This is a genomic window from Delftia sp. ZNC0008 (genome assembly GCF_000799035.1).
Taxonomy (GTDB): Bacteria; Pseudomonadota; Gammaproteobacteria; order Burkholderiales; family Burkholderiaceae_C; genus Comamonas; species Comamonas tsuruhatensis.
Window position 1 is genome coordinate 1 of record NZ_JTKZ01000871.1, and the last position, 42,265, is coordinate 42,265.

Below are 42,265 nucleotides of genomic sequence, written 5' to 3' on the forward strand. Positions count from 1 at the left end.
CCGCGTATCGCCGTCCTGGTCGGGCTGGGTGATGGTCAGCAGCCAGTGCTGGGTGGAGCGGTTGGTGCGAACGGGGCGGGCCTCGATGTCGAAGCGCCCCGCGCCCAGCGCGGCCGCGTAGTTGACGGTGATGGACAGCGGATCGCCCAGGCACAGCGGATGCTGCTGGATGGCCCGCACCAGCGCGGCGGCGGTGATGCCGCCGTACGGGCCCACCATGTTCCAGTAGTCCTGCGTGGTCTGGCCCTGGTAGTGGCCCACGGCGCCGGTGGGCGTGAGCGCCACGGCCTGGTCGAGAGGATGGATGTCTGTGCTCATGGCAAACGAGTGTGATGGCAAGCGGCGCCCGCGTCCGTCAAGCCGGCGACTCTGCGGGTGAGGGAAAGCGCGGGTGGGCCGCGGCGGCCGGCGCCTTGGTCCAGCCCGAGAACACGTCCACGGCCCGGCCCCAGAGCGCGTCGCGCATATCGGCGCGGAAGAAGCCGAAATGCCCTATGCGCCGCAACTGCAGGGCCTTGGGTTCGATGCGCTCGATGCGGCTGGGGGCATTGGCGTAGAGCGCGAACAGGTGCTCGGTGCCGCGCCAGGTCATGAGTTCGTCGTCGCTCATGGACAGCGCCATCACCGGAAAGCGCACGGCGGCGTAGCTGCGCGCGGCGGCCTCGCCCTCAGCACCCACGCTGTAGCGCGGATTCAGGCACCAGCGGCGCCACTGCAGCATGACGCCGGCCGGCAGGTCGCCCACCTTGCGCAGGCGCCTGCCCGGAAAGTAGCCGCACAGGCGCGTGGCCACGGGCACCAGCACATGCCAGAAATAGGGAACCAGGCGCTTGAGGCGGGGCGCATTGTCGCGCCAGTAGCCGCTGCCGGCCGCAATGCTCAAAAGGCCGTCCACCAGCTGCGGGGAGCGCAGCAGGCCCGGCAGCTGGGCGCCCAGGCTGTGGCCGATCAGGAACAGCGGCTGGTCCGGCAGCTGCGCCTTGGCATGGGCGATGACCGCCTCGTAGTCGCGCGCCCAGTCGCACAGGTCGGCACGCACCTGGCGCAAAGAGCCTTGCAGGGAATCGCCATGGCCCCGGTAGTCAAAGCTGGTCACCCGATAGCCCTGGCCCGCAAGCCAGGTGGCAAAGGCCTCGTAGAAGGCCTGGCGCACCCCCATGGCCCCGCCGATGACCACGCTGGCGCGTGGCGGGCCAGCGGGCGTGTAGACGCGCAGCGCCAGCGTGGCGCCGTCGCTGCTGAGTTGGTGTTGTTCCATGGCTGTCTCCTGGTCGGTGCCGTTTCTGTGCCGGCTCGCATGGATGGGAAAAAATGGGATGAGCGAAAAAGACAAAGCCCCGCGAACGGGGCCTTGAGCAACGGTCAGACCCGCTCGAAGATGCCGGCGGCGCCCTGGCCCATTCCGACGCACATCGTCACCATGCCGTAGCGCAATTGCTTGCGGCGCAGCGCATGCACCACGGTGGCCGAGCGGATGGCGCCTGTGGCACCCAGCGGGTGGCCCAGGGCGATGGCGCCGCCCATGGGATTGACCTTGGCGGGGTCCAGCCCCAGCGTGTTGACCACGGCCAGCGACTGGGCGGCAAAGGCTTCGTTGAGCTCGAACCAGTCGATGTCGTCCTGCTTGAGGCCCGCATAGCGCAGCGCGGCCGGGATGGCTTCGATGGGGCCGATGCCCATGATGGCCGGCGGCACGCCCTTGCTGGCATAGCTCACGAAGCGCGCCAGCGGCGTGAGGCCGAAGCGCTGCACGGCGGCGCCGCTGGCCAGGATCAGCGCGCCTGCGCCATCGCTGGTCTGCGAGCTGTTGCCGGCCGTCACCGAGCCGCGCGCCGCGAACACGGTGCGCAGCTTGCCCAGGCCTTCGAGGCTGGTGTCGGGGCGTGCGCCCTCGTCCAACTCCACGGTGCGCGTGCGCACCACGGGCTCGCCCTTGGCCAGGTCCAGGCTCCGGTCAGTGACCTCGATGGGCGTGATCTCGTCCTTGAACTCGCCGGCCTGCTGCGCGGCCAGGGCACGGCGGTGCGACTCCAGCGCAAAGGCGTCCTGCGCATCGCGCGAGACCTTCCACTGCTGGGCCACCTTCTCGGCCGTCAGGCCCATGCCGTAGGCAATGCCCACGTCGCCGTCGCGTTCGAAGATGGACGGCGACAGCGAGGGCGCGTTGCCCATCATGGGCACCATGCTCATGCTCTCGACGCCGGCCGCGATCATCACGTCGGCCTCGCCCACGCGGATGCGGTCCGCCGCCATGGCCACGGCCGACAGGCCCGAGGCGCAGAAGCGGTTCACGGTGATGCCGCCCACGCTGGTGGGCAGGCCCGCCAGCACGGCGCTGATGCGCGCCACGTTCAGGCCCTGCTGGGCCTCGGGGATGGCGCAGCCGCAGATGATGTCCTCGATGGCAGCCGGGTCCAGCCCCGGCACCTGGGCCAGCGCGGCCTTCAGCGTGGTCGCCAGCAGGTCGTCGGGACGGTAGTTGCGGAAAAAGCCCTTGTGCGACTTGCCGATGGGCGTGCGCGTGGCGGCGACGATGTAGGCGTCTTGGATTTGTTTCATGGAGATTGCTCCTAGATCTCAGTTATTCGCGGCCCGCAACGCACGCATGTCCCAAGTCAGGGACAGCAAGCAAGGGCCGCCCCGCCGCGAGGCTGTCGTCCCCCTGGGGGGAAGGCGCGAAGCGACTCAGGGGGGGCATATCAATTGCGGACGGGCTTGCCGGTGTTCAGCATTCCGAGAATGCGTTCATGGGTCTTCGGATGGCCGATCAGGTGGCAGAACGCCTTGCGTTCGAGCTTCATCAGATAGGCCTCGTCCACCAGGGTGCCCGCATCCACGTCGCCGCCGCAGACCACGTTGGCGATCAGGCTGGCCACATGCTGGTCGAACTCGCTGATGAAGCCGCCGTCACGCATGTTGACCAGCGAGCCCTTGATGGTGGCCACGCCGCTGCGTCCCGCCACGGGGAAGCTGCGCGGCAGCGGCGCGCGCCAGCCGCCTGCGGCCATGGACTTGGCCTCGTTGATGGCGACGAAGAGCAGCTCGTCCTTGTGCGGCACGATGAGGTCGCTGTCCAGCAGGTAGCCCAGCTTGCGCGACTCGATGGCGCTGGTGCCCACCTTGGCCATGGCCGCGGCCGTGAAGCCTTCGGTCAGGAAGGGCAGCAGGTCCTTGCCCGTGCTGGTGGCGGCGTTCTCTGCCGCGCGGCGCGCGATGTAGGTCAGGCCGCCCGCGCCGGGCACCAGGCCCACGCCGACTTCCACCAGGCCGATGTAGCTTTCCATATGCGCCACGCGGCGTGCGCTGTACACAGCCAGCTCGCAGCCGCCGCCCAGCGCCATGCCATGGATGGCCGCAACCACGGGCACCTGGGCGTAGCGGATGCGCAGCATCAGGTTTTGCAGCTCCTGCTCCACGCTTTCGATGGCGTCGGCGCCGCCGATCACGAAGGCCGGCATGGTGGCTTCCAGGTCAGCGCCCACGCTGAACGGCGCATCGCCCGACCAGATGACCATGCCCTGGAAGTCGGTCTCGGCCACGTCCACGGCCTCCATCAGCGCTTCCATGACTTCGGGGCTGATGGCGTGCATCTTGTTCTTGATGCTGGCGATCAGGATCTGGCCGTCCAGCGTCCAGGTGCGCAGCGCCTTGGATTCGGCGATCGTGGTACCTGCCGTCTTCCAGTCGGGCAGGCTGTCTTCGCCCAGCAGCTTCTCGGGGAAGATCTGGCGCTCGTAGACGGGCAGCACGCGGCGGGGCACGAACTGGCCCTTGGCAGGGCTCCACGAGCCCTGCGCCGTGTGCACGCCGCCGGCCTCGGCCACCGGGCCTTCGAAGACCCACTTGGGCAGAGGTGCCTTGCTCAATGCCTTGCCGGCATCGATGTCCTCCTGGACCATCTTCGCCACTTCCAGCCAGCCGGCTTCCTGCCACAGCTCGAACGGGCCCTGCTTCATGCCGAAGCCCCAGCGCATGGCCTGGTCCACGTCGCGTGCGGACTCCGCAATGCTCTCCAGGTGGATGGCCGCGTAGTGGAAGCTGTTGCGCAGGATGGCCCACAGGAAGCGGCCCTGCGCCCCCTCGGCATTGCGCAGCAGCTTCAGGCGCTCGGCAGCAGGCTTCTTGAGCATGCGGCCATAGACCTCGTCGGCCTTGCCGCCTGCGGGCACATAGTCCTCGCTGTCCAGCTCGAACTGCAGGATGTCGCGGCCGACCTTCTTGTAGAAGCCCTTCTTCGCCTTCTGGCCCAGGTTGCCCAGCTCGATCAGCTTGGCCAGCACGGGCGGCGTGCCGAAGCTGGCGTAGAAGGGATCGGTCTCGGCGCTGAGGTTGTCCTGCAGCGTCTTGATCACATGGGCCATGGTGTCCAGGCCCACCACGTCGGCCGTGCGGAAGGTGCCGCTGGATGCGCGGCCCAGCTTCTTGCCGGTGAGGTCATCGACCACGTCGAAGGTCAGTCCGAAGTTCTCGACCTCCTTCATCGTGGCCAGCATGCCGGCGATGCCGATGCGGTTGGCGATGAAGTTGGGCGTGTCCTTGGCGCGCACCACGCCCTTGCCCAGGCCGCTGGTGACGAAGGCTTCGAGCTGGTCCAGCACCACGGGCTGCGTGGTCGGCGTGGCGATCAGCTCCACCAGCGGCATGTAGCGCGGCGGGTTGAAGAAGTGGATGCCGCAAAAGCGCGGCTTGATCGCGTCGGGCAGCGCCTCGGACAGCTTGGTGATGGACAGGCCCGAGGTGTTGGACGCCACGATGGCGTGCTTGGCCACATGGGGCGCGATCTTGGTGTACAGGTCGAGCTTCCAGTCCATGCGCTCGGCAATGGCCTCGATGATCAGGTCGCAGCCCTTGAGCAGCTTGAGGTGCTCCTCGTAGTTGGCGGGCTGGATCAGGTCCGCGTCCTCGGCCACGCCGATGGGCGAAGGCTTGAGCTTCTTGAGGTTGGCGATGGCGCGCTCGGCGATGCCGCTTTTCGGGCCTTCCTTGGCAGGCAGGTCGAACAGCACCACGGGCACCTTGACATTGACCAGATGGGCCGCGATCTGCGCACCCATCACGCCAGCGCCGAGCACGGCGACTTTCTTCACATTGAATCGGGACATGGATGTTCCACAAGTGGGAGGGAGGTGGCCGCTGCGGCCGCCTTCCGGAATGGTTTACTGCACGCGCACCCAGGTCTGGGTGCGGCCAAAGGGGCCGATGGAGCCGCGCACCTCGAGCTTGGCGCCGCCCTCGATGGGCGTCAGGCGCAGGGTGTAGGTCTTGCCGTTTTCGGGGTCGAGGATCTTGCCGCCTTCCCAGACGTCCTTGCCCTCGGCCTTCTTGGCGCCGCGGATGATCTCCAGCCCCTTGAGCGGCTGGCCCTTGCGGTCGTCAGAACATTCGGTGCAGGTGGCGGCCGGATCGGCGCCCTTGCGCAGGATCTGCTCGATGCGGCCCGTGACCACGCCGTCGTTCTCGGCCACGCGGATCTCGGACTTGGCTTCGCCGCTCTTGTCGTCCACGCTCTTCCACAGGCCCACGGGCGTCATCTGCGCCTGCGCCGCGACGGCCGCGAGGCCCAGCACCATTGCTGCCAGTGCTTGATATGCCTTCATTTCAAACCCCTTTCGCCTAGAAAGGCGCACAGGCCACGCTGATGCGCACAGCCCGTGCTCCCATGTTGGAGTGAAGCCGTTCAGGCCAGCGCCGCGTCCGTGTCCATCAGGGACTTGCTGCCTGCGCGGGCCGTGCGCATCAGCGTCGCGGTCTCGGGGAACAGCTTGGCGAAGTAGAAACGCGCGGTCTGCAGCTTGGCCTGGTAGAACGGGTCGGTGTTGCCCTTGGCGATTTCACGCAGCGCCACCTGGGCCATGCGGGCGAAGAAGTAGCCGAACACCAGGTGGCCCGCCACACGCAGGTAGTCCACAGAGGCGGCGCCCACCTCGTCGGGGTTTTGCATGCCCTTGAAGCCGATCTCGGTGGTGAACTTGGTCATCTGGTCGCCCAGGTAGGCGATGGGATTGATGAACTCGGCCATCTTCTCGTTGACGCCCTCTTCCTCCACCAGTTGCGCCACCAGCTTGCCGAACTTCTTGAGCGATGCGCCCTGGTTGCCCAGCACCTTGCGGCCCAGCAGGTCCAGCGCCTGGATGCCGTTCGTGCCTTCATAGATCATGTTGATGCGCGCATCGCGCACGAACTGCTCCATGCCCCATTCGGTGATGAAGCCATGGCCGCCATAGACCTGCTGGCTCATGGTGGTGGCCGTCCAGCCGTTGTCGGTGATGAAGGCCTTGACGATGGGCGTCAGCAGCGCCACCAGCTCGGCGCTGTCCTTGCGCACCTTTTCGTCGGGGTGGTTGAACTCCTTGTCGATCAGGAAGGCGCAGTAGGTCACCAGCGCGCGGCCGCCTTCGGCATAGGCCTTGGCCGTCAGCAGCATGCGACGCACGTCGGGGTGGACGATGATGGGGTCGGCCGGCTTGTCCTTGGCCTTGGTTCCCGACAGGCTGCGCATCTGCAGGCGGTCCTTGGCATAGGCCAGGGCGTTCTGGTAGGCCACCTCGGTCAGGCCCAGCGACTGGTTGCCCACGCCCAGGCGGGCGGCATTCATCATCACGAACATGGCCTGCAGGCCCTTGTTCGGCTGGCCCACCAGGGTGCCGATGGCGCCGTCGATATTGATCTGAGCCGTGGCATTGCCATGGATGCCCATCTTGTGCTCCAGCGCACCGCAGAAGATGGGGTTGCGCTCGCCCAGCGAGCCATCGGCCTTGACCACGAACTTGGGCACCACGAACAGGCTGATGCCCTTGGAGCCCGGGGGCGCATCGGGCAGGCGGGCCAGCACCAGATGGACGATGTTCTCTGTGAAATCGTGCTCGCCAGCGCTGATGAAGATCTTGTTGCCGGTGATCTTGTAGGTGCCCTCGGGCGCGCCGGCCACGGGCTCGGCCTTGGTGCGCAGCAGTCCCAGGTCGGTGCCGCAATGGGGCTCGGTCAGGCACATGGTGCCGGTCCACTCGCCGCTGGTCAGCTTGGGCAGGTACAGCTTCTTTTGCTCTTCCGTGCCATGCACATGCAGGGCCTCGTAGGCGCCGTGCGACAGCCCGGGGTACATGGTCCAGGCCTGGTTGGCGCTGTTGAGCATCTCGTACAGCGCCGAGTTCACCGCAAAGGGCAGGCCCTGGCCGCCATAGGCCGTGTCGCAGGACAGTGAAGGCCAGCCGCCTTCCACGTACTTCTGGTAGGCCTCCTTGAAGCCCTTGGGCGTGGTGACCTCGTGGGTTTCCTTGTTCAGCACGCAGCCCTCGGCATCGCCGCTGATGTTCAGCGGAAACGTCACATTGGCCGCGAACTTGCCCGCCTCTTCCAGCACGGCGTTGATGGTGTCGGCATCGACCTCGGCATGCGCCGTCATCTGCCGGTAGTCATCCGTGACCTTGAACACCTCGTGCATGAGGAATTGCATGTCGCGCAGGGGCGGGTTGTAGCTGGGCATTTGTCTTCTCCTGTGTTGGCGGGGTTTGCAGTGGATGCGGTGAAAACGGTGAAACTGAAAAATCAGGTCGGGCTGGCGTAGCGCGCCAGAATGCTCTCGAAGCCGTCGATGGCGCGCTGCATGGAGCCTTCGTTGCGCAGGAAGCGCGCCTCGTAATGCAGGGCCAGGATCAGGCCGTGGATCTCGAACAGCAGCTGGTTCTCGTCCAGGTCGGCACGCAGGTCGCCGCATTCGCGGCACTGCACGATGGTGCGGCGCATGGCTGCGTGCCAGGTCTGCACCGAGGCCGTCAGCGCATCGCGCACCGGCCCCGTGCGGTCGTCGAACTCCACGGCGCCGCTGATATAGATGCAGCCCGAGTCCAGCTCGATGGAGGTGCGCTTCATCCAGTTGTCGAACAGCGCCCGCAGACGCGCCACGCCGCGCGGCGCCTGAAGCGCCGGAAAGAACACTTCCTGCTCGAAACGGTCGTGGTACTCATGCACCACGGAAATCTGCAGCTCCTCACGCGAGCCAAAATGCGCGAACACGCCCGACTTGCTCATGCCCGTCAGCTCGGCCAGAGCGCCTATGGACAGGCCCTCAAGCCCGATGTGCGTGGCCAGGTTCAGGGCAGCCTCCACAATGGTGGCCTTGGTCTGCTGACCCTTGTGCAGCGCGCGGCGCGGCGCGGGCGCAGCCGCTTCGTGCACGGAAGAGCCGGCCTTGGGATCGGCATTGGAGTTGGTCGGAGAGCGAGCGGTGCGGCGTGGGGCGGAAACGCTGGACATGCGAAATTCTTGTTAAAACGAACGTTCGTGCTATTTTGCATGGAAAGCTTGTCGCGGCGAAGACATGCGGGGGAAAACACCTAGCTTGTGGGCAGGCGCAAAAAAGCCGGCAGGTGCCGGCTTGGTTGGTTGTCACGCCTCAGAGCAAGTCATGCCTCCACGGCAAATACCTTGATGCCCTTGAAGCGCATGTGGCGTTCGGGAGGAAGGTCGGAATTGACCATGGCTTCGGTCACTTCCCAGACCCGACTGTCTTCGAAGTGGACAGAGAAACGGATGAAGCCCTTGGCCATGGAGGCCAGCACCACGCGCTCGCGGCCATCGCGCGACCGGATGGGCAGTCGAAAGCTGTCATCCTTGGCCAACACCTGCGCGCCTGCCCGCAGCTCGGCAGAGAAGGCCAGCGTGGCGCCTACCGGCACCGTCGCATCGGTAAAGTCGGGAGTATGTACAAAGTCCTCCTTGTCGGCCGCGATGCCGGTGATGACGATCTCCGGCATCGCGGGTTCGGGCACCGGCTCGGGCAGGGCCTCATAAGGCAGTTCGACCCAGGCCAGGCCCGTGAAGTTGCTGCGCGGACGGCCCGGTGCGTCGTGGGTCTGCATGTTGTCAGGCGGCAGCGTGGTCGTGCGCTCGCTGGGCGACGTGGCCATGCCCACATACCAACCCCACAGGTCATATTCGTAATTCATGCGGCCCCCTGTTCGTAGTAGAACTCACGGTCGTTGTCGACGTCGGATAGCAGTCCCATGCCTTGGGTCCCGAGAAACAAGCCCTTACCAGGCTCCAGGGCAAAGATGGGGGTTGTCACATCGACTACCCCTGTTCGAGGGACGAATGCTGGGGGGAACAAGCGCCAGTTCGCCCCAGCGTCGTATGAGGCCACAAGGCGTAAGCGGCTCGCATTGGCGTTGTCCAGCGTCACGGCCCGCGCATAGATCACGCCGTCCAGCACGATTGCGCTCGTGATGCTCTGGACATCTTCTCCATCAAGCAGGGGCAGCAGTTGGACCTTCAGGTCGAAGTTGTGCCCATCTTCGGACGTTGCCGTCCACATCCGCTTCCCCACCGCACCAAACAGCACGAACTTTGTGCCGACCGCAATGCCCTGATTGAGCGCGGCCGATGCTGCTGATACCGTGTTGCGCAGCGCGTTGAACCCGGTGGAGCTGATGAACGAGGCCCCGGAGTCTGACACTGCAGCGTTGATCCAGGAGGGGCCTGCTCCAGACAATGCCAGATAAGCAGACCCGTTGAAAAGGAATTTATGCCATGGGTCTCCCGAAGGCATGGGCGTGTTCAGCCAGGTATCTGTCCCTGCGACGGACCTGTAGCAGTAGGAGAGGCCGGTCGACGTCTGCTGACCAAAAAAGAACCCACCGGCCCGGCTGATCGCGGCCACGGCTTGAGCGCCAGCGGGCGCCGTGAACGACACATCATTCGTGCTCGCGCGCAGGCCGTATTGCGATCCATCGACATAGCTGACGACGATGGTGCCGTTGTGCTGTGCCAAGCCCTGGATCGTCCCGGTCGTCACAAACCTGGACGTGATGGTGCGCAGGTCCGGTGTCGTGTAGAGCGTCGTGGCAGTGGCGACGGCATACACGCGGCCGTTCCACACTGCTCGAGTTGGAACCCCTAACGAAAAATTCGGCAGGAAGCCCTGGTGCGCCTTGAACATGTTTTCCACGCGCACACTGGCTGCAGGCAGCTTGCGCTCCTCGCCGCTCCAGATGCGCCGGCGCATGAGCGCAGCCGGTTGGCCATACAAGGTATTGAACGAAAGCATCAGATCCACCCCAGGGTTGCGGTTTGTGTAAAGGTGCGGTCGGCGAAGCGCGAATCCAGCACCAAGTCGTCCTCGATGCCGGAGAACTTGCCGCCGTTGCGGCGCAGCACGGGCGTCAGGGCGTTGGAGCGGTTGGTGACGCGCAACTGGTCCTGAGGCGCGGCGCCTGCAGGCATCAGGCACACGCACAGGGGATGCGTGACCAGATAGTGCATGCCGACGATGAGCTGGTGCGGCCCAGCTGAGGTCAGATCCTGCTGCGGCATCGACATGGGAGAGCCTGACAGCCGCCAGCCGGCAGGGTCCTGTGCGGGGTCAATGGCGCTGGCTGAGAGCCCCACTTGTACACGCCGATAGGTCAGCAGCGAGATAGGCGACCAGACTGCATCGCCCTGGGCATAGTTGCCCGGCTCCCAGCGCTGCGCCCCGGCGACCAAGGCGGCGTTCTGTGCGCTAGTGGCCGAAGCTGCGGCGGCAGCCTGGGCGGCGTTCTTATTGGCTTCAACTGTCTGCAGTGCCTGGACTAGTTCCGCAAGAAAGGTCTTCAGCCAACCGGCCAGACCCGCTGTCCAGCTTCTGAAGCCGGAAAGCCAATTCAGGTAGACATCAGTCTTGACGTCGAATACATCCTGCGGGTCGGTTCGTCGGTTGGGTATCGACACTCCTTCATCCGGTGGATCAGGTGGTTGCGTGAAGTTCATCGTCTTCCAGTCCTTCAATGGTTAGGTTGCAATCGGAGAAGCCATGGGCCACCAGTACCTGGTCGAAGCCCGTGATGTAGCCATACGTGGTGAGCACGCTGTAGCCTCGCGCACCTATCCATACGACCGGCCTGGCGCGGTACGCCAAGATTTCGTTGCGCACGCGCTCGTACTGCGTGCCGTGAACGAGTACCTGCAGCTTCAGGCGATCGCTGTATGCGCCGGGCTCGGCTACCCAGCCCCCCCAGTCGTCGCGCTTCTTGAGGCTCCAGTCGTCAAAACTGATGGAGGGTCGCCACTGTGTGTTGCCCAGCCACACGGCACGACCGATGACTGCCTCCGCACAGCGCGCCTTGGCCCCACGGTTGCTGATGCGAATCGTGATGGTGGCCTGGGTGTATGCCGGCAGACCCGTAAGGGAGAACTTGTGTTCGCGAGCGATGGGGGCGAAGAAATAGTTCCAGTGGGAGTTGCCCGACGGCTTGAGCATGAGTTGCGCGCCACTGTCGAATACGTCGCCATCGACGGGATCGCGCATCAGCACTTGGACCGTGTGAGCCTGAATACCCAGCAGCTCGATATCCGTCACGATGCAACCTGGCTTGATCTGCACCTCAATCAGGTCGTCAGCCTCCGTGTAGGAACCCAGACTTGCATCGAACATGCGCAAGCGGTTTTCCACACCGCGCCGTTGCCATTTCCCTTCGGACGTTGCTGGAGCATTGCCCGTATTGCCTGCGACCAGGGATCGCCAAATGAGTCCTGTGACGTCAATGATCTCGTCACCCAGGGCATACGTCTTGTTGACCATCCAGGGCGCCAGTTCACTGGGTGCAACGTTTGTTGTCATATTGGAAAGCGTGACGGCGATGGGAGGCAGAAAGCCCATGCCTTTCGTGAATGCGCCATTCGTGCTCATGCTGCGACCCTCCGCTTGATACCCAACGCATCGGCCTTGCGTGCCAAGCCCTCCATGCTGTGCAACAGCACAATCTGCTGACGGCCTATGTCAAAGATCAACTGATGCAATGCCTGGATCTGCCTGGATGTTTCACCGCCCCCCATTCCGGCGAACAGTTGCTGGGTTCTCTGTGCGCTGTAGATGCGCGATGGGCCGGTGAATTCCAGCTCAGGCCCCAATTCGCCGACCATGCGCACGCCTCCGGCGTGATCGCCACCTCGCGCGAATCGGGGGATTCCCATCTGGTCTAGAACAGCATTCACGTCGCCCAGCGCATAGCCTCCCAGATTCGCGATATCTTTTGCCGTCCCGCCAGCCGCCTTGATATCTCGCACCAAGCCTGCGACATCCCCAGTCCCCTCGTACCTGCGATAGGTCTCAGCGATGCGCTTTGCCCGATCAGCGCCTGAACCATCTCCACCGCCAGGGCCGAAGCCGCTTTCGCTCTTGCCGTCAGCCCCGTCCAGATCGCCTGCGCTGCCATGGCCTACACTCTCCTTGAGCAGTGCCGCGCGGAATTCCGCCCATGCGAGATCGGACGACAGCAGCCGCGTGTCGATGCCACGCGCTATGTCCAGCGCCTCCTTCTCGGTCTTGAGCAGCCGGTCCAACGCATCGACCTGGCTTTTTTCCTGCTCCAGAATCAATTCATCGGCAGACAGCTGCTCGCCCGCCGCGTCATGCAGCACTTCGAGCTTGTTGGCCAGGATCAACTGCGCGGCCTCATAGTCCAGGCGCGAGCGGAAGTTGCCCGAGGAAATACCGCCGCGCGCAGCCGAGACGGCCTCGCCGATGTCAGCCGATTCGGGCAGATAGCCCGTGCGCCGGTACGCAGCCAGTGCCTGGTCAATGACCTCGTTGGCTCTGGCCAAGGCCATGGCCTGGGTGCTCTCGATCTGGCCGCGCAGTTCGACGACATGCCCGCGCAAGGTGTCCATGAGGGCGCGCTCGGTATCCACGCGCTCCTGCGCGACATCGATGCGTGCCTGTATGGCCGAGCGCTCCGCATCGACGGAACGCTGCAGCAGGCTCCACGCCGCATCCGTATCGGCCTCGTTCTTCTTCTTCGCCTCCTGCGCCTGCTCCTCCTGCTTGCGCTTGGCTTCCTCCGCCTGTTTGGCCGAAGCCGCCGCAGCATCCTCGGATGTCTTGGTAACGGCCTTGAACGTGTCGTTGAGCTTGAGCAGCTCGGCAGCGGTCTCGGCCGAAGACTTGCCGGTGCCGCCGATATTGCCGATCAGCTTGTCCATACCGGCAGTGAAGTCGGCCAGCGACGTGCTGGTGTTTGCCAGGTTCTCGAGATCAGCCGCGAGTTTCCCGATATCGCCCGAACCTTCTCCCAGGGTGGAGCTGGCCCAGTCCTTGAAGGCGCCAGTCTTGGCCATGTCCTTGAGGCCTTGCGTGCCCTGGACCTTCGAGATGGCGTCCTTCAATACCTTGGCATTCGCCTCCTCGGAGTTGGCTGCCTTGAGCTTGTCCTCCACCAGCTTGCGGAACCGGGCCTGGGCGTCGTCGGCATCCAGGTCGATGTCCACGCCCAGGTCCTTGAGCTTGCTGCCCACCTCGCGCTTGGCGATGGTCTTGCGCTCATCCTCGCTGTAGAAGTTCTGGTAGAAGCTGCCCGCGTTGGTATTCAGCGCCTCGATGCCGCCCGAAGCCTTGATCAGGGACTCGAAGGCCAGGTCGGTCAGGTCGGCAAAGCCCGTGATCTTCTTGCCCAGTTCCTCGAAGGAGCGGCCGATCAGGTCGATGGTCTGGAAGGCGGCCTGCAACGCCTCGACATTGGGTGCTTCGCCCAGCGAGTCCAGCGTGGTGCGCATCCAGCTGGGCAGGTCCGCCTTCTTGAGTTCGGACACCAGCAGGGAACCGGTCTGGCCCAGGAAGGCCTTGTAGGCCTCTTCCGGGTTGTTGCCCAGCGAGCGGTTCTCGAAGCCGGCCAGGATCATGCCGGTCGTCTTGTCGATGATCTTGGCGTAGCCGTAGGCGTCCTCGTCGGTGTACTTTCCGTTGGCGGCAAAGCCGCCCACCAAGTCGATGTCGCGCACTCCGCCCGTGGCGTACTTGCCCAGGGATCCGTAGACCAGGGCCAGTCCGTCCAGACTGGTCTTGAGCTGCTTTTCGATGCCATCGCTGTGGCGGCGTGTCAGATCGTCGTACCAGTCGCCTGCCGCGCGGCCGAACAGCTGCTCGGCCGCCTTGTCATTGCCAATGCCGGCCGTGCTGTAGGCCGCGCCGCCATGGTTGGCGCCGCGGGAGCCGAAGGCCTTGTCGAGCGCTCCACCTAGGAAGCTGCCGATCATCGAGCCGATGCCCGGAAGGATCCAGGTTCCCACCGCCTGACCCACAGCGGCTCCGTACTGTCCTTGGGACAGGCTGTACAGGCTTCCCAGGTAACCGGCAGCAGAGCCAATCCCTCCCTGGAAACCGGGAATGTCTTTCAGCCAGGTGTCGAACCGGCCCACGGTCTTGCCCAGGTCCTGCAGTGCTTCACCGGCCATGTTCCAGCCATTGGACATGAGCTTGAGTGCGGATTCATTCAGGTACTTCTGCGCCGAGGTGCCCCAGGTGGACCAGTCCGTCAATCCACCGCCCAGGCCCGTGCCCTGCGCATCACCAGCGCCCGCTGTTCCCGGAGCACCGCCTTGACCGAGGAAGTTGCCGACGAACCCCCTGAGCTGAGCGAAGACAGGCACGAGAAACGGCCGCGCAAACGCCTTGTACATCTCATCGGCCACAGAGGCCTTGAACGTCGCACTCAGGCTCTTGGTGAAGGTACGCCAGCCTTCGGTGCCGTTGGCCAGCATGTCCGTGAAGCCCTTGCGGAACATCTCGTCCATCTGGTCGACCGATTTCTGGGTCTCCTGCATGCGGACACGTTCGGCAACATTGGCCTTGGCCTGGTTGGCTGCGGCCGTGGCGTCGTCCTTGAGTTTCTGGGCGCCAGCCGCATCATCCGGATTCTTGGCCGAGATGTCTTCGAGCTTTTTCTTGAGCTCGATCGCGACCTGGTACTGCTCCAGCGCGATCTTGCGGTCGCGTTCCGACATGGCTGCCAGAGACTGCTCGAACTGCACCGCCTCACTGGCCGCCTTCACGCTTTTGGTGTACTCGTCCACCTTGCTGGCAGACTCGTTGTAGCCCTTGACCCGGGCGAGTTCGCGCGTGGCCTCGGCCTCTTTGCCAACGGCCTCGGCGACCTCCCTGGAGCAGCGGACACTCTCTTGCCCGGCCGCGTTGTCTTCCATCTCCGCGATGGTCTTCTCGACCTGCTCCTGGCGCAGTTGTCCCAACGCCTCACCGGTCAGGCCAATCGCGCGCGTTTCCTGCCGGGCGAGGTCCAGGTTCTTTTCAGCCAGTTCGGCCTTGGCCTGGTGTTCCTTGACGAGTTGCGCCACCTCCTGCTGCCTTTTCTGCAGTTCCTGATCGCGCTTGAGCTCCTCATCGTCCTGCTGCGTTCTGGCTGGCACGGCCGGTGGTGCGTAGCTGACGGTGCGGGGTACCGCAGGCGGCTCTTTCTTCTGCGCAGGCGCATCGGTTTTCTTGCTTTGCTCCTGCGGCTGTGGCTGTCCCACCAGCGGCGGATTGATGAACCCGCGGCCGCCGCCTGCATTGCGCTGACCCTGTGCCGCCATCAATTCGCGCTGCACCTGCTGCAATTTTTCGACCAGCCGCTGGGCATCGTCATGGGCCGTGCGCACCCATACATTGCGCGATGTGGCTGCCCCCTTGGCCTGCAGCATCTCCAATTCAGCCCTGGCGCGCGGAAGCTCCTTGGCCAGATAGGCTGCCTTTTCCGCATTCGACTGGAAGGCCGTGCTGATGTATTGCAAGCCCACCGCGCGCCCGGCGATGTTTCCCAGCCCGCTGCTGATCTGGCCCAGGAAGCCCGACCCGTTGTCACGCGCGCGCGACATAGACTCCGAAAAGGCGTTCATGTCGTTGGCCGCTGCATTCATGCCAAAGGAGATCATATGGCTGATGCCGGAATCTCCCACGGCGGACTTGAGCTTGTCCCAGGCGTTGGCCATGCGTTGGGTGCCGGCATCCAGCCTGTCCGCCGCCTTGTCCGTCCCCTCTCCCAGGGAGCTTTGCAGCGCCTGCGAGAAACGGGGCAGAAAGTCCTGCGTCACGACCTCGCCGGTCTGCAGCATCTGGGAGAACCGCTCCTGTGTCACACCCAGGGCCTGAGCGCCGACCAGCGCCGCCTCCGGGATATGTCCCAGTTTCTCGCTGAAGTCCGACGCGCCTATCGTCCCCTTGCCCATCAGGTCGAGTACGGCTGCCAACGAGGCATTGCCCTGCTCCACGGAAAGGCCCATGGCCGCGTTGGCCGAGGCAATCCCCGTGAAGATGGTCTGCACCTGCGCGCCCTCCAGCGCCGTACCTCGCGCCTTGGTGGCGAAGTCGGCGTAGGCCTGGCCGGTGGCATTGAGCTGCAGGCCCAGCCGATCGGCCAGGGCCGTGACATAGGCCAGTTCCTGCGCGCCCTTGCCGCCGGTGGCAAGGTCCAGCCGTGTACGCAGATTCTCTGTCTGGGCACTGGCCGTGTAGAGCGCCTCTCCCACCTTGGCCGCCGAACCCGCCACTTCCAGCATGGCATTGGCGCGGCCTGCAATCTTGCCCATGGAAGTAGACAGGCTCTCGATATCGACGCTGGCACGCGCCGACACAAGCGCCGTGTCCGTTGAGGCACCTGCGAACTGCGACATGCCGGCATACGCCTGCTGCAGCTTGCCGTGGAGTTTGTCGAGCTCCTGGGAGAACTGGGCATTCTGCGCACGCAGCTCGCTCAGGCTGGGCGTCTCGGCGATGCCTATGCTTTTGACCGCTGTACTCATGCTGATCTCTGTTCGGTATGCTTGACCGCTTGTGTTTGTCTTGAAAGGCCGGAGCCGAGGCCCCTATGCCTCAGCCCCGGTTGAGCTGGCGCAGCGCCTGCGCCTCCAGTACCTGCAATTGCGCGAAGACCTCGCCGCGCTGCGCGGCGGGCACCGCGTAGCGGCGCATCACGATCTCGACCCCGGCGTAATCCAGCCCGTCCCAGTGCCACTGGCCCCAGGGCGTGGCCGTCCTACGCCACTGGGTGGAGCAGCCGAGGTACACGCTCCAGGCCATCGCATGCTCCGGCCACAGTTCGTAGTCCTCGGGGTGCTGCCGTTGCAGATCGCCGGGCACCATCCGGTCGGGGTCGATCCCCATCTGCGCGCACTGGGTGCGCAGCTCGTCGTCTACGAGATAGCGGTCTGCGCCGTCGAGGCCGAGGTGATGCCGGACAGCGCCACGGAGTTTTTTGTGGCGGCATCCCGCTGGTGCACGTTGAGTCCGTCGAACCAGGCCACGGCCATGGCCTGCTCCAGTCCCGGGTAGGCCTCCTCGGCCGCCAGGCGCTCGTCGCGGCTGTAGGGCACGGGTGTTCCTTCGTCGCCCAGCATCCCCTCCCAGCCCACAACCACTTCGTCGAGCAGTTCAGGGATGGTCATGCGCCGTACCTCCTGCGAGCCATCGGGCTGCGTGGCGGGCTTGCCGACGACGATGAGTTCATTGATCTCGTCACGCCGCGCCTTGCCCAGGCGCTTGAACACGACGGCAAAGTGATGGGCTCCGAACCTGCCCTCATCGACGGGCAGGTACAGCGTTGCGGGAACGGAGATGGTGGGCTTGAGCCCGGAAATCTTGACGGCCATGGTGATCCTTGGATGTGTAGTTGTCAGGCAGGGAGGTGAGGCGTCAGATCTCGATGGACCATTCGTCGTTGCCCGCGTCGGAGGGAATGAACGACAGGGGGATCGTGATCATCTGCACGCCATCGCTGTCGCTGTAAGTCGGCTTGCCGATCTGGGCGCGCGCGCTCTTGAAACTGACGGTGTTGGTGGCGCCGGGGCCATGCTTGAGCGTGACGGGCACGATGGCGCTGGCGCGCGCCAGGCCGATCCAGTCCTTGGTGGCCACGCTGGTGTTCTCGAAGGTGACGCTACCCGTGGACTTTCGGTCCGTGATTTCCACGGTGTCCACGTTCATCAGGTCTCGCTTGACCACCTGGTTGCCGCACTTGAAGCTGAAGGCGCTGCAGGCCACCGCCAGGCCATCGAGGGTCAGTTGGGTGTTGGTCTTGTTGACGCCCAGAGGAGCGACGAAGTCGCTGTAGTCCACAGCCGGCAGGGCCTCATCCACGGCGGGGACAAAGGAGCCCGTGAACTCGAACTTCCACTTGGGAATGGCCTTGGCATCGGTGCTGAACTCCACCTCGCCGCGTGCACCATGCATCTTGTAGAGGGTGCCGTCCACGTTGCCGTAGATGGTCACGCTCTGGATGCCGTCGGTCACGGGAGAGAAGACTGTCTTCACGCCAGTCTCGGTGCTGGCGCTGGCGGCGCACGCACGCAACAGGTCGGTCACGCCGGGACGCTCACCCGCTGCGGCCACACCCGCGAATTCCACGGAGAACGACACCTTCTGGTATTCGGTGACCAGGGTGCTGCCGCTGGAGCCGAAGAAGGGACGGATGTTGTTGCGCTCGACCACGTCGCCCTCGATGGGGGTCAGGGTCACGTCGCTGACCAACATGGCATTGGCCGCCAGCGGTACGACAGCCGTGCCGACAACGGTTTCAACCAGGGCCAGGAGGGCCATCTTGCGCATGATTTTTGCTGCCATTTGGAGAATCCTTTGAAGAGATGAAGAGATGTTTCGCGACCTTGGGCGCCGTCCTCCAGCGCCGCGGGCCACAGGGGTTGCGGGAAAGGTGCGGGTTATCCGGTCTAGGCCCGGTTCGGGGGTGTGCAGGTCACAGGTAGCTCCAGGTTCTGAGTTGCAGGACAACGGAGTGGCAACGCACTCCCGCGAAATCCACAGGCTCGGCACGCATGAGCTGCACGCCATCGGTGCTGTCGTCGCTGCCTGCCAGGGGACCGGGCTGGCACGCGCCGCCCAGGGTCGGATCGGCTCGCACCAGGGCGCGGAACTGCTCGACCAGGTCGTCCAGCAACAACTCGCTGGCCTGGGCGTCGGCAATGGCCAGGTAGCCATGCAGCGTCCACTGGTGCACGCTTACCGTGCGGGCCGTGCTGCTGCCGTGCTCGGCCGTGCTGCTTCTGCGCAGCCACCAGCCGCGGACATGGGCCGTGCCTGCTGCAGGCGGCGTGTACGTGAACAGGGCTGCCAGTTCGGCATCGCTGGCGGCATGGCGTTCGCGGTCCTGCACAACGCCGATCTGCGGCACCGAGGCCAGGATGGCCACGATGGCGTTGCGATGCTGGGCCAGTGCATTCATGAGCGCAGCACCGGAAAGGCCGCCACCACACTGGCCGCAGCCTCGGCCACGATGGGCCGCAGATGAGCGGCAAAGAGCAGGAACAGTTGTGCGATGGCGTACATGGGTCACTCCGTTGGGGGACGCAGAAAAAGATGCGTCGTTGCGATGGAGTGACTGTGCCGAGGCAGGCAAAAATGAATAAGGCCTGCATATGCAGGCCCGGTTTCAGCGTCCACAGGCGCGCGCCTTCTCAGGCGCAGCGGACCTGGATGCCAGCCACATGTGCCTTGGCCCGGCACATCCCAACGGCCAGGCAAGCGCAAACGTCCTGCCGCTCGGGCAGGCACGGACGCACGAAAGAGGAGGACGAGAAAGGCTGGGTGAAGACGGAAGCGCGCAGGCTGGCCTCAGGCCCGCGGCAAAGTCTTTGGAGCGATGCTGGGCGGCGCGGCCCGGGGGCTAGAGTTCTCCGCCGTGCCAGAGAACCCGGCCGCAGATGCGCAGCCGGTTGGCCGCTTCGCCTTCCAGAACCTGGGGCGGATAAGCGGGGTTGTAGCTGACGATGCGCACACCGCCCGTGCTGAAGTCGCGCTCCAGCAGCTTGACGTAGTTCTCACCCTCCAGCTCGATCACATAGACACCATCCTGGGTCAGCGTATCGACCGAGGTGTTGACCAGCAGGATGTCGCCATCGTTGATGCGGTCCGCCATGGATCTTCCACGGGCACGCACGATCTTGGCGTTGTGTCTGCCCAGCCCCTTGGACTGCAGCCAGGACGAACGGAAGGCGAAGCGGCCTATCACCTCGTCGGGGCCGTTGACGGCCCCATGCCCTGCGCTGACGTGCGCATCGAGCATCTCGATCTGCGTGAACTCGTCTTCGGCCGCCCCACCATGCCGAGCCCCAGGCTTCGCTGCGCCCGTGCCGTTGAAATACTCCAGCGGCCGGCCCGCTCGCTGCGAGGCCCGCAGCAGTTGCCGTGCTGGCACTTCCCCGCGCTTGCGCCAGGTCCGCACCGTTTCAGGCTGAACCTCCATGCCCGCCATCCAGTCGGGTCCCAAGGCTTCAGCCATGCGCGCCAGTACCTCATCAACGTTGGATGTAAGCGCATCAGTCACTGGTTTTGCAGGCATGGCGAATCTTGACAGTGGTTCGTTATGGACCAAGAATATGGTTCACATTGAACCGTTTCCTTTTGAACCAAGAGCGTACAGCCAAAATGCATTCCGAACACCATCCGGCACCTGTCTTCCAGGGCTTTCGGCCTGCTACCCTGCCCCCCACCATCGGCATACCCACGCCCGGAGCAGCTGCCATTGACCCGCGCCATGGCACTTGCAGTGATCTGCTCCCGCCCCTGCTGCAGGACTTCGAGCGCCTGATCGGACTGCAGCCCACGATGGCCTTGGTGCAGCGCTGGGGTGGGCTGCGCATCTACGTTCCCACGCCGGACAAGGTCACACCCGAGCATCCCTATGCGGCCACCATAGGCGTGAAAGCCTTGCTCCAGCTCGCCCGTGAGTATGGAGGCCTGCCCCACTTCCAGCTGCCCAGGGCAGCGCGCGCACTGCAGGCACTACGCAACCAGCGTATCGCCGCAGACTACGCCACGGACAAGACGGCCCGGCAACTGGCTGCCGAGCATGGGATTACGGAAGGCCAGGTGGGGCGCATCGTTGCGGCGCTGGGCGTGACAGCACCGGCCAGGCGACGGCGCAATCTTGCCGGCTGAGCACTGCCACCGCGAAGAAGCAAGGCCCTGGTCGCAAAAAAGCCACCGGCGCAAGCGGGTGGCTTTGCTGCAGAGCGGACCCTGGGGTCCGCTGGGCCGTGTTCAGACCATCAAGGCCAGGCTGGCTTCCAGATGCTCGGTCGGCAGGCGGCGGAAACCCGAGCGTGCGTAGCGCTGCAGGCGGCCCAGCGCGAACGACGTCAGCACGCTGGCGGCGACCTGGGCATCGACCGTCGGGGCGGAGGAGCCCAGCGCACCGGCGGCGGGGCGCAGGCACTGGCGCAGCGTGGATTCGATGCGGTCGAAGAACTGGTTCATGCGGGCCTGCAGACGCTCGTGCTCGAAGACGATGGCATCGCCCACCATGACGCGCACCATGCCGGGGTTGCGCTCGCCGAACTGCAGCACCAGCGAGATCACGCGGCTGGCCTGGCGCATGCCATCCACTGCGGGACGCTCTTCCTCCGGCACATCCCGCCCGACGATCTGCTGCACCAGCGTGAAGACGGATTGCTCGATGAACTCGATCAGGCCTTCGAACATCTGTGCCTTGCTGGCGAAGTGGCGGTACAGGGCCGCCTCGCTGACGCCCAGGTGAGCGGCCAGCGCTGCCGTGGTGATGCGTTCTGCGCCGGGCTTTTCCAGCATGGCCGCAAGCGCCTGAAGGATCTGCTCGCGCCGCTCCCCGGGTTTGGGGCGTTTGCGCGCAGGCGTGGGGGCGGAAGCGGAGGCGGCTTCGTCGGAAACGACATCAGCGCCAGGAGCGGATAAAGGCGACAGGACTTCAGACTCGGACATAAGCAGATCAACTATTTGTAAGTAATTCTCTCACAGCCCTCGGCGGCAACTCCGCACAAAGCTGTCCCCATGAGCGCAACCGTCAGGATCGCGTCCCTGTTGGCTGCGCTGCTACTGTTTCCGAGAGCACGGCCGGCATTTGCAATGGAAGCTCCAAGCGTACCAGCAGGCCCTTGCCCTGCGCGCCAGCGCCAAAGGCCAGAGTGCCCTGGTGCAACAGGGCGATTTCATCGGCAATCGCCAATCCCAGCCCCGTTCCATCGCCGGACGCACCCTGGGCGCGGTAAAAGCGCTGCGTGATCTGCGAGCGCTCGGCCTCGGGCACGCCGGGGCCATCGTCCTCGATCTCCAGGAAGGCCCACCCTGGCGGCTCATCCGCAGACTGCACCGCGCCATGGTACATGCCGCAGCGCAGCGTGACGCTACCGCCGGGCGGCGTGTACTTGATGGCGTTGTCCACGAGATTGGACACCAGTTCGCGCAGCAGCCAGCTGTGACCCCAGACACTGGCCGGAGCAACGTCAAGGCCGAAGTCCAGCCCCTTGGCGCTGGCCTGGTCGAAGAACATTTCCAGCATGCTTTCGCACAGGTCCTTGAGGTCCACCTGCTGCAGCGGCTGGACTTCGGCATTGCGGGCGTCGGCACGTGACAGCGCCAGCAACTGGCGTGCCAGCTGCGAGGTGCGCCGCGTGGCGTCGCGCAATTGCTCGATCTGCGTCACGCTGAGCACCACCTGGGCCTCGGTGCCCTTGCGCCTCGCTTCGGCCTGGGCAGCCTGCGCGCTCAGCGCCCAGGCCTCGACCTGGGCTTGCAAGGCCGCCAGAGGCGTGCGCAATTGATGGGCGGCATCGGCCACAAAGCGCCGCTGGCCTTCGGCCTGGGCGTTGACCAGTGCAAACAATCGGTTGAGCGAGCGCACCAGCGGGCGGACCTCGGCCGGCGAGCTGTGCTCAGAGATGGGACTGAGGTCGCGCGGCGAGCGCCGCTCCACAGCCTGGGTCAGGGTCAGCAGCGGCCGGAAGGCCCGGCTGACCGACCAGTAGATGGCGATGCCAGCGCCCGCGATCAGCAGAACGCTGGGCAGCAGCACATGCAGCAGCAACTGGCGCACCCATTGCTGGCGTACGTCGCCACCGTCGGCCAGCACGAGCACCATTTCACCGGCGCCATAGGTTTCGGCGCGCATGACGGCCACGCGGTAGGTCAGGCCGTCATGCTCCTGGCTGTGGAACTCGGCCAGCGGCGTGGAAGGCACATCGAAGCGGATCCAGGTGTCGCCGGCAACGACATGGCCCTGCAGGTCGCCCACGGCATATCCGACGTCGTTGCCGCGCTGGCGCAAGACTTCCTCGATGGCGGGCGTCAGCGCGACCAGCGGCGGCGTTCCCTCGGCAATCGACGGTGCCAGCACGGAGTCGGCCAGCGCGGGCAGCAGGCGCAAAAGGCGCTGGTCATGCTGGGTGGAGGCCTCGTCTGCCGAGCGGTAGCCGAACCAGCCGCCCATCAGCGCCAGCAGCGTCAGCGGCACCACCAGCAGCACCAGCAGGCGAAGTCGCAGATTGGCTGTCATGGGCGGTCAGCGCCTGGGGCCATGCGCCATGTCCGCATCAGGCAACGGTATGCGAGAGTTCCAGCCGATAGCCGAAGCCCCGGATGGAGCGCAGGGCCACGCCGTGCGGCTCCAGCTTGCTGCGCAGGCGAGAGACATAGACCTCGACCGCATTGGGCGTGATCTCTCGGTCCCAGCCCGTGAGCGCCTGCAGCAGCTTGTCCTTGCTGGCCGGCTTGGGCGCGTGGATCAGCAGGTATTCCAGCACGGTCCATTCGCGCGGGCCCAGGTCGATGGGCAGCAGCTTTCCCTCGCTCTCATCGTCTTGTGCAGGCTGGCGCGCGCCGGCGCGGCGGCCTGCCGTGTCCAGCTCGATGGGACCGAAGCTGAGGACGGCCGATGTGGCTGCCTGTGATCGGCGCAGCAGCGCGCGCAGCCGGGCCAGCAGTTCAGGAAGCTCGAAGGGCTTGACCATGTAGTCGTCGGCGCCCTGGTCCAGGCCCTGCACGCGGTCCTGCAGCGCGTCGCGCGCCGTCAGAATCAGCACGGGCATGGCCGAGCTCTCCACCGCGCTGCTGCGCAGGCGGCGCGTGAGCTCCAGCCCGTCGATACCGGGCAGGCCGATGTCGATCACGGCCAGGTCGAAGGCTTCCTGGGCCAGCACCTCCAGGGCGCGCTCGGCACTGCCGACCCAGTCCACGGCATACCCCGCATCGGACAGCCCCAGCTTGATGCCGCTGGCCACCATCACATCGTCTTCCACAAGAAGCAAACGCATATCAAACCTAAAAAACAAAAGCCGCCCAAAGGCGGCTTGCAGCAGACCGGCCCAGGCCGTCAGACCACGCCCGGGCCATGCGCGATGGTAACGCGAACCGCAAAGTCCGCGCCATCGGGCCTCAATGGCTGCGGATCATGGTGCCGTAGGCCTGGTCGGTCAGGATTTCCAGCAGCATGGCATGCGGCACGCGGCCATCGATGATGTGCACGGCGTTGACGCCGGCCTTGGCGGCATCCAGGGCGCCGCTGATCTTGGGCAGCATGCCACCCGAGATGGTGCCGTCGGCGAACAGGGCGTCGATCTCGCGCGCCGTGAGGTCGGTCAGCAGGCTGCCCGCCTTGTCCAGCACGCCGGGGGTGTTGGTCAGCAGCACCAGCTTTTCGGCCTGCAGCACCGTGGCCAGCTTGCTGGCGACCACGTCGGCGTTGATGTTGTAGCTCTCGTTTTCCTCGCCAAAGCCGATGGGGCTGATCACGGGGATGAAGGCGTCATCCTGCAGCGCGCGCACCACGCTGGGGTCGATGGAGACGATGTCGCCCACCTGGCCCACGTCGTACTCGATGTTCGGATCCTTGTTGTCGACCATCTTGAGCTTGCGTGCGCGGATCAGGCCGCCATCGCGCCCTGTCAGGCCCACGGCCTTGCCACCGGCCTGGTGGATCAGGCCCACGATGTCCTGCTGCACCTCGCCGGCCAGCACCCATTCCACGACTTCCATGGTCTCCGCGTCGGTCACGCGCATGCCCTGGATGAACTCGCCCTTCTTGCCCAGGCGGTTCAGGGCCGTCTCGATCTGCGGCCCGCCGCCATGCACCACCACCGGATTCATGCCCACCAACTTCAGCAGCACCACGTCTTCCGCGAAGTCGGCCTGCAGGGCCGGATCGGTCATGGCGTTGCCGCCATACTTGATGACCATGGTCTTGCCATGGAACTTGCGGATGTAGGGCAGGGCCTGGGCGAGGATTTCGGCCTTGTCGCGGGGGGCAATCGAGAGGATATCGTTCATGGTGCTAGCCCGGGGGCGTGGAAGTAGTCAACAACAAGGCGGGCATTGTGCCGCAACTGCGCGGCAGTGTTGCATGCCCGGATGACGGAACGCCCATGGCGCCCGGTCATCATCCATTGTTCTGCATCCAGCCCGGCAGCTTGAAGCGCACGATGGCCAGATAGGCCACCACGTAGCTGACCACGAACAGCAGGCAGAACCCCACCAGGACCGGTGTATTGCTCCAGAACAGCAGCGCAGGCACCACGGTCAGCAGCGTGAAGGCCCACAGATAGGGGGAGGTCCGGTTATTGCGGCGAAGCATGCGCCGGGCCAGATCATCGTCGAACACGCCGCGCACGATGCGCCGATAGATGAGCTGGTGGAAATGCAGGGCATCCGCCATGCCCGGCGACATGCCGCGCATCAGCTTGCGGTAGATGGAGAACACCGTCTCCCAGACCGGATAGATCAGCAGCAGCATGGGAAACCATGGAGAGACTGCGGAATTGCGCTGCACCAGGGCGATGCTGGCCAGGGCAATCGCCAGGCCCCAGACATAGGCTCCGCCATCGCCGGCAAACATCATGCCGCGCGGGTAGTTCCAGACCAGGAAGCCGCAGGTGGCGGCGGCCAGCGTCACCAGCATGGCGGCCAGCGTGCGGTCGCCCACCTGCAAGGCCACATGGGCCAGCGCCAGGCAGATGATGGTGGCCACCATGCCCGCCAGCCCGTTGTAGCCGTCGATGATGTTGAAGGCATGGGGCAGGCCTGTCAGCGCCAGCACCGCCAGGCCCATGCCCAGCCAGGGCATGGCAGGACCCAGCGCCTGTTCCAGCCAGGGCCAGCCGAGCCGGGGCACGGTGAGGCCGCACAGCAAAACCGCCAACACGGCGCTCAGCAGGGTCAGCACCAGCCGGTAGCGCACGCTCAGGCGCTGCGATACATCCTCGATGATCCCCCCGACCACGGCCGGCAGCATGGCGGCCAGGCATACGACGACCCACAGCTGCATGCGCAGCGACGAAGGATCTCCGCGCATGCTCAGCCAGGTGCCGACTCCCCAGGAGACAGCCAGCCCGAGGTACATGGGCACGCCCCCCAGCCGGGGTACCTCGCCCATGTGGAAACGCTGAGGCTTGTCGTATCCGTAGGAGGACGTTGCGGACCGCCGGGCCCAGCGCAGCAGCAGCGCACAGCCGATGAAGGAGACCATGAAGGCCAGTACCGACATCCAGATCACGATGGTTCTCCACGCAGGCTGCGCAGCGAGAGCGCTGCCTGCGGCAGGGCCCTGGCCTTGCGGTAAGCCGGCCGGCTCCACAGCCGCAGCAGGCTGGCCACGTGCCATGCGCCGTGGCGCAGGCTGCGCCGGCTCGCCCTCTGGCCCGCATGGACCACAGGCAAACCGCCGCGCCTGAGTTCTCCGCCCAGCACCCGCAGGCGAAGGCACAGATCCACATCCTCACAATACATATAGAAACCTTCGTCAAACCCACGCAGCCGCAGCCAACTGTCCCGGCCCAGCACCAGGCAGGCCGCATTCACCCATTCCACACGCCGCTCCACGCGCCCGCGCAGCTTGCGCCGCAGCAAATTCCACAGCGATGGCAACTCCCGTTCGAAATCCTGCAGCGCGCCGTCTTCACCGATCTGCGGGGGATAGGCCAGGGCCAGTCCCGGACGGGCCACCAGCGCCAGAAGGTCTTGCAACGGCTCCTCCTGCTCGCTCCAGAACACATCGGGATTGATCACGCAGACAAACGGCTCCCGTGCGCTCGCCAGCGCCCGGTTGTGGTTGCAGCCGAACCCCAGAGGCTGCGCATTGCGCCGGATCTCCAGAGCAAAGGGCCAGCCGGCCACGGGCGCCTGGGGCTCCGCCTCGGGAATGTTGAGCGTCAACACCACACGGGACACCGGCGCAAGGCGCGCCGAAGCCAGGCACTCAAGCAGCCTCTGGATATGAGCGCCATGTCCGTGGCTCACCACCGACACGACCAACGATGAACCCATCAATGCCGCCCTTCAAATCTTCAAATTCCCGCACGGGAATCACGCGCCGCAGAAACGGCGGCACAGAGTATTCCGCCGACAGCCTTTGTCAAGCGTCAGCGGCCATGCCGTAATGCAAAAAAAATGCAACAGCCGCGCAATATGTCATTACCCGGCCATGCCATGCAGTCACTGCAGTGGCCGGGATTATGATGCGCGACAATCTGCCGCCCGGACTTCCGGGATTTTTTGCGCCCTGACGTGGGCGCAGCTTGCTGCCCGCTGCGGACTGGCCAAGGCCGTCTGGCATGAATGAATACGGCCGCGGCACCTGCTCCCAGCGGAGAGATTGCCCGGCACCCCTTTTCCTATGACCACACCCATTCCCGATCCCCACGTCTACCTGCGCACCGTCGATCTGAACGAGCGCACGTCGCTGTCCGTGCTGGCCGGCCATGTCCGGGCCCAGGCGCACATACTGGATCTGGGTTGCGGCAGCGGCGCGCTGGGCGCCTTTCTCGCCGAGCACAAGCAATGCGTCTGCGACGGCGTCACCCTGAGCCAGGAAGAGGCACGCCATGCAGCGCCCTTCTACCGCCATGTCCATGTGGCCGACCTGGAAGACTGCGACCTGGACCAGCTCTTCGGCGAAGCACGCTATGACTACATCGTCTGCGCCGACGTGCTGGAGCACCTTCGCCAGCCCGAGCGCATCCTGGCTGCATGCCGCAAGCGGCTGACGCCCGAAGGCCGTCTGCTGATCTCCGTGCCCAATGCAGGCTACAGCGGCCTGGTGGCAGAACTGCTGCATGGCGAATTCCGCTACCGCGAAGAAGGCCTGCTGGACCGCACCCACCTGCGTTTTTTTACGCGGCGCTCGCTTTCGCGCTTTCTGGCCGAGCAAGGCTGGCAGGTGGACGACATCGACACCATCGAACGGGCGCTCCCCGAATCCGAATTCCGCGTCGCCTACGACAGCCTGCCCCCTGCCGTTGCCCGCCACCTGCTGGCCACGCCCGATGCACTGGCCTATCAGTTCATCGCCAGTGCCGCCCCGGTGGCCCAGGCACAGGCCATCGAGCCGCCGGTGAACTATCCACAGGCACATGCCCTATTCACGGCACAGCTCTACATGGCACGCGCTGGCCGCTATGACGAAGAAAGCAAGCTCTCCACCACGGGCATCATTGGCCAGGCACGCCAGACACTGCGCTTTGCGCTGCCCGACCACAACACTTCACTGAGCCATCTGCGTCTGGACCTGGCCGACCGGCCGGGCTTCATACACCTGCATCGGCTGGCCTTGCTCGATGCGCAAGGCGCCGTCGTCTGGCAATGGCTGCCCGAGGATTCGGACGCTGCCCTGCTGGGGCAACGCCCGCATCATCAGCTCGTGTGGAATGGACTTCATCCGGCAGGCGCCTTCTCGCTGATGCTGCTTCTGACCGGCGATGACCCCTGGTTCGAACTGCCCATTCCCGCAGAAACCCTGGCTGCACTGCGTGGCGCCTCGCTGGAGATCGAGATGGGATGGCCCATGTCGGCCGACTATCTGGCGCTGGCGGGCGCCGTGCAGCCGCTTGAACGGCAGATCGCGCAAGAGCGCAGCCGGGCCAATGATCTGCAGGATCAGTGGCACACACAGCGCATGCGGCTTGAGCAGCAGCACGCGCAGGATGTCCAGCAACTGGAAGAGCGAAGCGCTGCGATCCATAGGCTGCAGCACCGCAACGCCCTCCTGGAAGACAGCCACCAGTCGCAGAGCAAGGAGCGCGCCATCTGGCAGCAAGAGGCCACCCGCGTGCAGCGGGACTTCGCGCGCCTGGAGCAGCACCTGCGCGATATCGAGAACTCCACCGTCTTCCGGGCCACGCGCCCTCTCGTCCACGCCAAGATGCGCATTGACCGCCTGCTGGGCCGCACGTCCGTGCCTGCCCCTGTCCTCCACACACCCGTGCCCCAGCCGATGCCGCAGCAACCCGTCGATGTGATCGTGCCCGTGTACCGCGGCCTGGACGACACGCGCAACTGCATCGAATCCGTTCTGGCCAGCCCCTGCCGCACGCACTGGCAACTCGTGGTCATCAACGATGCCAGCCCGGAGCCCGAAGTCACGGCCTGGCTGCGCGAGAAGGCTGCGCAGGAGCCCCGCATCACTTTGCTGGAGAACGAGGAGAACCTCGGCTTCGTCGGCACCGTCAACCGCGGCATGGCGCTGAACACCGCCCATGACGTGCTGCTGCTCAACAGCGACACCGTGGTTGCCAATGACTGGCTGGACCGCATCCGCCAGGCTGCCTACGGCGATGCACGCATCGCCTCCGTCACGCCGTTTTCCAACAACGCCACCATCTGCAGCTACCCGCGCTTTTGCGAGGGCAACGACCTGCCGCCCGGCATGGACACGGCCGCCATCGACGCACTGTGCGCGCGCACCAACCCCGGCCAGGTGGTGGACGTGCCGACCGGCGTGGGCTTTTGCATGTACATCCGCCGCGACAGCCTGAACGCCGTCGGCCTGTTCGACACCGAGCACTTCGGCAAGGGCTATGGCGAGGAAAACGACTTCTGCCAGCGTGCCGCAGCCGCTGGCTGGCGCAACCTGCATCTGCTGGACACCTTCGTGCTGCACACAGGCGGCGTGAGCTTCGGAGAAAGCAAGAGCCCGCGTGAACGTGCCGCCATGGAAACCCTGCGCAGGCTGCATCCGCGCTACGAAGCCGATGTCATGGCCTTCGTCCAGGCCGACCCTGCGCGCACGGCACGCCTGGCGCTGGATGTGGCACGCCTGCAGGCCGAGGCAGCGCAGCAGCCCGTGGTGCTGGCCGTGCTCCACGATCGGGCGGGCGGCACCGTGCGCCATGTCCGCGAACTGGCGCAGTTCCTGCAAGGCAAGGCACTGTTCCTCATGCTGTCCCCAGCCGCAGGTGGAGTCGTGGTCCTGCGCCGTGCCGAAGAGAAGGAAGCCTTCGAGCTCGCCTTCCGCATCAACGACCAGATGGAGGAGCTGGTGCAGGCCCTGCGCCAGCTGGGCGTGGTGCACGTGCACTACCAGCATCTCCTGGGCCACAGCGAAGCCATCCTGGACCTGCCCGCACGCCTGGGAACGGCCCATGACTTCACGGCCCATGATTTCTACACCTACTGCAAGAATATCTCGCTGACCGGCATCGACAACCGCTACATCGTGCCGCCCCGCGCGGGCGAATGCGGCTGCTGCGAACCAACGGACACAGCCCCCTATGCCGGCACCGTGGCCCAGTGGCGCCACCGCAATGCGCTGCTGCTGAACAACGCGCGCCATGTGCTGGCCCCCAGCCAGGACACAGCCAGCCGGATCGCCGGCTTCGTGCCCGGGGCACGCGTCCAGGCCGTTGCCCACACCGACATGCCGGCACAGTTGCCGACCCCAACGGCACGCACATTGGCCGCCACGGCCCCACTCAAGATCGTCGTGCTGGGAGCCATGAGTGCCATCAAGGGGGCCGACGTGCTTGAAGCCGTGGCTATCGAAGCCGCCAAACGCGGAGCTCCTGTGGAATTCCATCTGCTCGGCTATGGCTACCGCAGCCTGCAGACCCAGCCACGCGCACGCCTGACGGTGCATGGTGGCTACAAGGAAGAGGAATTGCCTGCGCTGCTGGAGTGGCTGCAGCCCGACCTGGCCTGGTTCCCCGCCCAATGGCCGGAGACCTACAGCTACACGCTCAGCGCCTGCCTGGCCGCCGGACTGCCCATCGTCGCGCCCGACATAGGGGCCTTCCCCGAAAGGCTGGCAGGCCGCGACTGGTCCTGGGTCATGCCCTGGGACGCCAGCACCGCCCAATGGCTGGACTTCTTCGCGCAAATACGCGAACGCCACTTCATTGAAGGACAGCTGCCGCAGCAACCGGCCGCAACAGGGAGTGCCGCCGCCCAGCCGGGAGCGGCTTTCTATGGCGACGGTTATCTCCAGGGGCTGCAGCCGCGCGATCAGGCCCTGCTCCAGCCACTGGATGCGGCCTTCCTGGCCACACATCGCCTGCAACGCCAGGACCATGCTGCAAGATCGGGGGCCTTGATCCTGCTGGCCCACCTGCGCTCGCTACCCATCCTGCGCGGCGTGGCAAGGCGTATTCCCGCGCACTGGCAGCGCCGGGTCAAGAATTGGCTGCAGGCCTGAGTCAGAAGGCAAGACCGTCGCTGGCGGGCTTGCAGCCCCGACTGCCCTGAACCTTGCGCGCTTCAAGGCAAGGTCCGCATCGCACAAAGGTTGACAACGCTTCTCAGGCCATGCACTCCATACGCCAGTCATTCCACAGGGTCATCCATCGGATATCCTTCCTGCTGCTGACCATACTGCTTTGCGGCTTCCTTCTACCGGCCGGTGCAACTGATACGGCCTTCCATGACCAAGGAGTACTGGAGGATATCCATTTCGATGCGGCCAAACAGCAGTTGATCGCCAAGGGTTGGAGCGCCTCCGGACGCAGCCACGCCTTTCCGACCCAGGCTTCGATCTTCCTGGACGACCACCTTGTCTACCAAGGCCGGCTCAATGCCCTGTCGTATCCCAGGCCCGACGTTGTGGCGGCTACAGGCAATCCGAACTGGGCCAACGCCGGATTCCACATCCGTGCCCCGCTCGACCCGGACTTTGCCTCCGGCACCTACACCGTACGCATGGAAATCATGACCACGGACGGCAGGCGTTTTGCGCTGACCACCATGGACAAGGCGCGACAGATCACGCTGCACCAGGCTGCCCGCGCCGGCCTGCTGCCCAGAGCCGGCGCCCTTGTGGCCTTCTGCCTGCCTGCGCTGCTCCTGTTGCTGTCCCTGTCCGGATGGCAGTCCAGGCTGCGCATTGGTGCCAGGGCTTTTGGTGCGGCAACCGCAGCAGCCTTCATCATTCTGGTGGCGGGTGGATGGACCGGCTCCTCCGTTGCCCTGCTCTTTCAGAACGACGAGCTTGTTACCCATGACGAAAATGCCTGGCTTGGTACCCCCCAGATCATTCGCAGCGATGAATGGCAGGTCATCACCGCCATGGCCATCAGCCAATACCATGCCGCCGCACCCGGACACCTGCTGAAGAGCTTCGAGAACACCAGCACGGTTTTTTCCAGCGCCGGCCACAACATGAACACTGTGGGCATGAGCGGCGTGCCCGTCTCCAACCTGTCTGCGCTTGCCAAGCCAGCTACTTGGGGCTTTTTCATCCTTGACCTGCGGCGGGCGCTCGCATGGTACTGGTGGTTTCCTTACTTTGCCGGATTCGCTGCATGCCTGTGGGTCCTGGTGCGCATCGCACAACTGCGCTGGCAGCCCGCAGCTGTTCTTGCACTTAGCGTAAGTGCGTCCCCCATGTCAGTTGGCTGGTCGGGCTGGCCTGTCTACATCCTGTTTTTCGCACTGCTCGCCTTCGGCATGTTCCTGACCGCTTGGACAAGGCAATCCATCCGGCAGGTGCTGCCCAGGGCGTTGGTGGCAGGCTGGGCACTGGCAGGCTTTGCCCTTACCCTGTACCCGGCCTGGCTCGTAGTGGTGGCCAGCCTGCTGGGCCCGCTCGCCATAGCATGGCTGTATATGCACCGCGGGGACTGGCGCTGGAACTGGCAACAGGCACTGCTCGTGGTGGTCATGGCGCTTGTGCCCGCCCTTTTGCTCTACGCATGGTGGCTTCATGCTGCAGACGCCGTGTCGTCGATTGCTGCCACGGTCTACCCGGGAAGGCGCATGGAGACAGGGGGATACATGGATCCCTGGTATCTGACCAGAGGGCTTTTCGGTCCGGATCAGATGTTCCACATCACCGACATGCTTGTACCCAGCGATGCCGGCTCCTACATTTTCCTGGCCATTCCGCTGGCCTTGCTGTTTGCCTGGCAGCAAACGCAGGACATGCGGTGCAGGACGCCACGGCAACTGGATCTGGCGGGGTGCCTCTGCCTGACCTTCATTGGCTGGACCCTGTACTTTTCATACCAAGGCATACCTGCCTGGCTGGCTCAGGCGACGCAATGGGCCAAGGTTCCTGTCTACCGCACGGATATCGGCTTGCTGCTGGCTCAGACCTGGCTGCTGGCCAGCGTGCTCAGGAAACAATGGCCCACCCAGGCCTCGGAAATCATTCCAACCATCCCGGAAAGGCAGCGCCAGTTGTCGGCACTTGCGGTAACGGGAGCAACCGCCTGCGCATGGCTTGCGGTTTTCACCTATTCAACGCTGCCTGCGGCGATCTCCGAGACCATCAGTCCTGGGGTCGCCGTCATCACGGCAACGGCCTTTGCCGTCCTGGCCCTGCTGCTGGCAAACCGGCAATTTGTTGCCGCAATGGCCATCTACATGGTCTGGATGCTGGGAACAGCCCTGCCCTTCAACCCCTTGCTGCAGGCGCCATTGCATGTGGAACCAGGGCCAAAGCTGCAACAGCTGGACGCCGATGCCACGAGCCGCCAGGCCCGCTGGGTCGTGCTGGACAACAATCGGCAGGCCATGGCGCTGGCGGCATCTGGCATCAGGATCAGTTCAGGGATCTTCTACCACCCGCCTCTCGCGTTCTGGGAAAGACTGGACCCCGGGAGAAAATACTACGGTATCTACAACCGCTATCAGCACCTGACCATAGAAGGCGCCGAACTGCAAGGCACGGATTTCGAGCCCGTCCTCCATAGCCTGGACCATGTGCTGCTGCGTGTGAACACACGCAGCTTCGACTTCTCGAAGATTGCTGCCACCCACATCGCAGCACCGCAACGGCATGAGCAGGGCCTGAATCAGAATCCGCACCTGCGGCACCTGAAGTCCGAGGGCAGCTGGAGCTTCTATCGCACGATAGATTGATGGACGGGCCTGAGGCCCGATCCCGGCTATGGTTTACCCAGCAGCAGCAGGATCTCGTTGTTGCGCAACCAATCTTCGGGATAACGTCCCTGCAATGCCTCGGGAATGGGCATGTCCACATGGCGCCGCTCCTCACGCAACACCTCGAAACCGGCCTGCCGGGCGATATCGATCAGTTCATCAGCAGTGAGCCGGTTCAGCGCCTGGTATTCCTTGAACACGAAGCGCTTGTAGCCATCCGCACCGAAATCCGCAAAGCCAAAATCCACCTCGGCGGCATCGAGAGGGCCCTCATGCTTTTCGATGGTGTTCCACAACTCCTCTTCCGAGGCCATCAAATGGTGCCAGGGCATATCATCATAGCGACGCAGATGCGAGCCCCAAGGGGAGTGGAACAGGGGCTCGATCTGCAGGAAGAAGACGCCACCCGGCCGCAGACAGGCATGCAGGTCCGCCAGGATGGGCAGCACCTTGTCTCGCTGCACATGCTCGAAGGTGGACCAGCTCAGCAAGCCATCGTAGCCTGCATGCCTGCCCGCCAACGGCGAGTTTGGCACGATGGTCTCGAAGCTCAGCGCGGCGGGAATGCGCGACATGCCCAATTGCTCTCGTGCAATCCGGGGCAGCTTGGCATACTCCTGTCGAATGTCTATGCCGTGGATGGATGTCGCGCCGTGGCGCAATACCAAAGCTAGGTCGGTGATGCCGTCGCCACAGCCGAAATTCAGCAATTTGGCCTGGGACAGATTCAGCGACCGTCCCAGCCAGTCGTGGGCCAGATCAGCCGCATAGTTGAAATGCGCACGAAACCATTCATCCGTGATCTTGTCGGCATTCCATGGGGAAATGCCTAACAGCCGCTCCTGCAAACGCAGCATCCAACTCATGCGATCGTCCTCTTTGTTCTTTCTTTAGCCCAGATAACGTCTACAACAGCTGCAGTACATAGGCATCCTGGTGATTCCAGAAATGCACAAGAGAGCGATGGCGCAGCGCATCACTGCCCCAAGTCTCGGCAATGCGGTCCAGCACAAAGCGCTCAGAGGTAAAAGCTGTTCCGTATTCATTGGCGTCGATGGCGCTCGACTCGCTGGATGGGGCGAAGAAAAAACCATCATCATCGAGCTTCACGCTATCGAAGTCCGCCGCCTTCACACCATGCGTGCTGAACACCAGCAAACCGCCTGGTGCCACCGCATCGCGCAATACCTTCAGCCAGCGTGTCCAGGTCGAGCGCGGCAGATGGCTGAACAGCGACAGCACAAACACCAGCTCGTACTGCTGGGGCCAGCGTACCTGCTCCGGCACGCTGGCCGACGCAAAGCCGTTCACGCCGAATGTCTGCTGCGAGAAATCCACGGCATCGGCCACGATATCCGAGACCGTGACGCGTTCAGCCCCCAGGGCCTTGACCAAGTGCCGCGTGAAGCGGCCATGGCCGCTGGCGAACTCCAGCACGCTGGCCGTGCGCAACAGCGGCTTGTCCACGGCCTCCAGCAGCAGCATGAGTTCCGACAGCGTGCGCCAGCCGTCGGCGAAGTAATCGCGCAGCGGATTCACACTGGACGGATGACCTCGGAAGAAGCCAAAAATATCGTCCTTCGGGGAAATTCTGCAGTCCAGTCCCATTATGTTGGAGAACGAGCCCACAAGCCCATGGGCTTCTATCAGCGCATGCGCCTGCAGCAGGCTGTCGTCGTTTTCGCGTGCACGGACCAGCACCTGCGCAGCACCTGCGCGATCGCCACGCTCCAGGAGATGCAAAGCCTCCTGCAGCAATCGCTGCCCTTCACCGAGGGGATTCGAAGAATTGTCGGATGTCATGGGGTGTGGATTATGGAGCCAACGACAGGCAGCCGTGTATCCCGCCGTACGGGCTCAGCTCCAGTGGTGGGGCAACCGCACCAAGCCCGGCAAGGGTTTGGGAAAGATGAAGCGCAGGTGCAGGAACTGGAACCACTCGTCATAGACGGCCAGCCCTGTCTCATCGAACAGGAAAGCGCTGATCACGTAGTCGCCGCTGTGGAGCGGCAGCTCCGGGAACGTCAGTACGGTCTGCCAGGTTCCATCGGGCAACTGGCGAGGGACCGCTCCATCCTCATGCGTGGCCAGGGAGGTGATGCCCACGCCCTTGGACTGCTCGATCATGAAGCCGATATGGGGCCGCTCGCTCCCCCGGCCGCGCGCTGTGATGGTCACGACCAGATCCTGGCTTTGCAAGAGACCGGGCTGGTCGCCGGCAGGTTCGGCCAGATCCTTCACATCCACGGAAAGAATGCAGGCCGAACCACTGTCAACGGCCGCGACGGGACCTGCAGGCTCAGGCTGTACCTCCTGGTGTCCGGCACCCTCGCCCGCAGACACCTGCAGTGCGGCGACGGGAGCCTCCAGCGACTGCTGCTCACGCTCCTGGCGCTCGCGCGTATGCAGATCGTACGCGGCCAGCACTGGTTCGGTCGGGCCGAACTGCGCCACTTGGCCACCCCGCAGCCACAGGGCGGCATCGCAGAGATGGCGAATGTGATAGGGGCTGTGCGAGCAAAACAGGATGGTGCAGCCGCTTTTGCGGAACGCCATGATGCGTTCGATGCATTTCTTCTGGAAATGCTGGTCGCCCACAGCCAGGGCTTCATCGATGATCAGCACGTCCGGCTGCACCGCCGTCACCAGCGCAAACGCCAGCCGCACCGTCATACCGGATGAATAGGTCTTGACGGGCCGGTCCAGTGCTTCGCCCAGCTCGGCGAACGCCGCGATCTCGGGCTCGAGCTCGCGCATACGCTCATGGCTAATGCCGATCAGGCTGCCGCCGAAATACAGGTTGTCGCGCCCACTGAAATCAGGGTGGAAGCCCGCGCCCAATTCCAGGATGGCCGTCACCCGCCCCACGCGCTCGATCTGTCCGCAACTGGGCTGCAAGGTCCCCGCCAGCAGCTTGAGCAGTGAGCTCTTGCCAGCGCCGTTGTCACCGATCACGCCAATGCACTGCCCGCGCCGCAACTCGAAGGACACGTCCCGCAGTGCCCAATGGCTGCGGTGCGTGGCAGCACCTGTCAACAGCGCCTTCAGGCGCGAACGCGGAGAGGGATAGAGCTTGTATTCCTTGCCCAGTTGGCGCACACGCAGCACCATGTCATCGGGCAGGGCATTGCCATGCTTCATGCTCATAGCCAATCCACCAACTGGTCACGGCTGCGCCGCACCAGCGCATTCAAAACGATGGCGCCGCCCGCAAGCCAGGCCAGCGACACCCACCACACACTCAGCGGCGGCCAGGCCCCCTGCAAAAGCACCTGCTGATAGCCCTGGACCAGCCCCGTCATCGGATTGAGCCAGAGCACCCAGCGCCAGCGCTCGGGGAACATGCTCAACGGAAACAGAACAGGGGTCAGGTAGATACCTACGGACAACAGAAAGCCCACCACCTGTACTGTATCGCGCAGGGCGGCGGCCAGAATGGCCAGCACATACGCAAGCACCAGGCACAGCAGCACCTGCAATGCCAGCAGTGGCAACAAGGCCAGGACGGCGGGCTGCAGTCCATGGGAGGGAATATAGGCCAAGGCCACCAGCAGCAACAGCGGGCCATAGATCAGCGCACTGGCCAGCACCGAGCGCGTGACGAAAAGCACGGGGGGCAAGGGGTTCTTCTGCAACAGCCCGCCTGCGTCGATCAGGCTGTTCATGCCCCGCGAGACGGCATCGCAGAAGGCCATCCAAGGCAAAGCACCCACCACGAGAAATGCCCCCACCGCACGTGTTGGTGCGTGCTCACCCAGCCGCATGCCGAACACCACATCGAATACCAGGTAATAAGCTGCCACAGTCAGCAGCGGCTGCAGGTAGGGCCAGGCAATGCCCAGGGCCGTGCCGGTGTGGCGCGAAGCGATCTCGCGGCGTATCAGCACCCACGCCAGACCGCGCCCGCGCCACAGCGCAAGCGCCTCGTTCCATAAAGCGTTCATCGTAGAAAAACTGGAGGCTGCCCGCCAGCGCCATCGAGGCACAGGCAGGGCAGCCTTTGGATCAGACAGGATACGCCGTATCAGCGCTGTGTCGCGGCAGCTTTCTGTGCAGAAGGTGCCTGGCGTTCGACAAACGCGTCGAGCGCCTTGTCATCGGCCACCATATTTTCCTGCACCTTGCGCACCAGCGCCATGCGGGCGTCATTGGCAGACTCTGTTCGAACCTCGCGCAGCAATTCGTCCTTGACTTCATCAAACGGGCGGACCGAGGGCGCACGCCGCTCTTCCAACTGGATCACATGGTAGCCGAACTGGGTCTGGACCACGTCGCTAAGGTCTCCTTTTTTCTGCAGGGCAAAGACGGCCTTGTCGAACTCTGGAACCATGCGACCCTGCGTGAAGAAGCCGAGATCGCCACCGCGCGCCGCGCTGCCCTTGTCGGCTGAATTTTCTTCAGCAAGTTTCGCGAAATCGGCACCCTTCCTGGCCTGGGCCAGCAGTTCTTCCGCTTTGGCACGCGACTCGGGCGTCGTGCCAGAAATCAGGATGTGCCGGGCCTTCACCTGCTCACCCACCTTGAAGCGCTCAGGCTTGGCCTGGTAGATAGAACGCGCCTGTTTCAGCATGGCCGCCTCGCTGGCCCCGCTGTTGCCAGCCGCACGGTTCAACAACTCGTCAGACAGCACCTTGTCGCGTGCCACCTGCAGGGCAGCAGCCACCACAGGATCCTTGTCCAGCCCATCGGCCAGAGCCTGCTTGCCCAAGGCCCGGCGGACAAAGAGATTCTGTGCAATCTGCCCCACAGTCTGCTTGCTGGCCAACGCCTGCGAACGCACCTCGACAGGCAAGCGCATCTGCACATCGGCCTCCACATCAACCGCAGTGACGGCGGTCTGGCCATCGTGCACCAGCGTGACCGCATCGGCGGCGTGCACCACTGGCACAGCAGCTACCAGCGCTGCCACGGCCCAGGCTTGCAACGGAGAGAAACGGATGGTCGAAAGCTTCATGGAATTGAAAACGTATAGTGAAATAAAAAAAAGGCAGGGGAAACCCCTGCCTTTTCGGATCGCGTTACCGCGAAAAAGTGCCCACTAATTAGGGAGCAACGCGCGTGTAGCGGTGAGGCCAAGTCACGCCGTAGGTGCCGGACATGCCTTGACGAGCGGAGGGGTTCTCCAGCTTGATGAAGGCGGAGCCGATCAGGGGCAGGCCCAGGCCGGAGTTGGTGGTCGTCAGAACACCCCAGCCGTTTTCGTAGGTGCCGGAAGTAGCCGTGGTACGGGCCACCGAGGCGCCCAGCACGGAGTTGCCGGTGTCCTTGAATGCCAGCACGCTGACTTCACCGCAGAACTGCACGGAAGTGGTACCGCCGGGCGAGAACTCGGGGATCACGCCGCTGGTGGTTTCTTCACGATCCCAGAACTTCTGACCGTCAGCCAGCACGCAGATGTTGCCCTTGGAGTCAACCGTCGTGTTGCCGTTGCCCTTGTAGGCACCTGCGCCAGCGGCAATATCGTTAGCAGCAGCGGGGTAGAACCAGTTGTTAGTTTGGCTAGCTGCAGCAGTGTTCAGGTTGGTGAACAGGCGGTAGTTGGCATCGCTGGTCTTCGCAGCAGCGTAGTTGGCCACCACGTTGTAACGGCGTGTGGGCATGGAGAACACCCAATCCGTCTTGGCCGAGATGATGGCGTCCGTAGCGTACTGGTTGGTCACCGAGGTGGCAGCCAGGGCCGTGGTCAGGTTGGAGGCCTGAACGCGGGGATCGGTCACACCGCCAGTGTAAGGCGTGGACATGTCGGGCAGGTCGCTGAAGTTCATCGTCAGCGCTGCAGTCGCGATGTTCTTGCCATCTTGACCGTACACGTTGGCCGTGCGGAACAGCGGATCAGCCGTGGTAGCGTTGGCAGAGACGCCAGCAGCTTCCTGGTTGACCTGCGGGAAGTGCACGAAGTTGCCACGGCCCGTAGCCTGGATGGCGGTTGCAGCACCCGAGAACGTGGTGGTTTGAGCCACGTTCAGGATGTACCAGTCAGCCATCAGGCCGCTGGTGGGAGTCTGCAGGCCGGCTTGGGCAGCAGTGGCTTCTGTGAAGTTCGTCACGGCCACGGTGTCGACCAGCGAGCGGGCGGCAGAGCCAGCCACCGAGCAAGGCGCCACTGCGTTCACGTGCTTGACAGCAGTGTACAGGGGCGAGCGACGGTTGCCGCTCAGATCAACAGGAGCCACGCCGTCAGCGTTCCATGCAGCAGCGCTGGTGATGTCAGCCATGTTGAAGATTTCAACGTAGCCTTCACGGGTCTGGTTGGCCTTGTCTGCATCAGACAGGCTGGGATTCAGACGACGGGTGCCGAAGGGCACGGCCACGTTCTTGGTCAGAGCGGGCACCGTGCAGGTGTTGTCGGCGCTGACCAGAGTGGCACCATCGGTACCGTTGGCGGACACAGCACCGGTCCAGACGTCGCCGGGCGACAGGTAGATCTGGAAGTCCAGCAGGTCGTCAGAGTTCGCGGCGCTGCGGAAGCGGATCTTCACTGCCTTACCGTTCACGGTGTCCGTGTTGGTCAGGTGCAGAACGGTAGCGTTGCCGTTCTGGGCGTTGAAGTAAGGCACGACCAGAGCGTGACCGACACCACCGTGGGCGAGAGTCAGGCCGCCGTTGGTAGCCTGCAGCAGCTGCGAAGCAGCGGCAGCAGCCTTGGCATCCGTGCCGGCGTTCGAACCGCCGATAACGGCAGCCGAAGCCACGCCGGCAAAGCCCAGGCCACCAACCATGGCAGCAATGCTCAGGGCCAGAACATTTTTCTTCATAAGAACTATCTCCAGTAAAAAGATAAGGTAGTTGCAACCACCACGATTGATCGCCGAGGAATCGTAGCACAGCCATTTGCGCCACTTACCGCTTATTTCGGGCGCTCAAATCGTGTTTCGGAAAAAAACAACACTTTCAGGGCACCCACAAGTGGAGGACTGGATTATTGCAAACATCTGCGTCCCTGCCTAGCGTTTGCGAGCGGTCAGAGGCGAGCTGCCGATTCCCGGCCTACTCCAGGAACAGCCACCACTGGCCGTCCTCACGGATCCAGACTTCCTGCATGCCCATGGGCACGACAGCTCCCTTGGCCATGGGCAATTGCGCCTTGAACTTGATGTTGAACTCGCAGCGATCCGCCTCGCACTGAGCCTTGCCGGCCTCAAGGTCCTCGACGGCGGGCGGCGTGCCATAGGCACGGCGGAACTGCTCCTGGGTCTTGACCGCACGGTAGCCAGGCGAGGTGAAGCCATAGGCCTTTGCCACATCCCCATCCACGCGTGCTTGCCAGTAGGCCAGCGAGCGCTCGGCCACGATGGTTTCCGGGTCCTTGGGCTTGCCCAGGCCTGCACAGCCGGCCAGCACGGCGACGCCGGCCAGGGCTGCGCCCCATTGCAGCCAGCGCACCCGGCCCGGCACAGGACGTTGGTTCGTCAAGAGATTCATGAGCTTGTTTTCTCCAAAAAGAAAGTTTCGAGGCATGGCGCCTGCATTGGTTCCGGCCTCAGCGCACACTGCTCGACGACAGGGGACCGATCTCCACCTCCGCCTTGGACCCGGCGGGCTCCGGCGTCTTGAGCAGCGGGACCAGGGCACGCATCTGATCGCGCAGATCATCGCTGACGCTGCGGATATCGACATCGGAGCGGACTACGCGCGGTGTGATGATGACCAGCAGCTCGGTGCGCCGCCCGGAGTTGGAGGTTGAGCCGAACAGGTTGCCGACCACGGGCAAGTCGTGCAGGAACGGCACGCCATTGCGGCTATTGGTATTCGTCTCCTGGATCAGGCCGCCCATGACAATGGATTCGCCGGAGCGAACAGACACTCGGCTGGAGAGTTGGCGCTGCAGGAAGGCAGTTTGCTTGGTAATCTTGTCCTCGCTACCCACGTCAATGACCTGCTGGTTGACCGTCATGGTGACAAGGTTGCCGGCATTGACCGAAGGCGTAACCTGCAGGTTGACGCCCGTGTCCTTGTACTGATAAGAATTGGTCGTGGTAGTGCCCACCGTCGCGCTAGTGGAGGTCTCGCCGGACCGATAGGGCTGCTGCGTGCCCACGGCGATGGCGGCCGTGTGGTTGTCCAGCACCATGAGGGAAGGGCTTGCCACCACCTTCACATTAGTTTTGGTCGACAGCGCGTTGAGCGTAGCCCGCACCCTGCTGGCAGAAGACCTCACCGTGTAGTTGAAGCCCATGCCCAGGGCCTCACCAAGGTCGGATGTCGTGCTATCCGCTGTGCGCAGCGTACCGGTGCCGTCGGCATTGCTGTTATGCAATCCACCATTGAAGGACCATTGCAAACCGAATTGCAGTCCATCATTGAGCGTCACCTCGACGATGCTGGCCTCGATCAGCACCTGGGTTGGAGGCAGGTCCAGCTTCTTGAGTGTTACCTCGATGCGCTCGAATTCTGCCGGTGTTCCCCAGACCAGCACGGAGTTGTTGAGTTCGTCGGCCATGACGCGGATGTTGCCGATGCTGGCCGTGCCGCCGCCCTGACCGCCTACACCGGTTTGCCCCAGGCGCTGCTGGTTGTTGCCGAAGCCACTGTTGCCAAGGCCACTGCTACCGAAACCGCTGTTGCCGAAGCCGCTGTTGCCGAAGCCGCTGTTGCCGAAACCGCTGTTGCCGAAGCCGCTGT

General features: G+C 64.3%; 34 protein-coding genes. 3 read left to right on the forward strand and 31 right to left on the reverse strand.

Annotated features, from left to right (window positions below; all coding sequences use genetic code 11):
• From L995_RS28000 to L995_RS28080, 17 genes are all read right to left on the reverse strand, one after another.
• Window positions 1-318: acyl-CoA thioesterase domain-containing protein (locus L995_RS28000; protein ID WP_047474667.1), on the reverse strand; the 318-nt coding region annotated here is incomplete at its 3' end.
• A 37-nt stretch (window positions 319-355) separates the two neighbouring features.
• Entirely contained in the window at window positions 356-1,258 is a 903-nt protein-coding gene (locus L995_RS28005; RefSeq protein ID WP_047474638.1) for an alpha/beta hydrolase family protein, read from the reverse strand.
• 104 nt (window positions 1,259-1,362) lie between these two features.
• Window positions 1,363-2,559, reverse strand: a complete 1,197-nt coding sequence (locus L995_RS28010) for an acetyl-CoA C-acyltransferase (RefSeq protein WP_017405913.1) — start codon at window positions 2,557-2,559, stop codon at window positions 1,363-1,365.
• 140 nt (window positions 2,560-2,699) lie between these two features.
• Window positions 2,700-5,102 carry a 3-hydroxyacyl-CoA dehydrogenase/enoyl-CoA hydratase family protein gene (locus tag L995_RS28015; protein ID WP_017405914.1) on the reverse strand — a complete coding sequence of 801 codons (2,403 nt, stop codon included), beginning with the start codon at window positions 5,100-5,102 and terminating at the stop codon, window positions 2,700-2,702.
• 54 nt (window positions 5,103-5,156) lie between these two features.
• A complete protein-coding gene (locus L995_RS28020; RefSeq protein ID WP_047474640.1) occupies window positions 5,157-5,597 on the reverse strand; it encodes a DUF2147 domain-containing protein in 441 nt (146 codons plus the stop codon).
• A gap of 80 nt (window positions 5,598-5,677) precedes the next feature.
• Window positions 5,678-7,483, reverse strand: a complete 1,806-nt coding sequence (locus L995_RS28025) for an acyl-CoA dehydrogenase C-terminal domain-containing protein (protein ID WP_017405915.1) — start codon at window positions 7,481-7,483, stop codon at window positions 5,678-5,680.
• A 62-nt stretch (window positions 7,484-7,545) separates the two neighbouring features.
• On the reverse strand, window positions 7,546-8,253 hold the full coding sequence (locus tag L995_RS28030; RefSeq protein WP_016446433.1) for a TetR/AcrR family transcriptional regulator: 708 nt from the start codon (window positions 8,251-8,253) through the stop codon (window positions 7,546-7,548).
• 149 nt (window positions 8,254-8,402) lie between these two features.
• Window positions 8,403-8,945, reverse strand: a complete 543-nt coding sequence (locus L995_RS28035; RefSeq protein WP_047474641.1) for a hypothetical protein — start codon at window positions 8,943-8,945, stop codon at window positions 8,403-8,405.
• On the reverse strand, window positions 8,942-10,042 hold the full coding sequence (locus L995_RS28040; protein WP_047474643.1) for a hypothetical protein: 1,101 nt from the start codon (window positions 10,040-10,042) through the stop codon (window positions 8,942-8,944). The genes L995_RS28035 and L995_RS28040 overlap by 4 nt, the downstream gene beginning before the upstream one ends.
• Entirely contained in the window at window positions 10,042-10,743 is a 702-nt protein-coding gene (locus L995_RS28045; protein WP_016446436.1) for a hypothetical protein, read from the reverse strand. The genes L995_RS28040 and L995_RS28045 overlap by 1 nt, the downstream gene beginning before the upstream one ends.
• Entirely contained in the window at window positions 10,721-11,662 is a 942-nt protein-coding gene (locus L995_RS28050; RefSeq protein ID WP_016451810.1) for a hypothetical protein, read from the reverse strand. Before L995_RS28050 ends, L995_RS28045 begins: the two co-directional genes overlap by 23 nt.
• Window positions 11,659-16,542, reverse strand: coding sequence for a tape measure protein (locus L995_RS28055; protein WP_047474645.1), 4,884 nt, complete (start codon window positions 16,540-16,542; stop codon window positions 11,659-11,661). The genes L995_RS28050 and L995_RS28055 overlap by 4 nt, the downstream gene beginning before the upstream one ends.
• 70 nt (window positions 16,543-16,612) lie before the next feature.
• Complete coding sequence (locus L995_RS28060) at window positions 16,613-16,903, reverse strand: DUF1799 domain-containing protein (RefSeq protein ID WP_016446439.1); 291 nt, start codon at window positions 16,901-16,903, stop codon at window positions 16,613-16,615.
• A 29-nt stretch (window positions 16,904-16,932) separates the two neighbouring features.
• Window positions 16,933-17,388, reverse strand: a complete 456-nt coding sequence (locus L995_RS28065) for a hypothetical protein (RefSeq protein WP_012203259.1) — start codon at window positions 17,386-17,388, stop codon at window positions 16,933-16,935.
• A 43-nt stretch (window positions 17,389-17,431) separates the two neighbouring features.
• Complete coding sequence (locus L995_RS28070; protein ID WP_047474647.1) at window positions 17,432-18,358, reverse strand: phage tail tube protein; 927 nt, start codon at window positions 18,356-18,358, stop codon at window positions 17,432-17,434.
• A gap of 130 nt (window positions 18,359-18,488) precedes the next feature.
• Complete coding sequence (locus tag L995_RS28075; protein WP_016446440.1) at window positions 18,489-18,974, reverse strand: hypothetical protein; 486 nt, start codon at window positions 18,972-18,974, stop codon at window positions 18,489-18,491.
• Between the two features lie 441 nt (window positions 18,975-19,415).
• Window positions 19,416-20,030 (reverse strand): S24 family peptidase, encoded by a 615-nt coding sequence (locus tag L995_RS28080; RefSeq protein ID WP_013804208.1) that lies wholly within the window; start codon window positions 20,028-20,030, stop codon window positions 19,416-19,418.
• A gap of 146 nt (window positions 20,031-20,176) precedes the next feature.
• Here L995_RS28080 and L995_RS28085 point away from each other — a divergent pair, with 146 nt between their 5' ends.
• On the forward strand, window positions 20,177-20,689 hold the full coding sequence (locus L995_RS28085; protein ID WP_047474649.1) for a Mor transcription activator family protein: 513 nt from the start codon (window positions 20,177-20,179) through the stop codon (window positions 20,687-20,689).
• 102 nt (window positions 20,690-20,791) lie between these two features.
• Here L995_RS28085 and slmA read toward each other — a convergent pair whose 3' ends face one another.
• From slmA to L995_RS28115, 6 genes are all read right to left on the reverse strand, one after another.
• On the reverse strand, window positions 20,792-21,487 hold the full coding sequence (slmA, locus tag L995_RS28090; RefSeq protein ID WP_012203254.1) for a nucleoid occlusion factor SlmA: 696 nt from the start codon (window positions 21,485-21,487) through the stop codon (window positions 20,792-20,794).
• 82 nt (window positions 21,488-21,569) lie between these two features.
• Window positions 21,570-23,057, reverse strand: coding sequence for an ATP-binding protein (locus L995_RS28095; protein WP_047474651.1), 1,488 nt, complete (start codon window positions 23,055-23,057; stop codon window positions 21,570-21,572).
• 37 nt (window positions 23,058-23,094) lie between these two features.
• Window positions 23,095-23,814, reverse strand: a complete 720-nt coding sequence (locus tag L995_RS28100; protein ID WP_016446445.1) for a response regulator transcription factor — start codon at window positions 23,812-23,814, stop codon at window positions 23,095-23,097.
• A 121-nt stretch (window positions 23,815-23,935) separates the two neighbouring features.
• On the reverse strand, window positions 23,936-24,826 hold the full coding sequence (argB, locus tag L995_RS28105; protein ID WP_012203251.1) for an acetylglutamate kinase: 891 nt from the start codon (window positions 24,824-24,826) through the stop codon (window positions 23,936-23,938).
• A gap of 109 nt (window positions 24,827-24,935) precedes the next feature.
• Window positions 24,936-26,039: a glycosyltransferase family 4 protein gene (locus L995_RS28110; protein ID WP_082001651.1), complete on the reverse strand. Its 1,104-nt coding sequence runs from the start codon at window positions 26,037-26,039 to the stop codon at window positions 24,936-24,938.
• Window positions 26,040-26,044: 5 nt separating this feature from the next.
• Entirely contained in the window at window positions 26,045-26,668 is a 624-nt protein-coding gene (locus tag L995_RS28115) for a glycosyl transferase (protein WP_231574550.1), read from the reverse strand.
• A gap of 499 nt (window positions 26,669-27,167) precedes the next feature.
• Here L995_RS28115 and L995_RS28120 point away from each other — a divergent pair, with 499 nt between their 5' ends.
• Window positions 27,168-30,959, forward strand: a complete 3,792-nt coding sequence (locus L995_RS28120) for a methyltransferase domain-containing protein (RefSeq protein ID WP_047474655.1) — start codon at window positions 27,168-27,170, stop codon at window positions 30,957-30,959.
• A gap of 110 nt (window positions 30,960-31,069) precedes the next feature.
• On the forward strand, window positions 31,070-33,622 hold the full coding sequence (locus tag L995_RS28125; RefSeq protein WP_047474657.1) for a DUF7657 domain-containing protein: 2,553 nt from the start codon (window positions 31,070-31,072) through the stop codon (window positions 33,620-33,622).
• A gap of 26 nt (window positions 33,623-33,648) precedes the next feature.
• Here L995_RS28125 and L995_RS28130 read toward each other — a convergent pair whose 3' ends face one another.
• From L995_RS28130 to L995_RS28165, 8 genes are all read right to left on the reverse strand, one after another.
• Window positions 33,649-34,509: a class I SAM-dependent methyltransferase gene (locus tag L995_RS28130; protein WP_016446450.1), complete on the reverse strand. Its 861-nt coding sequence runs from the start codon at window positions 34,507-34,509 to the stop codon at window positions 33,649-33,651.
• 40 nt (window positions 34,510-34,549) lie between these two features.
• Window positions 34,550-35,446 (reverse strand): class I SAM-dependent methyltransferase, encoded by an 897-nt coding sequence (locus L995_RS28135; protein ID WP_016446451.1) that lies wholly within the window; start codon window positions 35,444-35,446, stop codon window positions 34,550-34,552.
• A gap of 54 nt (window positions 35,447-35,500) precedes the next feature.
• The gene (locus L995_RS28140; protein ID WP_046987374.1) at window positions 35,501-36,790 is read right to left on the reverse strand and encodes an ABC transporter ATP-binding protein; all 1,290 of its coding nucleotides are present in this window, start codon (window positions 36,788-36,790) and stop codon (window positions 35,501-35,503) included.
• A complete protein-coding gene (locus L995_RS28145; RefSeq protein WP_016451821.1) occupies window positions 36,787-37,587 on the reverse strand; it encodes an ABC transporter permease in 801 nt (266 codons plus the stop codon). Before L995_RS28145 ends, L995_RS28140 begins: the two co-directional genes overlap by 4 nt.
• 80 nt (window positions 37,588-37,667) lie before the next feature.
• Complete coding sequence (locus L995_RS28150) at window positions 37,668-38,597, reverse strand: peptidylprolyl isomerase (RefSeq protein ID WP_047474660.1); 930 nt, start codon at window positions 38,595-38,597, stop codon at window positions 37,668-37,670.
• An 88-nt stretch (window positions 38,598-38,685) separates the two neighbouring features.
• Window positions 38,686-40,398: a hypothetical protein gene (locus tag L995_RS28155; RefSeq protein WP_047474662.1), complete on the reverse strand. Its 1,713-nt coding sequence runs from the start codon at window positions 40,396-40,398 to the stop codon at window positions 38,686-38,688.
• A gap of 232 nt (window positions 40,399-40,630) precedes the next feature.
• The gene (locus tag L995_RS28160) at window positions 40,631-41,065 is read right to left on the reverse strand and encodes a hypothetical protein (RefSeq protein ID WP_016446456.1); all 435 of its coding nucleotides are present in this window, start codon (window positions 41,063-41,065) and stop codon (window positions 40,631-40,633) included.
• A 58-nt stretch (window positions 41,066-41,123) separates the two neighbouring features.
• Window positions 41,124-42,265: secretin N-terminal domain-containing protein (locus tag L995_RS28165; RefSeq protein ID WP_047474664.1), on the reverse strand; the 1,142-nt coding region annotated here is incomplete at its 5' end.

What these genes read in the sequence shown, in the direction of transcription:
- argB (WP_012203251.1), bottom strand. Translation starts at nt 24,826, where the DNA reads ATGAACGATATCCTCTCGATTGCCCCCCGCGACAAGGCCGAAATCCTC.
- L995_RS28130 (WP_016446450.1), bottom strand. Translation starts at nt 34,509, where the DNA reads ATGAGTTGGATGCTGCGTTTGCAGGAGCGGCTGTTAGGCATTTCCCCA.
- L995_RS28075 (WP_016446440.1), bottom strand. Translation starts at nt 18,974, where the DNA reads ATGAATGCACTGGCCCAGCATCGCAACGCCATCGTGGCCATCCTGGCC.
- L995_RS28030 (WP_016446433.1), bottom strand. Translation starts at nt 8,253, where the DNA reads ATGTCCAGCGTTTCCGCCCCACGCCGCACCGCTCGCTCTCCGACCAAC.
- L995_RS28140 (WP_046987374.1), bottom strand. Translation starts at nt 36,790, where the DNA reads ATGAGCATGAAGCATGGCAATGCCCTGCCCGATGACATGGTGCTGCGT.
- L995_RS28010 (WP_017405913.1), bottom strand. Translation starts at nt 2,559, where the DNA reads ATGAAACAAATCCAAGACGCCTACATCGTCGCCGCCACGCGCACGCCC.
- L995_RS28070 (WP_047474647.1), bottom strand. Translation starts at nt 18,358, where the DNA reads ATGGCAGCAAAAATCATGCGCAAGATGGCCCTCCTGGCCCTGGTTGAA.
- L995_RS28160 (WP_016446456.1), bottom strand. Translation starts at nt 41,065, where the DNA reads ATGAATCTCTTGACGAACCAACGTCCTGTGCCGGGCCGGGTGCGCTGG.
- L995_RS28020 (WP_047474640.1), bottom strand. Translation starts at nt 5,597, where the DNA reads ATGAAGGCATATCAAGCACTGGCAGCAATGGTGCTGGGCCTCGCGGCC.
- L995_RS28095 (WP_047474651.1), bottom strand. Translation starts at nt 23,057, where the DNA reads ATGACAGCCAATCTGCGACTTCGCCTGCTGGTGCTGCTGGTGGTGCCG.
- L995_RS28040 (WP_047474643.1), bottom strand. Translation starts at nt 10,042, where the DNA reads ATGCTTTCGTTCAATACCTTGTATGGCCAACCGGCTGCGCTCATGCGC.
- L995_RS28145 (WP_016451821.1), bottom strand. Translation starts at nt 37,587, where the DNA reads ATGAACGCTTTATGGAACGAGGCGCTTGCGCTGTGGCGCGGGCGCGGT.
- L995_RS28035 (WP_047474641.1), bottom strand. Translation starts at nt 8,945, where the DNA reads ATGAATTACGAATATGACCTGTGGGGTTGGTATGTGGGCATGGCCACG.
- L995_RS28015 (WP_017405914.1), bottom strand. Translation starts at nt 5,102, where the DNA reads ATGTCCCGATTCAATGTGAAGAAAGTCGCCGTGCTCGGCGCTGGCGTG.
- L995_RS28125 (WP_047474657.1), top strand. Translation starts at nt 31,070, where the DNA reads ATGCACTCCATACGCCAGTCATTCCACAGGGTCATCCATCGGATATCC.
- L995_RS28025 (WP_017405915.1), bottom strand. Translation starts at nt 7,483, where the DNA reads ATGCCCAGCTACAACCCGCCCCTGCGCGACATGCAATTCCTCATGCAC.
- L995_RS28080 (WP_013804208.1), bottom strand. Translation starts at nt 20,030, where the DNA reads ATGGCTGAAGCCTTGGGACCCGACTGGATGGCGGGCATGGAGGTTCAG.
- L995_RS28055 (WP_047474645.1), bottom strand. Translation starts at nt 16,542, where the DNA reads ATGAGTACAGCGGTCAAAAGCATAGGCATCGCCGAGACGCCCAGCCTG.
- L995_RS28110 (WP_082001651.1), bottom strand. Translation starts at nt 26,039, where the DNA reads ATGTCGGTACTGGCCTTCATGGTCTCCTTCATCGGCTGTGCGCTGCTG.
- L995_RS28085 (WP_047474649.1), top strand. Translation starts at nt 20,177, where the DNA reads ATGCATTCCGAACACCATCCGGCACCTGTCTTCCAGGGCTTTCGGCCT.
- L995_RS28065 (WP_012203259.1), bottom strand. Translation starts at nt 17,388, where the DNA reads ATGGCCGTCAAGATTTCCGGGCTCAAGCCCACCATCTCCGTTCCCGCA.
- L995_RS28050 (WP_016451810.1), bottom strand. Translation starts at nt 11,662, where the DNA reads ATGAGCACGAATGGCGCATTCACGAAAGGCATGGGCTTTCTGCCTCCC.
- L995_RS28135 (WP_016446451.1), bottom strand. Translation starts at nt 35,446, where the DNA reads ATGACATCCGACAATTCTTCGAATCCCCTCGGTGAAGGGCAGCGATTG.
- L995_RS28100 (WP_016446445.1), bottom strand. Translation starts at nt 23,814, where the DNA reads ATGCGTTTGCTTCTTGTGGAAGACGATGTGATGGTGGCCAGCGGCATC.
- L995_RS28005 (WP_047474638.1), bottom strand. Translation starts at nt 1,258, where the DNA reads ATGGAACAACACCAACTCAGCAGCGACGGCGCCACGCTGGCGCTGCGC.
- L995_RS28045 (WP_016446436.1), bottom strand. Translation starts at nt 10,743, where the DNA reads ATGAACTTCACGCAACCACCTGATCCACCGGATGAAGGAGTGTCGATA.
- L995_RS28120 (WP_047474655.1), top strand. Translation starts at nt 27,168, where the DNA reads ATGACCACACCCATTCCCGATCCCCACGTCTACCTGCGCACCGTCGAT.
- L995_RS28155 (WP_047474662.1), bottom strand. Translation starts at nt 40,398, where the DNA reads ATGAAGAAAAATGTTCTGGCCCTGAGCATTGCTGCCATGGTTGGTGGC.
- slmA (WP_012203254.1), bottom strand. Translation starts at nt 21,487, where the DNA reads ATGTCCGAGTCTGAAGTCCTGTCGCCTTTATCCGCTCCTGGCGCTGAT.
- L995_RS28150 (WP_047474660.1), bottom strand. Translation starts at nt 38,597, where the DNA reads ATGAAGCTTTCGACCATCCGTTTCTCTCCGTTGCAAGCCTGGGCCGTG.
- L995_RS28060 (WP_016446439.1), bottom strand. Translation starts at nt 16,903, where the DNA reads ATGGGGATCGACCCCGACCGGATGGTGCCCGGCGATCTGCAACGGCAG.